We start from the raw sequence: 46,483 nt of genomic DNA on the forward strand, positions 1-46,483 counted from the left end.
CGGGCTGCACCAGTTGCTGCACCCCGTCCGCGCGGGCGTCGCCGAGTTGCCCGCGCCGCAACGGGCGGCTTTGGAGACCGCGCTCGGGCTCGCGGCCGGGTGACCAGCACTCCCATCGTTCCGAGAACGTCCACTGTGGACTTGCTCGGATGTCCGTATCCGTTTCCCGCGCCGACACTGATCAGCGCTGTGCGCGGCCGCACCGCCGCAAGAAACTGCGGCAGCGAATACCTCGAACCGTGGTGCGGCACCTTCAGCACGTCAGCCCGCAGGTCGACACCCTCGGCGAGCAGGTCCGCTTGCGCGGCCAATTCCACGTCTCCGGTCAGCAAAACCCGGCCGGCCGGGGTGTCCGCGCGCAGGACCACCGAACTGTTGTTGATCATCGTGCCGTCCTGCAACGCCGGTGACCGAGCGGTGGCGTAGCGCGGACCCAGCACGTCCAGCGACAATCCCGGCCATTCCAGCCGTTGCCCCTCGCTCAACTGCATCAGCGGCACGCCACGACGCCGCGCTTCACCGGAAACCGACTGCCACGCCCACGCCGGAGCACGACCGGGCCCTACCGCGATCGCACCGACTGCCCGTCCCTCGAATACCGAGGCGAGACCGCCGATGTGATCCGCGTGCAGGTGGCTCAGCACGAGCAGCGGCACCCGTTCGACGCCCAGCCTCCGCAAGCATTCGTCGACCGGCCCCGGCTCCGGCCCGGTGTCGACGACCACGGCGCGGCCCGGCTCGGCCGTCGCGAGGACGATCGCATCCCCTTGTCCGACATCGCATTCCACCATCGCCCAACCATCCGGCGGCCAGCCAGGAGCCAGTACCTTGGCTGGCACGACCGTCAGCAGCACGACGACCAATCCGATCGCCACCAGCAGTCGGAGCCGGCGAAACCTTGCCGCTACTACGACTGCGACCAGCAGGGCCGCCGCGCACAATCCGCCCCACCAGCCACCGGGCCAGGACAGCGCGGCCCCGGGTGCTCTCGCGCCATGCCGAGCGACGGTGATCAGCCACCGGGCCTCCGGGTCCGCCAGGTGGATCAGCACCTGCCCGGCACCTGGCCACCAGGGCCCGACGACTGTCGCCAGAACGCCCAGCACGGTGACCGGCGCGACCACTGGTGCCGCGAGGACATTGGTGACGACTGAGACCAGGCTGACCGTGCCCGCCATCCCGGCGATGACTGGCGCGGTGACCACGAAAGCGGCCAGCGGGACAGCGAGGCCTTCGGCGTAACCGGGCGGAACTCCCCGTCGTACCAGCGAATCCGCCCAGCGCGGCGCGAGCAGCACCAGCCCAGCTGTCGCGAGAACCGAGAGCGCGAAGCCGAAATTTGCTGCCATCGTCGGATCCCACGCCACCAGTACGCACACTGCGAACGCCAGCGCGGGCAGCGCTGAACCACGCCGTCCCAGAGCCAGCGCGAGCAAACCGATGCCGCCCATGACGCCTGCCCGCACCACACTTGGTTCAGGGCCCACCAGGACGAGGAATCCCGCCAGGCAGGTACCAGCCGCTGCTGCGGAAAACCTTGGGCCCGCTCGAACCAATCGGCACAGCAGCAGGACGGCCCCGCCGATGATGACGAGATTTCCGCCGCTCACCGCCATCAGGTGGGTGAGCCCGGAGGCGGTGAACTCGCCCTCGACCCGTTGCGGCAGCGCGCTCGTGTCGCCGAGCACCAGTCCGGGCAGCAACCCCGCTGGTTCCTCCGGCAGGACCGCGCACAGCGAGTGCAAACTGTTGCGCAGGGCCGCAGCGGCGCGCTGCCACCACGGTGCCGATCCGACATCGGCGGGTGCGGCACGGACGGAGAGCACCGCGGCGGTCAGCTCGCCGCCGCGGGCGGGCAGGAGCCGACCGGACGTCGTCACTTCCTGGCCTGGCAGCAGACCGCTCCATCCCGCGACCGGTGCCAGCAACAGAACCCGGCCGGTCGATTCGACTGGCTGACCGTCCACTGTGGCCGTAGTGACGCGGGCGGGGATCGCGACTGACCGGGTGCCTGCTTGCTTATCGGCGTAGCCAGCCTGGTGGATCGGCCGTGGACGCTCGCTGATCTCGACCCGCAGTGTCGCGGTGACGCCATGGGCAGCGGCGGCTCCCAGCGGGTCGGATGCTGCGTCGTGAATGCGCAGGGCCGTTGGCACTGCGGCAATGAGGCCCACTAGCAGCAGCGCTCCCCCGGCACCTACGTATCGGGAACGGCCGCGCGCCAGAAGCACCACGGCTCCGATGACCGCTACGGCTCCGACTACGGTTGCGGCCCACCAGCCGAGTTGCAGTCCGGCGAGGGTGGCCGCCCATCCGGCGACGGCTGCGGGGACGAGGCGGAAATCGTGGTCACGCCGCGACTTTTCCTCGGTTTCCAGCTTCATCCGACGGTCACCTGCTCGCGGAGTTTCTGAAATTTGCTTTCGCCGATGCCGTCGACGTCGCGAAGTTGTTCGACGCTGGAGAATCCGCCGTGCTGCGTGCGCCAATCGGTGATGCGCCGGGCCGTGACCTCGCCGACGCCGGGGAGGCTGTCGAGTTGTTCAGCAGTCGCCGAGTTCAGGTCGATCTTGCTGGCTGCAGCGGCTGAACCGGCCGGTGCGGCCTGGGCGGCAGGGACGCCAACTGCTAACTGTTCGCCGTCGGTGAGTTTGCGGGCGAGGTTCAGCGCGGTCAGGTCGACGCCCGGGTTTGCCCCACCGGCGGCGCGGAGAGCGTCGGCGACACGGGAACCCGATGGGACGGTGACGAGTCCTGGCGAACGCACGTGGCCGACGACGCTGATCACCAGCTTTTCGTTGGTCTTCGACGCATGCGGTGCCTGTGCTCGGGCGGTCGGGAGCGGCGGGGCGATCTCGGCCGCGGGTGAGCGGCCGAAGATCGCCAGGCCACCGGCGATGACGGCGGCGGCTGCCAGCAAGGCCAGGGTGAAGATCATTCCTCGGCGGCCCAGGAAGCCCGGCAGGCCGGTTGCTCCGGGGAGCCAGCGGCGGGTCCAACGCTGTTCGGTGTGTTCCGGCAGCCAGCTGCGGACCAGTTTCCCGACAGGCAGCTGGCTTTCCGACGACGGCGGGTTGTCGGCAAATGCAGACAGTCCGGTGTGGGAACCCGTGGGCCGCGCGTGACGTTGGGAGCTCGTCTCAGCTGCTGGCTGGCTGTCCAGAAGCAGTGAACTGTTAGCAACTGCAGACAGTCGGGCTTTCAGGCCCTTTGTTTGCGCACCACGGTCCGCGCCTGTCGGCAGGTGGCTGTCGGCAGGGCGCGTCGATCCCTCGCGCACGTCAGGCAGCTGCGTCCTCACCGACAGCTGGCTGTCTGCACTTGCCGACAACCGTCCGCGCGCTGACCGGCCCGCGCGGCCGAGGGGCAGCCAGCGGCGTGCCGGACGGTCGCCGGGTCCGGCGGTGTGCGGGACCGCGGTCAGCTGGTCGGCGAGCCAGGTGAGCCTGACGTTGACGGGAGTGCCCGGATCCCGGGCGGGCTGCTCGAACACACGATCGACGCTAGGCGTCGGCCAGCTCGGCGGCGAGAGGCTTCCGCGCGATCTGTGGACAACCCGCCCCTTGGGGACAACTCGGCCGGCACCGGCGGAGACGCGCCGAAATTTGTCGGAGTACGCGGTCATACTGGCGGGTTTGGCCGCAGGCACCGGTGCTGGAAAAGGGTTCGCACCTGCCGCTGTCATCCGCTAGACCTGGCAGTCAGCCGTCGAACGGGAGCATGCCGCAGCTGTGGACCACGCCGAACTGACCTTGCGTCCGATCACCGGGCCGGAAGAACTCGATCTCTTCTGCCAACTTGCCTACGCCCTTGACCACGAACTCGCCGACGACCTCGCCGACGGACGCCGCAGGCCGGACTGGATGTGGGTCGCGCTTCGCGGCGGCGAACTCGTCGCCAGGGCCGCGTGGTGGGGTCGCGCCGACGAGCCGGTCCCGTTTCTGCTGGACGTTTTCGATCTTGAAGACGTCGCCGTCGGAGCGCAGTTGCTGCGAACCGCGATGGCAGAGGTTCTGCCGATAGGCACCAGGCCTCCGGCCTACAACCGGATGATCCCCGCGGAGTGGCGCGAAGAAGCCGCGACCCGAAGCGTCGTCGAAGACCGGATGACCGCGCTCGAACAGACCGGCGCCAAGCTGCTCGCCGAGCGGCTGCGCTTCGAATGGCGACCCGGGACTCCGGTCGCGCCGCCGCGGAACCGGCTGCTCTTCCGTCCGATCCGCGACGCGGACGAGATCCTCGACCTGATGGCCCGCGTCCTGGACGGGACGCTCGACGCCCACAGCCGCGACGACCTGACCCGGATGTCCGCCAGGGAAGCTGCGATCCGGCATTACGAGGACGAACTGGCGCATTACCGCAGCCCACGCGACTGGTGGCGAGTCGCCACCTTGCCCGACGGCACGCCGGTCGGGTTCGTCACCCCGGCGCGCAACAACTACAACCCCATCATCGGGTATCTCGCCGTCCTGCCCGAACACCGCGGCAACGGCTACATCGACGACATTCTCGCCGAGGGCACCCGAATCCTTGCCGCCCAAGAGGTTCCGCGCATCCGGGCGGCGACGGACCTCGACAACATCCCGATGGCGAACGCGTTCCGGCGCGCCGGGTACGTCAACTTCGAGCGCACGATCACAATGGCCTGGCCGTGATCGACGCGGAACCCTGGGAACGCGCGGTCGCTCACGTAGCCGCGTTGGCGACTGGCGGCCCGGCGAATCCGGCGTGGCGGGTCACGCTGCATTTCCACCCGGACCGGCTGGTCGGCGGGGTGCCGATCCTGGAAAGCCTGGCGCGCGACGGCCGGTACCGCTCGCAGTTCGAGACCGGCGTCAGCAACGGCGGGCTGACCGCGCATCCCGGAGGAGACCGCTGGCGCTGGGAAAGCCGGTTGTTCGCCGGCGCTTACGACGACGTCGAGGCCACGCATCGGCCGAAATACGGGTCGCTCAATTTCCGCGGGCGAAAGTCGGGCGGCTCGCCTCGGTTCGGCTCGGCGTATCTGCGGCTCGCGCGGCACACGATGTCCCGCACGACTTTCGCTTATCCCGACAGCGTCTTCGAGCCGACTGCTTTCGGCGTCGAGGCGCGCTTGTCCGATCTGGTCGCGATTGCCGAGGCGGACGGCCAAGACGCGCTGGACGACTACATCGAGGCGCAGGTGCACGGCGAGGTGGACCTTGCTCAGGACGTCGAAGCGCTGGTTCTCGATCCGTCCTACCGAGGAACCGAAATCGAGGCGGCGGCCCGAAAACTGGGCACCGTCGAATGGCATGACGGGTTCCGGATCGCCACTGAAGAACTGCTCCGGCATCCCGATTACCGCGGGCCGGAATTCACCGCACTGGGCGCTGAACTCGCCGAGGACGGACAACTCGACCCGCGCATCGTCGGGAAAGCCACCGGGCAAGAAGAACAAGCTCTCAAACACGTCTGGCACCTGCTCGCGCGATTCGGCAACCAGGAACTCAGCTAGGCGCGCTGCACGACCACGCCGAGCACGCCAGGCCCGGTGTGCGCGCCGATGACCGCGCCGATCTCCGACACCACGCATCCCCCGGCACAGCCCGGAATCGCTTCCTCCAGCCGGTTCGCCAGTTCGACGGCGCGTTCCGGCGAAGCAAGATGGTGCACCGCCAGCTCGACCGGCCCCGTCCCCGCCGCCTGCACGGACAACTCGACCAAGCGCCCGATCGCGCGGTTCATCGTGCGCACTTTCTCCAGCGGCAGGATCCGGCCGCCGGACATGTGCAGCACCGGTTTCACCGCCAGCGCGGTGCCGAGCAACGCCGCGGCCGAGCCGATGCGGCCGCCACGGCGCAGGTGTTCCAACGTCTCGACCACGAACAACGTCGACGACCGGTCGGCCGCTTCCGTTGCGACCGCTTCGACCTCGGCCGGGCCGGCTCCGGAGGCGGCGGCGTCCGCGGCGTGCAGCGCGGCGAAGCCCAAACCCATCGCTGTGGTGCGGGAATCGACAACGCGAACCCGGTCCGAGCCGACTTCTTCCGCGGCCAGAACGGCGGCTTCCCAGGTGCCGGACAGCTCTCTCGACAGGTGCACGGACACGACCGCGTCCGCACCCGCGTCGAGCGCGGCCCGGAATTCGGTGGCGAATTCGGCCGGAGTGGGCCGGGAAGTCGTGACGATCTTGCGCTCCCCCAGCGCTTCCGCGAGCGCGGCGGGACCCATTTCGACGCCGTCGAGCGAGCACACGCCTTCCACCAGGACGTGCAGAGGCACCACCCGCACCGAGTGCCGCTCGGCGAAGCCTTCGGGCAGGTGCGCGGTGGAGTCCGTGACCACGGCGACCGACACGTCGTCAGCCTACGTTGCCAGAGCCGAGGTGCGGAGCAACGAGCTTCGCCATCGCAGTGCCGACAGCTTCGTGCCCCGCCCATCCCCAGTGCATGCCGTCGGGATTTCCCGCGCCGCTCAAGACATGTTCGCCAACCACGCCGGGCGTGTCGAGCAACGGCACTTCGCGGCGCGCGGCCCACGAAGCGAGCGCAGCGGCTGCTTCGGCACGTCCCGTGTGTACACGTCCGTACGCATCAGCGCGGTGTACCGAAGGCAGCATGCCGAACACAGGCAACTCAGGACGCAACGCGCGCAACGCTTCGACGGACTGGTCCAGATAGCTCACGCTCAGCCGCGCAGGCAGTACGCGAGGACGCCCGCGCATCACGACAGACAACCGTGGCTGCGCAGCGAGATAAGCACCGCGTACAACGCGACGCACGCCGTCGGGGCGAAGGTAGCGAAGCCCCTGACGCAAGTACGTCGGCAGAGGCGACGGCAGTGTGTCCATGTGACCGACGGCGAGCACGACAGCGTCGACGCGACGCAGATCCGCCCACACGCGCGGGTCGCCGGTAAGGGACCACCACAGGTCGCGCGCGGTCCAGCCGATGCCGGCGACGAGATCGGCTTGTCCGGACAGCGCGTTCGCGGCGACGTTGGGCCACAGGCGCGGATCGTCGGCCGCGCAAGGGCCCTCGGGGCCGTGGAAACAGAGTGAATCGCCGAAGACGAGCAGCTGCGGGCTCATCGGGTCAGCCGGTGATGCCCGCGTTGTACGCGTGCAACCGCCACTTCCCCTCGCGGTGGCCGAGGTCGACCCAGTGGCAGTTCATGATCCCGCCGAGCGACGGCCAGACCTCGACCGGAAGGCCGAGCAGCTTCGCGGTGAGCGCCAGGATCAGGCCGCCGTGCGAGGCGAGCAGGACCGATTCCCCGGCATCGGAGTTCGGCTGCATCAGGTCGTTGACCACCTCGGCCGCGCGTTCGGCGACCTCGACCCGGGATTCGCCGCCGGGCGGGGCCCACGCGGCGTTGGTGCGCCACAGCTGGCGGTCGCCGGGATAGCCCTCGTCGACCTCGGCGCCGGTCAGGCCCTGCCATTCGCCGAGGTGGGTCTCGCGCAGCCGCTTGTCGATCTGCAGCGGCACGCCGATCGCCTCGGTGAGCACCGTCGCGGTGTCGGTGGCGCGGCGCAGATCGGACGCGATAACCAGCTCCGGCGCGAACCGCGCGAGCGCGGGCACGGCGAAGCGGGCCTGGTTCCAGCCGACCGGGGTCAGCGCCGAATCGAGGTGTCCCTGCATGCGGCCGGCGGCGTTGTAGTCCGTCTCGCCGTGCCGCCAGAGCAGCAGCCGCCGCGGGCTCACGCCTCCGGACCGTCCGCGTCGTCGGTGTCGGTGGCGGGAACCGTCGCCAGCCCTTCGACCTCGATCCGCGGGCAGTCCTTCCACAGCCGCTCGAGGCCGTAGAACGAGCGCTCGTCCGCGTGCTGGACGTGCACGACGACGTCGACGTAGTCGAGCAGCACCCAGCGGCCCTCGCGGGCGCCTTCGCGCCGGACCGGCTTGTGGCCCTCGATGCGGAGCTTCTCTTCCACGTTGTCGACGATCGCGCCGACTTGGCGCTCGTTGGCCGCGGACGCGATCACGAACGCGTCGGTGATCACGAGCTGCTCGGACACGTCCAGGACGACCACGTCGCTGGCCAGCTTGTCGGCCGCCGCGTGCGCGGCCGCCACCGCCAGGTCCCGTGCCTCGGACGTCGCTGCCACAGTGCTCCTTCAGATTCGGGGTATGCCCGGACGAGGGTACCCGGTCAGGCCTCGGCGTCCTTGCGGTAGAGGTCCTTCTTGGCGATGTAGCGCACAACGCCGTCGGGCACGAGGTACCAGACCGGCTCGCCGCGCTCGACGCGTTCGCGGCATCCGGTGGACGAGATGGACATGGCGGTGACCTCGACGAGGCTCACCTTGCCGCTCGGCAGATGGTGCGAGTTGAGCCGGTAGCCCGGGCGGGTGACGCCGATGAAATGCGCGAAGGTGAACAGCTCGTCGGCCTTGTGCCAGGTGAGGATCTGCTCGAGCGCGTCGGCCCCGGTGATGAAGAACAGCTCGTCGTCCGGGTACTCCTCGTGCAAGTCCCGCAGCGTGTCGACGGTGTAGGTCTGGCCGCCGCGGTCGATGTCGACCCGGCTCACCGAGAAGACCGGGTTGGACGCGGTGGCGATGACCGTCATCAGGTAGCGGTCCTCGGCGCGCGTGACCCGGCGGCCGGACTTCTGCCACGGCTGCCCGGTCGGCACGAAGATGACCTCGTCGAGCGCGAATCGCGACTGGACCTCGCTGGCCGCGACGAGGTGGCCGTGGTGCACGGGGTCGAAGGTGCCGCCCATGACCCCGATCCGGCGTGGTGACATAGCCGGTGAGCCTATACGCGCGGGCACGCGAGGGCTTCCCGTCACGGCTGCGACCTAGGTTACTGTTGTGACATGAGTCACATAACTCTGCGTTTCCGGCCGGAAACTGTCCGTTCCGGGTCGGTCGGCTCCGGGATTGTCGGGGGCATGGGGTAGACCGGGGGGCGTGGACACCACCGAAGCTCTCCGGACCCGCGCCGAGACCCTGCTCCGCGCGCTCGCCGGGGACAACGCCGCCCTCCGAGAGGACCAGTGGACCGCCATCGAGGCACTGGTCGCGCACCATCGGCGCGCGCTCGTCGTGCAGCGCACCGGCTGGGGAAAGTCGGCCGTGTACTTCCTGGCCACCGCGCTGCTGCGGGAACAGGGAGCGGGGCCGACGGTCATCGTGTCGCCGCTGCTCGCCCTGATGCGCAACCAGATCTCCGCCGCCGCGCGGGCGGGGATCCACGCCGCCACCATCAACTCGGCGAACGCGCAGGAGTGGGACCAGGTCCAGGCGTCGGTGGCCGCGGGCGAGGTGGACGTGCTGCTGGTCAGTCCGGAGCGGCTCAACAACCCGGACTTCCGCGACAGCGTGCTGCCGAAGCTCACCGCCAGCGCCGGCCTGCTGGTGGTGGACGAGGCGCACTGCATTTCGGACTGGGGCCACGATTTCCGGCCGGACTACCGGAGGCTGCGCACCCTGCTGGGCGACCTGCCGGAAGGCGTGCCGGTGCTGGCCACCACCGCGACCGCGAACGACCGGGTGGCCACGGACGTCGCCGAGCAGCTCGGCATCGGCGGCGAGACGGACACGCTCGTCCTGCGCGGTCCGCTCGACCGGGAAAGCCTGCGGCTGGCGGTGGCCGAACTGCCGAGCGACGAGGCGCGGCTGGCCTGGCTCGCCGAGCATCTGGCGGAACTGCCGGGGTCGGGCATCATCTACACGCTCACCGTCGCCGCCGCGCACGACGTCGCAGCGCTGCTGTCCGATCGCGGCTATCCGGTGGCCGCCTACACCGGGAAGACCGATCCGGCCGACCGCCAGGCCGCGGAGGACGACCTGCTGGAGAACCGGGTCAAGGCGCTGGTGGCGACGTCGGCGCTCGGGATGGGGTTCGACAAGCCGGACCTCGGGTTCGTGGTGCACCTCGGCGCGCCGTCGTCGCCGATCGCCTACTACCAGCAGGTCGGCCGCGCCGGTCGTGGCGTCGAGCGGGCCGAGGTGGTGCTGCTGCCCGGGCGGGAGGACAAGGCGATCTGGGCGTACTTCGGATCGCTGGCGTTCCCGGACGAGCTGCGCGTCACGCAGGTGCTCAACGCGCTCGCGTATTCCGACCGTCCACTTTCGACAGCCGCGCTGGAGCCGTCGGTCGAGCTTTCCCGGTCGCGGCTGGAGATGGTGCTGAAGGTGCTCGATGTGGACGGTGCGGTGCGCCGGGTGCGCGGCGGCTGGGAAAGCACCGGGCAGCCGTGGGAGTACGACCGGGAACGGTACGAACGCGTCGGCGTAGCGCGGGCGGCCGAGCAGGAGGCGATGCTCGGCTACATCCGCACGGGCGGGTGCCGGATGGAGTACCTGCGGCGGCAGCTCGACGATCCGGAGGCAGTGCCGTGCGGCCGGTGCGACAACTGCACCGGAGAGCATTGGAACACGGCGGTGTCCGAGGAAGTCGCGGGCGAGACGCGGGCACGGCTGGACCGGCCCGGGGTCGCGGTGGCGCCGCGGAAGCAGTGGCCGAGCGGGATGAAAGGGCTCGACGTGCCGCTGTCGGGCCGGATTGCCGCCGGCGAACTGGCCGAACAGGGACAGGTGCTGGGCCGGCTCACGGACGTGGGCTGGGGCGGCCGGCTGCGCGACCTGCTCGGCCCGGGCGCGCCGGACGCCGAGGTCCCCGACTCGGTTTTCGACGCGTGCGTGAAAGTGCTCGCGGGATGGCAGTGGGCGCAACGTCCGGTGGCGGTGGTGGCGATCCCGTCGGCGACGCGGCCGCAATTGGTGGACAGCCTCGCGCTCCGGCTGTCGGCGATCGGACGGCTGGACTATCTGGGAGAGCTGGCGTCGGCCGGACCGCCGCCTCGGCAGGCGAACAGCGCGCAGCGGCTGGCTGATTTGTGGCGAAGGCTGAGCCTGCCGGAGGACGTGGCGGCGAGCGTCGCGCAGGCGCAGGGGCCGGTGCTGCTGGTAGACGATCTGATCGACACCGGCTGGACGATGACGCTGGCGGCGCGGCTGCTGCGGAAGTCCGGGGCGGAGGGGGTGTTGCCGTTCGCGTTGGCGACCACTGCTTGAGGTGCGGTGCGTTCTGGACGGCTGGCCAGGTTTGGCTTGGGATGCCCTGGGCGGTTGGGCGGGATGGCCTCGAAGTGCGCTGAAACCAGGGTGGCTGGCCGGGATCGGCTTGCGATGCGCCGGGCATGGGCGACCGGGCGGGGCGGCCTTGAAATGCGCTGTGGCCTGGGTGTCCGGGCGCGATCGGTTTGAGCGGAGCTGGGACCTGGGCGAGATGGGTTTGAGCGTGCGGCGGGCCGGTGCCGAATGAGGCCGTGTTTGCGGCGGGAGCGAGCCCGGGCCACGGCTAGTCCTGGCGGATTGATCCGGTCCGGTGCGCGAGCGCTGCATCGGTGATGCCGCTGCGGCATCTGCCTCGGCTGTGCGCTCGATCCGTGCCACGCGACTGCGGCCGTTCATGTGGTCACGGGTTGCCATGCCGCACGAACGAAGCGGGGCGGGGCGGGGCGGGGCGGGGCGGGGCGGGGACAAGTATCGGCCTAGCAGCCCGGCGGCGGGGCTCAGCCGGAGCGACCTGGCGTCCATGTCGCCATGCAGTCTGCGCACGGCGGCCCGCGCGCCGCCGCCCGTCCCCGACGCGGGCCTGTCTCCGCCACGGCAACCGTCGGTGCCGCCACGCAGTGGCCGCGCGGCGACTGCCCGCGCCGCCACACCCCCATGGCAACCACCCGAGCCGCCGCACATGCCCCCTCCCCGGTGGCGACCGCACGCGCCTCCCCGCGTGGCGATCGTTCGCGCCGACACCCGTGTCTCCGCAAGATCCCCCTGTGGCAAAAGCATTCCCGCATCACGGACCGCAGTGGGACAAGCACCAACTGCCATCATGGGGCGGGATCTACCGATCTCCGGGCATTTCTGGCAAAGTCCCGTTCCACTCGGCGGACGTGCGGACGTGTGGAGGTTGCCCGATGGCCGGTCCTACGACCGAAGGCGTCGCCCGGCATCGGTTGCCGGTGCGGAAGTTGTTCGCTGCCAGTGCGGGCAATGCGCTCGAGTGGTTCGACTGGACGATCTACGCGACCTTCAGCATCTACTTCGCCGGCGCGTTCTTCCCTCCTGGCAACGAAACGCTCGCACTGATCAACACCTTCGCCACCTACGCGCTCGCGTTCTTCTTCCGACCCCTCGGCGGCGTGCTCCTCGGGCGCTTCGCCGACGTGCACGGGCGCAAGCCCGCCATGTTGCTCACCATTTCGCTGATGGCGGGCGGGTCGGTCGCGATCGGCGTGCTTCCGACGTTCGCGCAGGTCGGGTGGCTGGCTCCGATTCTCCTGCTGCTCGCGCGGATCGCGCAGGGGCTTTCGCTCGGCGGGGAGGTGTCCAACGCTTCCGCTTACCTCGGCGAGGTCGCGCCCAAGGAGCGGCGCGGGCGGTATTCCTCCTTCTTCTATATCTCCACCGGCTCCGCGGTGCTCATCGCGACGGTGCTCGGGTTCGTGCTCGCCCGCACGATGGACAAGGCGCATCTCACCTCGTTCGGCTGGCGGATTCCGTTCCTGCTCGGCGGTGTGCTCGGGCTGGTCGGGCTGTGGCTGCGGCGCAGTCTCGAAGAAACCGAGCTGTACCACGAGAAAAAGGAAACGGCACGACGCGTTCGGCGGCCGTTGCTCACCACGGTCACTCAGCATCCGCGGGCGGTCGGGCAGCTCATCGGGTTCTCGATGCTCTCGACGCTTTGCTACTACACCTTCTTCAGCGCCCTCACGTCCTTCGCGGTCAAGGGACGCGGCGCGAACGACGTCGACACCTTCCTCGCGCTTTCCATCGCGACCGCCCTCTTCGTCGTCCTCCAGTACCCGATGGGCGCGCTCGCCGACCGGCACGGGCGGCGGCCTCAACTGCTGGTCTGGTCCGGGGCGACGGCACTGGTGATCGTGCCGCTCTCTTACCTCGTGCGGCCCGGGTTCGGGAATCTGCTCATCGTGTTCTGCGTCGGCCTCGCGCTTTACACCGCGATGACCTCGCTGGCGCCGGCGATCATGAGCGAGCTCTTCCCCACCGAACTGCGCGGGCTCGGCATCGGCGCTTGGTACAACCTGACCGTCGCCGTGTTCGGCGGGACCGCGCCGCTCGTGCTCAGCGCGCTGTCCGCGGCGGGCGCTGCCACTGCCTTCTTCTGGTACGTCGCCGTCGCGGCGGCGATCGCGTTCTTCGTGATCCTCCAGATGCCCGAGACGAAGGGCAGCGAACTGCGGTAAACCCGCTCGCGCGCGGTCGGTAGGCTTCACCGATCGACTACGCGAAGGAGGGACACCGTGCGCAAGCCCGAGGTTAGTGAGGAACTGGCCCGACGCGTGGTGGCCTCGCTCCGCCGCGCGTTCGACGTCGACCTCGACCCGTCCGAGGCGCTCATCGCGGTGTCCACTCGCGACGGTGTCGACTACCAGTGCAACCTGGCGATGAGCCTCGGCAAACGGCTCGGCAAACCGCCGCGCGAGGTCGCGGCCGGGATCGTCGAGAACCTGGAGCTGGACGGCGTCGCCGAGCAGCCCGAGATCGCCGGGCCCGGGTTCCTGAACTTCGTGCTGCGCCGCGAATGGCTCGAGCAGCGCGTCGCCGAGCAATCACAAGACGACCGGCTCGGGGTCGCCGAGGCCGAGCAGCCGCGCCGGATCGCGCTCGACTACAGCAGTCCCAACGTCGCCAAGGAAATGCACGTCGGGCACGTGCGCTCCACGGTGATCGGCGACGCGATCAGCAGGCTGCTGCGCTTCGTCGGCCACGAAGTGCTGCCGCACAACCATCTCGGCGACTGGGGCACGCCGTTCGGCATGCTCATCGAGCACCACCTGGACGAACCGTCCGGCGACCGCAGCGACCTCAACGCGTTCTACCAGGCCGCGCGCCGGAAGTTCGACGCCGACGAGGCCTTCGCGACCCGCTCTCGCGAGCGCGTCGTGAAACTCCAGAGCGGCGACGCGGACACGCTCGCCTTCTGGCAGGAGCTCGTCGACGAGTCGACAAGGCACTTCAACGCGGCCTACCGCCAGCTCGGCATCACGCTCACCGACGACGACATCTACGGCGAAAGCTTCTACAACCCGTATCTGGGCGAGGTCGTCGACGAGCTCGAAGCCGACGGGCTCACCGAGATCAGCGACGGCGCGGTTTGCGTGTTCCCCGAAGGCTTCACCAACCGCGAAGGCGACCGGCTCCCGCTGATCGTCCGCAAGCGCGACGGCGGCTACGGCTACGCGGCCACCGACCTCGCCACTGTCCGGTACTGGACCGCTGAACGCGGCGCGACCGATCTGCTGTATGTCGTCGGCACGCCGCAGGCGCAGCACTTCGCGATGATCTTCGCGGTGGCGCGCGCGGCGGGCTGGCTCGACGGCGTGCACGCCGAGCACATCGGATTCGGCTCGATCCTCGGCGCGGACGGCAAGGTGATGCGCACCCGCGCCGGCGAGACGATCAAGCTCTCCAGCCTGCTCGACGAAGCGGTGGCGCAGGCCGCGGAAGTCGTTGCGGAGCGCAGTGAACTCAGCAAGGAAGAGCAGCAGGAGGTCGCGCGCGCAGTCGGGATCGGCGCGGTGAAGTACGCCGACCTTTCCAGCGACCGCGAACGCGACTATGTCTTCGACTGGGACCGCATGCTCGCCAAGGACGGCAACACGTCTGTCTACCTGCAGTACGCGCACGCGCGAATCGAGTCGATCCTCGCCAAGGCAGGCGAAACCAACGACAACGCGTCAGTCCTGCTGAAAGAACCGGCAGAACGCGCGCTCGCACTGACGCTGCTGCGGTTCAGCGAAGCAATCAGCGCGGCGACGTCCGCGTACGCGCCGCATAAGCTGTGTACGTACCTGTACGACACCGCAGTCACCTTCTCGCGCTTCTACGAACAGTGCCCAGTGCTAACTGCAGAAACGCCGGAGCTGCGTGCTTCGCGGGTACAGCTGGCCACGCTCACGTCGCGCACGCTCGTGCAGGGCTTGGCGTTGCTCGGCATCGAGGCCCCGCGCCGCCTCTAGCGTACGAGCGGTCCGATGTGGACGAGCGCCATCAACGTATCGGCGACCTCGTCCACCGCTTTCCCTCGCGCGGCGGACGGCAGTTCACCGCACCACGTCGGTGCCTGGCTCATCGCTGCGTGCATGCACTGCAGCACGGTGTCGACGCTGGTGACGGTGAACTCGCCGCTCGCCAGGCCTTCTTCGATCAGCGCACGGAAGAGCGAGTCGTGGCGGAGGCGGAGTTCCTTGATGCGTTCGCGTTGCGCGCTCGGCCATTCGCGCGGCATCAGGAACAGCCGCAGCGCTGCCGGATAATCGTTGACCGCGATCGTGACGTGCTCGTGGATCAACGCGCGCAACCGGACTTCCGGCGTGCCGTCAGTGCGTTCGAGCAACTGCTCCAGCCGGGCCGTCCACTCGTCGCCGAGCGTCTCGATCGCCGCGGTGCCTAGCTCGTCCTTGCTGGAGAAGTAGTAGTACAGCGAGCCCTTCGTGACGTCGAGGCGCTCGGCGACGTGCTCCAGGCTCACCGCGTCGTAGCCGCGTTCGCCGAACAGCTCGGCCGCCGCCGTCAGGATCTCCTGGATCCGCTTGCCCCGTTTGCGCTGCACACGCTCGGACGGCGGTTTCACCGCGCCCATCCTGCCCCTCCCGGTTCTCCGCTGTCCCGAAAGCCTACCGGTTGACCATAGATTCAACTCTTGACTCTACAGTCAAATTTTGTCACCGTGGTCAGACGACAGACGGGAGCGGACGATGGAGTTCGAGGACATCCGGTACGAAATCGACGGCCCGGCCGCCGTCGTCACGATCGACCGGCCGGAGCGCTACAACGCCTTTCGCGGGCGGACGGTCGACGAGCTGATCAAGGCGTTCCGCCTGGCGTGGGCGGACAAACAGGTGCAGGCGGTGATCCTCACCGGCGCCGGCGAGAAGGCGTTCTGCACCGGCGGCGACGTCAAGCAGCGCGCGGAGACCGGCGACTACGGCCCCACCGAGAGCGGCATGTTCGAGATCGGCAACCTGCACAAGCTCATCCGCGACATCCCGAAACCAGTGATCGCCGCGGTCAACGGCGTCGCGATCGGCGGCGGGCACGTGCTGCACGTCCTGTGCGACGTCACGATCGCCAGCGAGACCGCGCGATTCGGCCAGGCCGGTCCGCGGGTCGGGTCGTTCGACGCCGGGTTCGGTTCGGCGTATCTCGCGCGGGTCGTCGGCGAGAAGAAGGCGCGCGAGATCTGGTTCTTCTGCCGCCAGTACGACGCGATCGAGGCCGAGCGGATGGGACTGGTCAACGCCGTCGTCCCGCCGGGCGAACTGCTCAAGACCGCCAAGGCGTGGGCCGACGAAGCTGCCGAGAAGAGCCCGACCGCACTGCGTTTTCTCAAGCAGTCCTTCAACGCCGACACCGACCACCAAGCCGGACTGTCCAATTTGGCCATGTCCGCGCTCGACCTGTTCACCGCCTCGCCGGAGGGACTGGAGGGCGCGCAAGCGTTTGCGGAGAAGCGCAAGCCGGACTTCGTCTCGCACGTGAACTGGCACTGACCATGGACTTCACGTTCACCGACGACGAGGACGCCTACCGGAACGAGCTGCGCCGGTTCGCGACGAAAGTCCTTGCCCCGCATTACCAATCCGACGACAAGGCGGCGAAGCTGCGGCCCCAACTCGTCGCGGACCTGGCATCGATGGGCCTGACCGGCTTGCGCATCCCGGAACGGCACGGCGGCCAGGAGGCCAGCGCGGTCGTCGCCGGGATGGCGGCCGAGGAGGTCGCGCGCGGCGACTTCAACGCGGCTTACCTCATCATCGTCAGCGCGCTGGTCAGCGACATCCTCACCCGCAACGCGACCGACGAGCAGCAGGCCGCGTGGCTGCCGCCGATCGCGGCCGGCGAGGTCGTGCCCGCGTTCTGCATCACCGAACCCGGGCACGGCACCGACGCGGCGAAGCTGGAGATGAAAGCCGAACCGGACGGCGACGGCTGGCGGCTCACCGGCGAGAAAACCTCGATCACGCTGGGGATGTCCGCCGACGTCGCGCTCGTGCTCGCCCGCACCGGCGGCCCCGGGGCACGCGGCGTCAGTGCGTTCTGGGTCGAGCTGGACGACGCGTATGTCTCGCGGGCGGCGTTCGACGACCTCGGCAGCCGGGCCATCGGACGCGCGTCACTGCACTTCGACGGACTGCCAGTCGCCAAGGAAGCGTTAGTCGGCGGCGAGGGCCAGGGGTTCGTCTCCGTGATGCAGGGATTCGACTATTCGCGGGCGATCATCGGACTCGCCTGCCTTGGCGCGGCGCAGGTTTCGCTCGACGAGGCACTGCAGTGGTCCCGCGACCGCGAGGCGTTCGGCAGTCCGATCGGCACCTTCCAAGGCGTCGCGTTCCCGCTCGCCGAGCAGGCGACGTACCTGCGCGGAGCCCGGCATGTCTGTTACGAAGCGTTGTGGCGCAAGGACAACGACGTCGAGCACAGCACTGAGGCGGCGATGGCGAAGTTCTGGGCGCCGAAGCTCGCCGCGGAGACCATCCACCAGTGCCTGCTCACGTTCGGGCACCTCGGGTACTCCAGCGAAAGCCCGGTCGGGCAGCGGCTTCGTGACGTGATCGGCCTCGAAATCGGCGACGGCACCGCGCAGGTGTCGAAGCTCGTCATCGCGCGCAACCTGCTCGGCCGCGCCTACGCACCCTAATGGAGACAGCATGTTGAAGGACAAAGTCATCATCGTGACCGGCGCAGGTCAGGGCATCGGCCGCGGCATCGCCGAGAAGCTGGCCGCCGAGGGCGCGACCGTCGTGGTCAGCGACATCAACGAGACCACCGCGAAGGAAACGGCGGCCGCGATCGGCGGGCTCGGGGTGAAGACCGACGTCACGTCCCCCGAATCCGTCGCCGCCGCGGTCGAGCAGGTCCGCGCGCAGTTCGGCCGGATCGACGTGCTGGTCAACAACGCCGGCTGGGACAAGGCGGGCCCGTTCGTCGAGTCCGACCGTGCCGATTGGGACCGCGTCGTGCAGATCAACCTCTACGGCGTGCTCAACACCTGCCGCGAGGTCTTGCCGGTGATGGCCGAGCAGGGCTTCGGTTCCGTGGTCAACATCGCGTCCGACGCCGGTCGCGTCGGTTCGTCCGGCGAGGCGGTGTACTCGGCGGCGAAGGGCGGCATCATCGCGTTCACGAAGTCGATCGCCCGGGAACTGGCGCGCAGCAAGGTAAACGCGAACGTCGTCTGCCCCGGTCCCGCTGACACCGAACTGTTCGCCTCGCTCGGCGGCGACAACCCGAAACTGCGCGAAGCACTGACGAAAGCCATCCCGTTCCGGCGGCTCGCGCAGCCGTCCGACATCGCGAACGTGGTCGCCTTCCTGGCCTCCGACGAGGCCGCCTACGTCACCGGCCAGACCGTCAGCGTCAGCGGCGGCCTCACCATGAGCTGACCCGGAGCCCGCCATGCCGTTCGCGACGATCCTCAACGACGAGACGATCGAGGCCCACACCCGCGCCGGGTACTGGGTGAACCGCACCATCACCGACTACCTCGACGACGCCGCCGCGGCCACGCCGGACAAGACCGCGTTCGTCGATTCACAGCGCGGCGTCACCTTCGGCCAGCTGAAACAGGAGGTCGACCGGTGCGCGCTCGGGCTGCTGGAACTGGGTGTCCGGCCCGGCGACGTCGTGTCGTTCCAGCTGCCGAACCGGATCGAATGGATCGTCGTGCACTACGCGGCGAGCCGGATCGGCGCGGTCAGCAACCCGCTCATCCCGATCTACCGGGACCGCGAGGTCGGCTTCATGGTGGCGCTCGCGAAGTCGAAAGTCCTGGTGGTGCCGCAGGAATTCCGCGGTTTCGACTATCCGGCGATGGCGCGGCGGCTCCGGCCGCAGTGGCCGGATCTGGAGCACGTGCTGGTGGTCGGATCGTCCTGGGACGAGTTCGCCGCGACGCACTGGGAAGAGCGGCGGGAACTGCCGTCGTGGCGACCCGATCCCAACGACGTCACGCTGCTGATCTTCACCTCCGGCACCACCGGCGAGCCCAAGGGCGTGATGCACACGCACAACACCGCGATCGCCGCGAACAACCCCCTCCCCGACCGGCTCGGCATCACCTCCGACAGCGTCCTGCACATGGCGTCGACGCTCGCGCACCTCACTGGTTTCCTTTACGGTGCAAGGCTCGGCGTGCAGAACGGCGCGACCTGCGTGTTGCAGGACGTGTGGGATGCCGCGCGATTCGTCGAACTGGTCGCCGAACACGGCATCACCTACACCTCCGCCGCCACGCCGTTCCTGCACGACCTGCTGTCCGCGCCGAACCTCGCCGAGCACGATCTCCAGTCCCTGCAACGGTTTTGCTGCATGGGCGCGCCGATCCCCCGGGCGCTCGTGCGGGAAGCGCGACGGAAACTGCCCGGTCTCGTCGTGCTCGGCGGCTGGGGGCAGAGCGAGGACGCACTGGTCACGCTCGGCATCCCGGGCGATCCGGACGACAAGCTGATCGACACCGACGGCTGTCCCTGGCCGGGGATGCGGATCCGGGTTGTCGACGCAGACGGCACCGAGTTGCCGCCGGGCGCCGAAGGCCGGCTGCAGGTCGCCGGGCCGTTCCTGTTCGTCGGCTACGCGGAACGGCTTGACCTGGCCCGCGAGAGTTTCACCGGCGACTGGTTCGACACCGGCGATCTCGCGGCCATCGACGCCGACGGGTACCTCCGCATCGCGGGCCGGACCAAGGACGTGATCATCCGCGGCGGAGAGAACATCCCGGTCGCGTACGTGGAGAACGTCCTTTACGAACACCCGGACGTCGAAGCGGTCGCCGTGGTCGCGGTTCCCGATCCACGCCTGCAGGAACGCGCGTGCGCCTGTCTCGTGCTCAAGTCCGACGCACACCTGGATCTGGAGAAGCTGCGCCGCTTTCTCTCGGAGAAGGGCGTCGCCAAGCAGTACTGGCCGGAGCGCGTGGAGCTGTTTCCGGAACTCCCCCGGACCGCCAGCGGCAAAATCCAGAAGTTCCAGCTCCGTGCGCTGGTGGAAGAGCAGAGCGGGACCGGTCCCGAGCCGCCTCAGTAGCTTCGGGCGCGAGAGAGGGGAGAATCTCGTGTCCCGCAACGATCCCGACTTCGCCCGCGCCCTCGCGCTGGTCGACGAAGCGCTGGCCCGGCTGCGCCGCCCGATCCGCCGCGAGCGATGGCGGCTGCGCTGGGAGCAGTGGCACCGGCGGCCGTACTACCGGTTCGAACCAGACGGCAAGAAACCGCAGCTCGTGCACCTGGCCGGACTCCGCGTCACTCCACTCTGGACGACCGTCGGCACCGGGGTCTCCGACGTCGACGTGCGGTATCCGGTGACCGCGCGCCGCCGGTTCACGATCGGGTGGCGCTGGCTCGTGCGGCACGACTACGACGAGTACCGCGTGCCGATCTCGCTGGTCGCCGACGCCAGCGGCCAAGCGGTGCTGATCGCGCCGGGCGGCCGGACGTTCACCGCGGACGAGACCGGCTGGCATTCCCTGGCCGCGCTCCTGTACACGGAGTACGCCATGCCGCCCGGCGGGCGCTGGTACGGCGCGGGCTGACCTCAGCCGCGCAGCTTCCGCCGCAACGACAGACCCGCCCCCATAGCGGCCATCGACGCGCGCATCGTGCTGCGGCTGAACCGGCTTTCGGTCACGAACTGCTCGGCACTGCGCAGCGAACCGCGGACTTGTGGGTACGCGTACTTCCGCATCTGCCGTTCGTAGTCGGCGACCGCGGCCGTCACGTCCCCGCCGCGGGAAAGGGTGCGGCACAACACTTGTGCGTCGCGGAGGGCGATGTTCGCGCCGATGCCGCGGAACGGGGTCATGCTGTGCACGGCGTCGCCGAGCAGGGTGACCGGGCCGGTCTCCCACTCGCGGACCGGCACCGACGTGCGGATCGGCAGCATGGCCACGGTGGCGTCCAGCGATCCGGCCACCAATCGGCTGAAACCCGGGTGCCAGCCGCGGATCCGGTCCAGGATCAGCGAACGGAGCGCGGGAGGGTCCAGTTCGGCGAGGTCGGCCGGGAAACGCTCGGCTTTCGCGCCGTAGGACCACATCACGTAGCTGCTGGTGTTGTCGAACAGGACCGGGTCGACGGTCGCGGTCTCGTCGTTGACCGACGCCCACGAAAACTCGTGCGGCGCGGTGAACATCCCGCTGCCCGCCGGCGGCAGCACGTACGTCGGAGCGGTCGCCAACCGCTCCGGGAGCAGCGCACGGGACTCGTCGGTCAACGGGAATTTGCCGATCACGGTGCGGATCCCGGTGTCCACCCGCTTCGCGTGTGGCAGCAGCTGCGCGCGGACCCGGGAATTCGCTCCGTCCGCGCCGATCACCAGATCCGCCTCGGCGGTGGTGCCGTCCGCGAAGTGCAGGCCGACCCCCTTCGGACCGGTCTCGTACCGCACGAATTCCTTGTCGTACCACAGGATTCCGTCCAGGCCGGACGACAGCACCTGATGCATCGAGATCCGGCTCGCCGAATGGTGCGCGGCAGCCGGATCCTCGCTCGGCGGAGCATCGAGGACCGCCAGTTCGCGCATCTGCTCGGTGACGAAGCCGAACACGCCCTTGCTTTCCCCCGTCGTCGCGAGGAACTGCTCCCACGCCGCCGTCGGAAGGCACTCGTGCAGCGCGGCGGAGCCCATCGGCGCGATGTGGACGCGGTAGCCCTGCAGGCGATCGGCCCGGGTGCGGCTGCGCTCGTACACCGCCACCTCGATGCCGGCCCGCGACAGGCCGTGCGCCAGGCACAACCCGCCGGTGCCGCCGCCGACTACCGCCACCTTGATCTTGTTCACGGTCATCCCCTCTCGGTCTCGTTCCATAATTATCCACGCGGATGATTGTGTCAATCTTCAGGATGATTAACGCGTCGGTTAGGCTGCCGAGGTGTCCGAGACCACCCCGCGCCGCGCGCCGCGCCCCGGTGAGCGCCAGCGCGATCCCGAACGCACGAAGGCCCGCATTTTCGAGGCGGCGAAGGCCGAATTCGGCAGCAAGGGATACGCGGCCGCGCGGGTCAGCGACATCGCGCAGCGCGCGGGCGTGAACAAGCAGCTGATCTCGTACTACTTCGGCGGCAAGGAAGGCCTGTACGCTGAGGTCGCGAGCGAACCGTTCGCCGGGTTCGCCGCGATGACCACGACCGACCGGCCGCTCGCGGACGTGCTCGAGGACTTCGCCAAGGGCGGCCTCGCCGACCAGGACCAGGCGCGGCTGTTCCTGCGGGAGAACATGGCCGAGGGCGCGCCGAACGAGGCGGGCGCGGAGTCGCAGCGCGAGTTCCTGCGGGGGCAGCTCGAGTACATGCGGGCGCGGCAGGAAGCGGGCGATTTCCCGGCCGATGTGGACCCGAAGACGTTCCTGCTGATGCTGATGGCGGCAGCCAGCGCGCCGATGTCGCTGCCCCGGGTCGCGGAAGCGCTTACCGGAGAGGATCCGGCGTCAGAGTCCTTTGTGGAGTATTACGCGGAGCAGCTCGCACGCGTGGCGCGGCATCTCGGGGGTTCTTAGCGGCGCAGCGGGACGAGGTCGTCCGCGTGCACGACCTCCCGGCGATGCTCCACCGGAACCTCATGACTCGACCGCCCGATCAACGCGGGCAACTCCCCCGCGTCGAAACCGACCACACCACGCGCCACCGGGACATCCGCCGAATCCACCAGATCGACCACGTCACCGGCCTCGAAATCCCCGTCCAGACCAGTGATTCCCGCCGCCAGCAGCGAACGGCGGCGCAGGATCGCCCGCACCGCACCGTCGTCCAGGCGGAGGCGGCCGGAAGTGTCGGCGGCGTAGCCGAGCCAAAAGCGGCGGGCGGACAGGCGGGTGTCGGCGGGGGCGAAAGCGGTGCCGACGTTCGCGGCGCGCAGCGCGTCTCCGGCGTCGGCCGCAGCGGCCAACAGCACGGGGATTCCGGCACCGGCCGCGGTACGAGCCGCGGAGAGTTTCGAGACCATGCCGCCGGTGCCCAGGCCCGAGGACGACATCCCGACCGCGATGCCCTCCACATCGGACTCGCCGCGCACCTCGGTGATCTTGCGGGTCGCACCGTCGCGCGGGTCGCCGTCGTACAGACCGTCCACATCGGACAGCAGGACCAGTGCGTCGGCACCGACGAGATGCGCCACCAAAGCGGCGAGCCGGTCGTTGTCGCCGAAGCGGATCTCTTGCGTGGCAACGGTGTCGTTCTCGTTCACGACCGGCACCGCGCCGAGCGCGAGCAGGCGGGAGAACGTGCGTTGCGCGTTGCGGTAGTGCGCGCGGCGGACGACGTCGTCCGAGGTGAGCAGCACCTGGCCGACGGTCAGCGAGTAGCGGCCGAACGATTCCGCGTACGCGTGCGCCAGCGCGAGCTGCCCGACGCTCGCCGCGGCCTGCTGCGTCGCCAGGTCGCCCGGACGCTTGCCCAGCTTCAACGGCGCGAGCCCGGCCCCGATCGCGCCCGAGGACACCAGGACGATCTGTGCGTCGCGAGCAACGCGGTCCGCGATGGCGTCGACCAAGGCGTCGAGGCGAGCGACGTCGAGGCCGCTGCCCGCAGTCGTCAACGCCGAGGAACCGACCTTCACGACCAGCCGGCGGGCTTCCGCGATCTCGTGGCGCGTGCCGCTCACCGGTCGCGCTCCGCCTGCTCCTCGTCGTCCCACACGTCGTCCAGCTCGGAGTCGACGGACGGGGTGGTTTCCTCTTCGACCAGCTCTTCGTCCTCGCCGGTGCCGTCGCGGCGGATCCGGCGGGCTTCCTTGCGCTCGGACGCGCCGACGCGGTCGGTGCGCTCCAGCCGGACATCCGTGCCGCGGCCGGACAGGTGCACCGCGACACCCGGCGTGGAGGGCTGCCATTCGAACTGGATGTCGCCGATGGTGACCGGGCTGCCCGGGCGCGCGCCGTTCTTCGCCAGCGCTTCCTCGACGCCGAGCCGGTTGAGCCGGTCCGCGAGGTAGCCGACGGCCTCGTCGTTGGCGAAGTTCGTCTGCCGGATCCAGCGTTCCGGGCGCGAGCCGCGGACGATGAACCCGCCTTCTTCCTCGGGATCGCGTTCGACGGTGAATCCGCTGTCGTCGACCGCGAGCGGGTGCAGCACGATCTTCTCCGGCTCCAGCACCGGCTGCGCCTCGCGGTAGGCCTCGACGACCTCCGCCAGCGCGAAGCTCAGCTCCTTCAAGCCCTTGCGCGACGCGGTGGACACCTCGAACACGCGCAGCCCGCGAGCCTCCAGCTCGGGACGCACGAACTCGGCCAGCTCGGCCGCTTCCGGGATGTCGATCTTGTTCAGCACCACCACGCGCGGGCGTTCCTCGAGCTTGCCGCCCAGGCCCGGCGTATAGCGGGCCAGCTCCTCCTCGAGAGCGTCCACATCGGACAGCGGATCGCGGCCCGGCTCCAGCGTCGCGCAGTCGACCACGTGCACCAGCACGGCGCAGCGTTCGATGTGGCGCAGGAAGTCCAGGCCGAGGCCGCGTCCCTCGGACGCGCCCGGGATCAGGCCCGGCACGTCGGCCATCGTGAACACCGACGAACCGGCGGTGATGACGCCGAGGTTCGGCACGAGCGTGGTGAACGGGTAGTCGGCGATCTTCGGCTTCGCCGCGGACAGCACGGAAATCAGCGACGACTTGCCCGCGGACGGGAAGCCGAGCAGGCCCACGTCGGCGACCGAACGCAGCTCCAGCACGAGGTTGCGGCTCTCGCCCGGCTCGCCGAGCAGCGCGAACCCCGGCGCCTTGCGGGCCTTCGACGACAGCGCGGCGTTGCCGAGCCCGCCGCGGCCGCCCTGCGCGGCGATGAACCGGGTGCCGGGGTTGGTGAGGTCGGCGACGAGTTCGCCGTCCTCGGTGAACACCACGGTGCCCGGCGGGACCTTCATCTCCAGGCCCTCGCCGGCGGCGCCGTTGCGGTTGCTGCCCATGCCCATCTTGCCGTTGCCCGCGCGGGCGTGCGGGCGGAAGTGGAAGTCGAGCAGGGTGTGCACGTTGGCGTCGACGATCAGCGTGACGTCACCGCCGTTGCCGCCGTTGCCGCCGTCCGGGCCGCCGAGCGGCTTGAACTTCTCGCGGTGCACCGAGGCACAGCCGTTTCCCCCGTCCCCGGCGGTCAGATGGATGACCGCGCGGTCCACGAACCGGGACGCCATGGGCTTGCCTCACTTCACGTGCGATGGTGCGAAAAAGTATCCGGACAAAAACGAACGAGGGGTGGCACCGGAGTATTCCGGCCCCACCCCTCGTTCGGAGGTTCTTATGCGCTGAAGCCGAGAATCAGGCTTCGACTGGCACGATGTTGACCGTCTTGCGGCCGCGCTTCGAGCCGAACTCGACCGCACCGGCGGCGAGCGCGAACAGCGTGTCGTCGCCGCCACGGCCGACGTTCACGCCGGGGTGGAACTTGGTGCCCCGCTGGCGGATCAGGATCTCGCCCGCGTTCACCTCCTGGCCGCCGAAGCGCTTCACACCCAGTCGCTGGGCGTTCGAATCACGACCGTTGCGGGAGCTGGACGCACCCTTCTTGTGAGCCATCGCTCAAGCCCCTTCCAGGAAAAGTTTCAGTCTCGAAAGTTCGAAGAACTACTTGGAGATGCCGGTGACCTCGACGCGGGTCAGCTTCTGCCGGTGACCCTGGCGCTTGTGGTAGCCGGTCTTGTTCTTGAACTTGTGGATCCGGATCTTCGGACCCTTGGTCTGCTCGACGACCTTGCCGGTGACCGAGACCTTCGCCAACGCGTCGGCGTCCGTGGTGACCTCGCCACCGTCCACGAACAGCACGGCGGGGAAGGTGTGCTCGGTGCCCGGCTCGCCCTCGAGCTTCTCGACCTCGACGACGTCGCCAACGGCAACCTTGTACTGCTTGCCGCCGGTCTTGACGATCGCGTACGCCGACACGGATGTCTCCTGCATTACTCGACAATGGGTTAGGGGGCTGGCGCGGCCGGCCCGCCCGAAGACGGTCCAGGTGCTCGCGCAGCAACTCATGCTTGCGATGAGCCGTACTACAGGTTACGGGAGGCCCCGGGCGCTGCTGCACCCGGGGTACCCGTGGTGGATCAACTCTGGTCCGAAGCCTTCACCGGCGGCCCCGCCGGACGCGAAGCGGCGCGGCGCGGACGGCGCCGGGTGCTTCGCACGGCCGGGGCCGGGACGTCGACCTCGGGTTCTTCTCCCGCGTCCGCCTCGGCGGCCTCGGGCTGCTGGGGTTCCGCCTCCGGCGCGGCCTGGGCGGCCGCGGGCTCCGGCTGCTTCGGCTCCGGCTGCTGGACGGCGGCCGGGGCCTCCGTCTTGTCTTCGGCCTTCTCGGTCGCGGTGTCCTGCTCGGACGGCTTGACCGGCTCGTGGGCCTTCGCCTCCGCGGTGTCCGCCGAGCCTTCCGGACCGTGGTGCTCGTGCTTCGCCTTGGACGCGTTGGCCATGGCCTGCACCGCCGACACCACGGACTCGCGCTGCACCGGCGTCGGAGCCGGGGCGGCCTGCTCGGCCTTGGGCTCGTGGTGCTGCTGCTCCTCGCCCTTGCCGCGGCCGCGGGAGCGCCGGGAGCTCTTGGTGTCGCCGCTGCCGTGGCTGTGGCCGTTGTTGCCGTTGTGCCCGTTCCCGTTGCCGCCGCCCGCGGTGCGCTGCGGTTCGGTGGACACGACGACGCCGCGGCCCTTGCAGTGCTCGCACGGCGTGGAGAACGCCTCGAGCAGCCCGGTGCCGATCTTCTTGCGCGTCATCTGCACGAGGCCCAGCGACGTGACCTCGGCCACCTGGTGGCGCGTGCGGTCGCGGCCGAGGCATTCGGTGAGCCTGCGCAGCACCAGCTCGCGGTTGGACTCGAGCACCATGTCGATGAAGTCGATGACGATGATGCCGCCGATGTCCCGCAGCCGCAGCTGGCGGACGATCTCCTCCGCCGACTCCAGGTTGTTGCGGGTCACCGTCTCCTCGAGGTTGCCGCCCGAGCCGGTGAACTTGCCGGTGTTGACGTCGATGACGGTCATCGCCTCGGTGCGGTCGATGACCAGGTAGCCGCCCGAGGGCAGCCAGACCTTGCGGTCGAGCGCCTTGGTGATCTGCTCGTCGATCCGGTGGTCGGCGAACGCGTCGCCGGTGCCGGTGTAGCGCTTGAGGCGGTCGGCGAGGTCGGGCGCGACGTGCTGCACGTAGTCGTTGATGGTGTCCCACGGCCTGCTGCCCTGGACCTCCAGCTTGGCGAAGTCCTCGGTGAAGAGGTCGCGCACGACCTTGACCAGCAGGTCCGGCTCTTCGTAGAGCATGGTCGGCGCGTTGCCCTTTTTGCCGGAAGCGGCGGCGGCCTTCTCCTTGATGACGTCCCACTGCGCCTTGAGGCGGTCGACGTCGCGGCCCAGCTCCTCCTCGCCGATGCCCTCCGACGCGGTGCGGATGATGACGCCCGCGTCCTCCGGGACGATCCGCTTGAGGATGTCCTTGAGCCTGCGGCGCTCGTTCTCCGGCAGTTTGCGGGAGATGCCGGTGGCCCCGCCCGCCGGGACGTAGACGAGGAAGCGCCCGGGGAGCGAGATCTGCGTGGTCAGCCGGGCGCCCTTGTGCCCGACCGGGTCCTTGGTGACCTGCACCAGGACGCTGTCGCCGGTGGACAGCGCCTGCTCGATCTTGCGCGCCTTGCCCTCCAGCCCGGCCGAATCCCAGTCGACCTCGCCGGCGTAGAGCACGGCGTTGCGGCCGCGGCCGATGTCGATGAACGCGGCCTCCATGCTGGGCAGCACGTTCTGGACGCGGCCGAGGTAGACGTTGCCGACGATCGAGCCGGTGCCCGACGACGTCAGGAAGTGCTCGACCAGCACGCCGTCCTCGAGCACGGCGATCTGCGTGGAGTCTCCCTTCTCGGAGACGACCATGGTGCGCTCGACCGATTCGCGGCGGGCCAGGAACTCGGCCTCGGACAGGATCGGGGCGCGGCGGCGGCCCGCCTCGCGGCCGTCGCGGCGGCGCTGGCGCTTGGCCTCCAGCCGCGTGGAGCCGCGGACGCTGCGCACCTCGTCGCGCGCCGGGCGCTCGGTCTCGGCGGCCTTGGCCTGGCGGACGTGCGTGACGGTGTTCGGCGGGTCGTCTCCGCCGGCGGCCTCGGCCCCGTCCTCGTCCCCGCCCTTGCGACGGCGGCGACGGCGGCGGCGCTTGCTGCCGCTGTCGGACTCGGCGTCGTCGTCGGACTCCGCTTCGGCTTCGCCCGCCTCGTCCGGCTTCTCGGTCTTGTCCTTGCTGTCCTTGGCCTGCTGGTCGTGCTGGCCCTCGGAGGTTTCGTCCTCGTTCTCGGACTGGGCCTCGTCGCCGCCCTTGCCCCGGCCGCGGCCACGACGGCCGCGACGCCGGCGGCGACGGCCGCTCGCGTCGTCGCCGTCCTCGTCGGAACGCTCGTCGCGGGCCTCGTCGGTGGTTTCTTCTTCAGCGGTGTCGGCGGCGCGCTCGGTCCGTCCGGGACGCTCCGGACGCTCGGTCTGCGCGGGCGCCTCGCCGACGCCGAACACCGGCTCGGGCTTGGTGCGCGACTGCTGCGCGGGCTCCGGCGGCAGGAAGACTGGCGACGGCGCGGCGAAGACCGGCACGTGCACGGGGCCGCGGGCCGGGGTGGCCTGCTCGGTTTCCTGCTGCTCGGCCGGGATCGCGGGCGCGACGGCCCGGCGGGCGCGACGGGTGCGGCTGCGGGCGGGCTTCTCGCTCTCCTGAGCGGACTCCTGCCCGGCGGCTTCCTGGCCGGTTTCCGCGGCGGCGGTCCCGGCGGAGAACGGGCGGGCCGACCAGCTACCGGTTCCCTGGTCCGCGGCGGTTTCCGGGGAAGAGCCAGTGCCCTGTGCCGGGGCGGACTCCGAAGCGGCGTCCGTGGAGGCGACGTCCTGCGCGGCGGACGGGGCGGCGACGTCCTTCGCGGCGGAGGCTTCGGGGGCGGCCTCGCCGTCCCGGGCTCCGGCGGTCGCCTGGCCGCCGGACTGCTCGACGGCTTCGGTTCCGGCAGCGGCCTCCGGGGCGGACCCGGCGGTGCTCGCGGCCTGCTCGGCGTCGCTTCCGGCGACGGCCGCGGCGGTGGCTTCCTGGGCGGCCTCGGCGGTCGCGCTCTGCTCGGCCGCGCCGGAGGCGTCCTGGGCGGAGCCGCCGGACTCGGTGGCGGTCTCCGCGTCGAGGATCACCGCCACGCGGTGCGCGACCTCCTTGGTCACGCTCGACTGGGCGCTGCGAGGGCTCTCCCCCAGCTCGGCGAGCTTGCCGAGCAGGTCGCGGCTGCTCAGGCCGAGCAGCTTGGCCAGCGCGTGCACGCGGATGCGCGGCGGCAGCTCGCCCAGCCTGCTGGTCGTGGGTGCGACGGTATTCCCGCCGGTCTGATCGGCGGGTGTGTCCGCGTTCGACATATGTCTCCTCCGCCCCCGGGCGCGTCAGCCGGTTCGCACCGGTGGTGACGCGGCCGCGCAGGGGCCCTTTCTGTTCCGTGCCCGCCGTGGTGGTGACCAGCGGCGGGAATCCTGCTGGCAGCCGTGCGGTCCGCCGGTCGGCGGCCGCTCGGTTCCTGGTCTGCTCGGCGGGGTGCCGGCCTGCTCGCGACCCCCGGGCCACCCGCCACGACATCGACCTTGGCCCGGCCTCCCGGGGGCGACGCGCGTGGTGCCGGTCCGGCACTCCTCCGGGCCGCTCACGACGCGGGCGGGATGCCCGTCGGCGCAGCGGCCAACGCGAGTATCCCACACCCGGGGGGACACCCGGTGTAGTCGGTGTCCCGCGGCAGGCGCCCGGGCGTGCCGCGATCATGCACTCGGGCGAACTTCCGCGCTTCGCTTGTCGCGCCGGGCCGGGGGTGGTTAGCGTGCGGGCTCGGGCGCTCGCGCGGGCGCCCGGCATAGCCCCGCGCGCGGTGGGAGGTCCGGTGTCTGTGCTGGCGCGGCCGCTGCGGGCGGCCGTGTGCTCCCTCCTGGTCCTCGCCGGATGCGCCGCGGTCTCTCCGCAGGCCGTCGCGAGTCCCGGATGCGTTCCCGGCGGGCGGGCGGTGCGCTACGTCGTCGCGTTCGACCGGGGAGCCCCGGAATCTTCCGCCCGCCAGCAGGCGAGCGCGGCCTGCGGGCAGGTCGCCGGCTACTACCCGCAGATTTCCGTGGCGGTCGTCACGTCATCCGATCGGGCGTTCGCGGACCGCCTCGGCCCGGAACGGACGTTCAGCGCGCAAGCCACCCGGACGGCCGCCGAACAGCCGGGCACCGCCGCGCAGCCCGCGCGAGCCGAGCTCCCGCTCAGCGACCCGGCGCGAGTTCCCGCCGCGGACTTGTCCGCGCAGCAGTGGGACATGGACTTGATCGGCGCTCCGGCCGCGCACCAGGTGACCGGCGGCAGCCGTTCGGTGGTCGTCGGCGTGCTGGACTCCGGCGTCGACCCGAAGCACCCCGACCTCGCCGCCGCGATGGACCCGGACGATTCGGCGGGCTGTCTCACCGGCGTCCCGGACCCGAGCCCGGCCGCGTGGCAGCCGACGACCTCGGCGCACGGCACGCACGTCGCGGGCATCATCGCCGCGGCCGACGACGGCAAAGGCATCACCGGAGTCGCGCCGGGCGTGCGGATCGCTTCGGTGAAGGTCATCGACGACCGCGGCTACGCCGATCCCGAGGCGGCGGTCTGCGGGATCATGTGGTCGGCGGCGCGGCATCTGCCGATCGCCAACAGCAGCTGGTTCGTGAACCCGTGGTCCCTGTCGTGCGTGCGCGGCAACGACCGCGGCGTGGTGCACGAGGTGCTGGCGCGAGCTGTCGAATACGCGACTTCGCAGGGCACTTTGAACGTCGCCGCCGCGACCAACGAGGCGGTCGGCCTCACCCCGTCGGCCCATTCGGGTTCGCCTTCGGCCGCAGGGAAGTGCGAGGCGTTGCCGGCCGGGCTGCGGGACGTGGTGACGGCGTCGGCGATCAGCCAGGACCGGGTGAAGTCGGGCTACAGCTCGTATGGGCTCGGTGTGGTTGATGTCACTGCCCCGGGCGGGGACGACGACCGGTGCGTGGTTTCGACCGTCCCTGGCGGGTACGCGCCGATGTGCGGGACGTCGATGGCCGCGCCGCACGTCGCCGGAGTGCTGGCGTTGCTCAAGTCGGTGCATCCCACGTGGTCGGCCGCCGAACTGCGCCGCGCGCTCGACTCACGCGCGACGCCGATGCCGTGCCCGGACAACTACGACCTGACCGGCGACGGCGTCCAGGACGCCTACTGCTCCGGTTACGACGGATACAACGGCTTCTACGGCCACGGTCTCGTCGACGCCCGGTCCGCGGTCGCTCCCGCGCCGGTCGGCGGGCCCAGCCCGGCCCGCTGACCGCCTCCGTTTTAGGTCAGCAGCAGTTTCGCGATCCTCCTTGTCGCGCCCCAGATCCCGATCGCGGCGAGCACCAGCAGATACGCCAGGTTGCCGAGCATGCTCCAGGAGAAGATGCCGGTGGAGAGCCCGCGCATCAGCTCGACCCCGTGGTACAGCGGGAAGCAGCGGACCAGCCACTGCAGCGCCTCCGGGTAGACCGTGATCGGGAAGAACGTGGTGGAGAACAGGAACATCGGCATCAGGACGAGCTGGATGTAGTCGAACTGGGACGTCGACTTCAGGAAGCTCACCAGCGTGATGCTGATGGCGGCGAATGCGAACGACACGAGCAGCGCGGCGGGCAGGAGCAGCAGCGCCCACCACGACGTGAGCAGCCCCATCACTCCGGCGACTGCCAGGAACGCGACCGAATAGAGCCCGCCGCGCATCACCGCCCACGCGATTTCGCCGAGCGCGACGTCGAGCGGGCCGACCGGGGTGGCCAGCATCGCGTCGTATGTCTTGGCGTAGCGCAGTTTGAAGAACAGGTTGTACGTGCACTCGAAGACCGCGCCGTTCATCGCCGACGACGCCAGCAGCGCGGGCGCGACGAACGCGACGTAACTCATCGGCTGCCCGTCCGGCCCGGGCACGGTGGTGACCAGCTTGCCGAAGCCGACCTGGAACGCGAGCAGATAGAACAACGGCTCGAGCGCGCCGGACACGAGGATCCCCCACGACCGTCCGTAGACGGTGAGCGCGCGTTCGATCAGCGCGGTCGCGCGGCCGCTGTACATGCCCGAGGGCAGGACGCGGAGCAGAATTCCGCGCCGCTGCGGGAGAATCGGGGCGTTTTGCAGGTCGGTCATCACGCCACCAGCCGTCGGTAGAAGCCGCGGTGCGCGATCGCCCAGCCGATCGCGACCAGCACCGCCAGATACGCGAGGTGCCCGAGCACCGGGAGCAGCTCGCGCCCGCCGAGCGTGACGGCGCGGGACAGCTCGGTTCCGTGCCACAGCGGGGAAATCCAGGCGAGCCAGCGCAGGTACGGCGGCAGCTGGGTGATCGGGAAGAACGTGCCGGAGAACAAGGTCATCGGGATGACCACGAACCGGAAGATCAGCCCGAACCGCTGTCCCTCGTCGAAGGTCCACGCCGCCAGCGCGGCGATCAGCGATCCGCAGGCGAGCCCGGTGAGGACGCCGACGAGGATCACCAGCAGCGCCCCCGCGTTGTCCCACGCGCCGAACAGCCACGCGACGAGCGCGTAGACCGCGCCGGAAAGGGCGAGCCGCAGAATGGTCCAGATCTGGTGCCCGCCGAGAACCTGGCCTGGCGACACCGGTGTCGCGGTGACCGCCAGATAGTCCTTCTGCCATTTGAATCCGCTGAGCACCGGATAACTCGACTCGCTGACGCCCTGCTGCGCCGCACCGGCGACGAGCAGCGCCGGGGCGACGTAGGCGAGGTACGAGACTCCGCCGGTCGCCGGACCGGCCTTGACCTGCGAGCCGAAGCCGAGCCCCATCGCGGCGAGGAACAGCACCGGTTGCAGGCCGGTGGAGTAGAGCGTGCTGAGCCAATGTCGGCGGTACCAGGTCCAGTAGCCCTCGACGCGCAGCCAGGCGCCGTGGAACCGGCCGACGACGCGGCCGGTGGCGGGAGCGGTCATCAGTCCACCAACGTCCGGCCGGTGAGGCGGAGGAACACGTCCTCCAGGGAACTGCGCCGCACCAGGCTCGACAGCGGGCGCAGGCCGCGCTCGTGGGCGCGCTCCAGGGTGGCCTCGCCGGTCATCGTGTAGAGCAGCACCCGGTCCGGGAGGACTTCGACGCGTTCGGCCAGCCCGTCGAGCCGGTTCGCCGCGTCCTGCTGCTCCCCCGGCGCGAACCGCAGCTCGACGACTTCGCGGGTGGAATGCCGGGCGATCAGGTCGGCGGGCGAGCCTTCCGCGGCGATCCGGCCGCCGTCCATGACGACCAGCCTGTCGCAGAGTTGTTCTGCTTCATCCATGTAATGGGTGGTGACGATCAGCGTGGTGCCGCGCGCTTTGAGCCGGAAAAGCCGGTCCCACAACAGATGCCGCGCTTGCGGGTCGAGGCCGGTGGTCGGTTCGTCGAGCAGCAGCAGTTCCGGATCGTTGACCAGGGACCGGGCGATGGTGAGCCGCCGCTTCATGCCACCGGACAGGGAATCGACCGGTTTCTCGGCGCGGTCGGACAGCTGCGCGAACTCCATCAGCTCGATGGCTTTCTGCCGCACGTGCGCGCGGGAAAGACCGAAATAGCGGCCGTAAACGTGGAGGTTCTGCCGGACGGTGAGCTCCACGTCGAGGTTGTCCTCCTGCGGCACTACGCCCAGGCGCGCGCGGATCCGCGGCCCGTCCACGTCCGGGTCCATGCCGAGGACGCGCAGATCGCCGTCGGTGCGCGGAGACACGCACGCGATCATCCGCATCGTCGACGACTTCCCGGCGCCGTTGGGCCCGAGGAAGCCGAATGCCTCCCCCGGCCGCACCTCGACGTCGATGCCGCGGACTGCCTCGAATTCCCCGAACCGTTTGACCAGCGCCTTCGCTTGCACGAGCGCTGGTTCCGATGCCGACTCTCCCACGAGAACGACAGTAGAGGGAGGGACCGACAATTCTCGACCTGTTTCCTCAGCCCCCGAGCGACTCGATGGCCCGCCACAACGTTTCCCGGCAGCGATCCAGTTCCTCGCGCCCGACCTCGTCAGCCATCCGCGATTCCAGCACGCGAACCGCTTCCGCCGCCGCTTCAGCCAACTCTCGCCCCGCGCCAGTGAAATCGACGAGTTTCGCCCGGGCATCGGCAGGATCGTCGCGGCGAGCGAGATAACCCCACGCGACGAGCTCGTCGATCACCGGCCCGGTCGTCTGTTTGGTGGTCCCCAGAAGCCGGGCGACGGCGACTGCTCGGGCCGGTCCGTTCTCCAGCGACGCGAACACCCGCAGATGGACCGCGCGGATCCGGGCGTCCCGCTTCTGCACTTCGGCGAGCACTCCGGCGGTCACCGCTTGAGCAAGCCGCCTGGCCAGCGCGCCGAGGCGCGACGAGCCGGTCAGCGCGACGAGGGCGGGCGGTTCCTGCGGGGTTGACACACCAGTCAGGCTACCTTACCTTTTTTAGTCAGGTTACCTGACCGTTTGGAGGCACGGCTGTGCTGCTCTCCCCCGAGGCTTCGCAGAGCCGTTCCCGGCTGCTCGGCTCGATCCTCGCCTTGTCGGCGGTAACCCACGTGAGCCAGCTGGCCGTCTACGGAACCGGTTCGGACACGGTCGGATCAGCGGCCTTCGGGGTCCTTTACGCGGCCATCGCGGCCGGGGTGTTCCGGCAAGCGCGGCCCGCCTTCCTCGCGGCCGCGATCTTCCCCGCGATCGGCGGGCTGCTCGGGCTCTACCGGCTGGTCGCCGTCCATCCCAACCCGTTCAGCGTGTTCCACCCGATCCTCGACGTCGTGATCGTCCCGCTCGCGATCAGCCTGTGGCGCAGCACCGCGCGGAAATAGCGGGGCGGCCCGAGGACCGCCCCGCCAGCAATCAGCGCACCGTCACCAGAACCGAGCGGGTCACCCCGTTCACCGTCACCGAGATCTCCGTCGTCCCCGGCCGCAAGCCCCGCACCGAACCGGTCGCCGGGTCGAGCGACACCACGTCCCACGGGGCAGGCGGCCAGCTGCCGATGTGCACCCCGCGACCGCCCCAGACGGCGCTCACCGGATACGCCACCGGAATCGACCGGCCTTCCTGCGTGACCGCAGCGGTCACCTTGCCGGTGCCGCCCCACGGCAGCGTGCCTGGGCCGGTCACGGTCAGCGCGTCGACGTTGGGGTGCGTCTCGAACCGCACCGGTTGGCTGCGGTCCGCAGGGTCGACCTGCACCATGGTCCAGCCGACGAAACCGCCGTCGCCGGGAGCGGCAGCAGGAGTCTTGCCAGAGTTGCCGTTCACCAGATAAGGCACGCCGTCCGTGCGCGACAGGCCGAACACGCCCGCGTGCGAGGCCAGCGAAGCCGCCGGTTTGCCGGACTTTTCCTCGAAACCGGTCAGCCACGTCTGCAGCAGCGCGGCCTCCTTCCGGTCGCCCAGCTGCGAATTGCCGGTCGGGCTCGGGTCCTTCACCGGGTGGTGCATCGCGACGACCACGCCGCGCACCGAACGGTCCTGCGCGGCGTTGTCGAGCGCCTCGCGCATCATGCGGACCTGGTCGAACCCACCGGCTCGCAGCGAGCCGCGCGAGGAGTCCATCAGGATCAGCCGCACGCCGTGCACGTCGACCACGCGGTGGGTTTCCCCGAACGCGGCCTGGAAGTTCTTCAGACCGTCGCCAGCTTCGGCTTCGTGGTTGCCGGGGACGTAGTACCAGGGGACGCGGCCGTCCAGCTCTTCCGTGATGATCTTGCGGGCCAGGACAAAGTCCGGCGCGGTGCCGCGGTCCACGAAGTCGCCGTTGATCAGGACGAGGTCCGGTTTCGCGGCGACAGCCTCACGCAGCGCCCGGCGGGCTTGGGCGACGAGCGGGCCGTCCGGAGCGTCGGCGGTGAACTGGGCATCGCTGACGACCGCGATCTTCAGGCCGCCCTTGCCGAGCGTGCCGTTGGTGACGAGCGCCGGGTCCGGGACTGCCGGATCGTGCGGCACGGCCGTGGTCGGCGCGACCTCGAAAGTGAGGTCGTTGAAGACCAGCTTGCCCTCGTATTGCTTGCCTGCCGCGGTTTCCACGGCGTAGAAGCGGGTGAACCGCTGCCCGTCCGGCAGTCCGGCGGGCACCGCGGCGGTCACGTAGCGCCAGCCGGTCCAGGTGACGCTCAGCGAAAGGTCCACAATGGACGCGGTGTTGGCGCCGTCGCGGAGTTCCGCGCGGATCCAGGCGCCCTTGCCGTCGCCGTTGATCCACATGCCGATCTTCTGCGTGCCGGCCGGAACCGGGATCGGGTTGGCGGCGTTGACATACGCGGCGCGAGTGGCGGTGGTGCCGGTGAGCCGGTAGTCGAGCGCCAGGCCCTTCCCGCCGTTGCGGCCGTCCGCTGACGACAGCGCAGCGCCGACGACCGCCGGGTACACCGTGGCGGACCAGCCTTCCGGACCGGCCAGCGGAGCCGCGACCTTGGCTTCGGTGCCCACCGAAGCCGCCAGATGCATGGTCTTCCCGCCAGCGTGCACGGTGATCGCGGTGGCCCCGGACGCGGTCTTCGCGGACACCGCGAACCCCTTGCCCGACGGCTCGATCTTCACCACGGCGGGGTCGTATTCGAGCTTCACATCCGACGGTTCGATCCAGGTGCCGTAACCGTCCGCGTCGTAGCCGTAGACCTGGAACTCGCCGCGCGCGTCGGCACCGGACAGCGCGACCTGCTTCGTGCTCGCACCGAGGCGGACCGGCTTGCCCAGCACGGTCAGCTTCGTGCGGCCGTTCACGAAGTTCTGGTGTGCGGTAACGGTGACGTCGGCGCGCGCGTCCGGGTGCAGGAAGTCGGGCTGCGCGGTGAAGACGTTCTTCGTGACGGTGCCGCGGAACGGGTTCGACGTAGTCCAGAACGGCTTCGACCCTACCGCCGCACCAGTCTCGTCGTGTCCGTTCGGCACGAGCGCACGGCTCAGGCCGGACAGCACGCGCGTCGAGTTGTCGCCCTCCTGCGCGGGGGCGGGCGCGAAGCCGGCAAGCCGCCCGCTGCCGGGGACGGTCGCGACGCCGATGCCGTTGGGCACCAAGCGTTCCCCGCCGTCCGAAGGCGAGTTGCGCACCGACGGCGCCGCCTCTCCTTCGCCACGCGCGAGCAGCGTCGAGGAGCCGCCGCCGTCGAGGTTGATCGCGTCGTTGGCACCCAGTCGCTTCAGCTGCCGGGCCATTTCCAGCTCGGTCATGCCGCGGCTGTCGGCCTGACGACCGTCGACCGTGACGAGCCACATCTGCTTGCCGTCAGCGGAAAAACCGACGCCGGTACGCGGGGCGAGGGTGACGTCGTCGAGTTGCTGGAGCTGTCCGTCCTTCAGCAGCGTCTTGTTCCCGCCGACCGCGACCGCGATCTTGCCCGCGTCGGTCCGAGGCGCGTACGAAACGCCAACACGGTCGCCGATCTTCAGCGCCGACAACGCATCCGCGCCAGCTTCACGGCCGAGCAGCAGCGTGCTGCCAGCCGGAATCGGGCCGTCCGCGGGCTTCGGACGCACCTGCGTCACGACACCGTCGCGGATCTCGACCTCGGCGACACGCTGCGCACCAGCAACCGATGTCGCGCGCGCCGAAGCGCCCCAGAGCGGCGTGTAGACGCCGAGAGCGTCCTTCGCGAGCACCGGGCTGTTGAAGTTCGTGGCCGGAACAACGCGACCATCAGGCAGCGTGACCGACGCTTCGAGGAAGATGTCGGCGAGCTTCGCACGGCCCTGGTCGGTGATCGCGGCGGTGGTGTTGTGGCCGGACGCGGGCGCGTTGTGCAGTTCGCCGTTGTCGATGCCGACACCGAGCGGCGCGCCGGAGGCGTTGATGTCGAAGAAATCGCCGTTGACGCCCGCGACCGCACCGGCGCGAGCGACCTGCTGGGACAGCGGGGTGCGCGCGGAAACGGTGCCCGGGCTGAGGTAAGTCGGCTTCAGGACCTTGCTGGTGAGGTCGACGCTCAGCGCGTCGCCGCGGATCCAGCCCTTCGGGTCGAAGCGGTCGAATTGAGTGAGGTTCAGACCAGGTGCCACCGCGTTGGTGGCGCTGCTGGTTTCGAGGCCGTCGTCGGCGCCGGGCGTCGCGGCGACGGCCGCCGCCTCCCGGGCCGAGGAGAAGGCGGGCGCGCCCTCGACCGGCGGCGGGCCGAGCGGAGCGGAGAGCGGGTCGGCAGTGGCAGGCGTGGCCAGCGTCAGCACCAGGAGGGCGCTGAGCAGCACGGATCTTGATCTTTTCACCAGGTACCCCACGATCGCGAAAATGGCTCAGGTCAGCCAAATCCATCGGCGCGACCGCCGGAAGTCCCCGCGGTGAACGGGACCTGAATGGCGCAGGATTATCCGCTCAGGGAGTCATGCGCGCGGCGAGAAACGCCTTCGCGACGGCTTCGTCGCCAGCGATCTCTGGCTGGATGTCGGTGCGATTCCACAGCAGCAACAGCAAATCCTGCGCGGGCGCCGCGACCGTAGCCACCGCTTCGCCCTCGCCCAGCTCGGGCGGGTCGCCGGGCACGACGGTCCACGCGTGCCCGGTGTCGGTGGCGCGCAAGGTGATCGGCGCGGCCAGCGGGACCTCGTGCTTCCAGCGCGCGACGCGCGGCAGCATCGTGCCGAGAACCTCGAGGACGCCGTCGGCGGCGATCAGCAGGTCAAGCTGCGTTGTTGCGCCGCGCGCACCGAACAGATCGACTAGATGCACGGCGGTTTCGTGCACCTGACGGCGGAACCAGAACCCCTTCGCCTTCTCCGCGGCGCCGAAAACCCAGCACGGGTCGGCGGGATCGGCCGCTTCGAGCGCGGCGAGCAGTTCGGCGGCGCTTTCGGCATACCAGGGCGCGAGGTCGCCGCTCGGCGAGACGTCGAATTCCTGGTCGCTCAGTGCGCCGGTCCGGACGATCCCGGCGGCCCACCGGTGCACGTTGCCCAGGTGCGTGACGAGGTCGCGTTTCGTCCAGTCGCCGCAGTACGGGACCGGGTTGTCGAGGTCGCCCGCGGCTTCCGCGGCGAAGGCCTCGGTGAGCGAGCGCAGGTGGGGCAGGTAATCGCGGGGCGGCAGCGGCAGGGCAGTCACCGGTGGAGGTTAACCGATGCGCTGGGTTCCGAGCACTGGAAATAACTGCGTCCGGAAACACGAACGCCGGGCCGGAACCGAAGTCCCGGCCCGGCGTTCGCGGGGTCTAGCGCCGGATCATAGGTCCGGGAACCACAGCTTCAGCTCGCGCTCGGCCGACTCCGGCGAGTCCGAGCCGTGCACCAGGTTGTACTGGGTCTCCAGCGCGAAGTCGCCGCGCAGGGTGCCCGGGGTGGCCTTCTCGACCGGGTCGGTGCCGCCGGCCAGCTGGCGGAACGCGGCGATCGCGCGCGGGCCCTCGACGGCCAGCGCGACCAGCGGGCCGGACGTGATGAACTCCAGCAGGTCGCCGAAGAACGGGCGCTCCTTGTGCTCCGCGTAGTGCTCCTCGGCCACGGAGCGCTCGACGGTGCGCAGTTCCAGCGCGGCCAGCTTCAGGCCCTTGCGCTCGATGCGCGAAACGACCTCGCCGACGAGGCCGCGCGCGACGCCATCGGGCTTGACGAGGACCAGCGTGCGTTCAGTCACGACGGTATTTCTCCTTGTGCGGATTCGTGTTATTCGACAGCCGAGCCTATCCGACGCCTTGACCGGGCCGGTCAGCGACGCTGGGGCTGCAGCGTCTTCGACCACAGCGAGGCCCCGGTCGCGTCGCGCAGGTCGACCGTCAGCGCCCCGCTGGCACCGTCCACATTCACCTCCCCGAAGTGCTGGAATCCTTGCACCGGCGAGGAATTCTGCGTCTGCGGGGCGTGCACGAACACTGCTTCCGGGCCGAACGTCGGGTCGAGTTTGTTCGGGCCGAAGGCGCCGGCGTTGAGCGGGCCGGACACGAATTCCCAGAACGGGTCGAAGTCCTGGAACGCGGCGCGCTCGGGCGAATAGTGGTGCGCGGCGGTGTAGTGGACGTCGGCGGTCAGCCAGACGACATTGCGCACGCGATTGCGCGAGATCTGCTTCAGCACCCAGGCCAGTTCGGTCTCGCGGCCGCCGGGCGCGCCGGGCAGGCCGTTGGCGACCGCCTCGATGTCCTTGCCGTCCGGCACGACGAGGCCGATCGGCATGTCCGCCTGGACGATCTTCCAGGTCGCGGTGCTGCGCCGGAGCGCGTCGGCCAGCCAACGGGCCTGCGCGTCGCCGAGGATGTGGCCGGGCTTGGTCTGGTCGGAGGTGTTGGCGTCGCGGTAGGTGCGCATGTCGAGGACGAACACCTCGACCCGGCTGCCGTAGCGGAAGTTCCGGTACACCCGGCCGTCGACCGCCTGGCGGCTGTCGATCGGATGCCATTCGTGGAACGCCTGGAACGCGCGCTGGGCCAAGACGTCGGCCCGCTTCTCGGTGTATTCGGGGCGGTCGTTGAGGATTTCGCCCGGGTACCAGTTATTGACTACTTCATGATCATCCCACTGGACACAAGCGGGAACCTCCGCGGCGAACCGGCGGAAGTTGGCGTCCAGCCGGTTGTAGGCGTGCTGGCCGCGGTATTCGTCGAGAGTCTCGGCGACCTTCGACTTCTCCGGCGTCACGATGTTGTGCCAGGTCCCGGCGCCGCCGGGGAGCGTGACGGTTTCGGTGAGCGGGCCGTCGGCGTACACCGTGTCGCCGCTGTGCAGGAACAGGTCCGGACGGCGGTCGGCCATCGCGGAGAAGATCGTCATGCCGCCGAGGCCTGGGTTGATGCCGTAGTTCTGGCCGACGACGTCGCCGCTCCACAGGATCCGCGTGTTCGCGCGGCCGACCGGCGCGGTGGAGAACCGGCCGGCGACCGGCTCGCTCGCGCTGCGGCCGTCGAGGTCCACGGCGGTGACGCGGTAGTGGTACTCGGTGCCGGGGGCCAACCCGGCGACGCGCACCTTGCCGGTGCCGCCGGTGGCGGGCGTGACGAACGGGCCGGGCACCCGGCGGGCGTGCCGGAACGACGGGTCGCGCGCGACCTCGACCATCAGCCGCGCCGGGCGGTCGGCCCGCGACCACACGATGCCGGAGCCGGTGGTCACGTCCCCGGACGCGACGCCGTGGGCGAGCACCGGACGGTCGCGGCGGACGAGCGGGGCGGCCGACGCGGAGCCGGGCAGCAACAGTCCGCCTGCCGCGGCGAGCGCGGGCACGGCGATTCCGGCTTTGAGCACGGAGCGCCGCGATGGGGTCGTTTCGGTCATGGCGGTCGTTCTATCCGGCGACCACGGCCAAGCGGCCAACTCGGGCTGACCGACGGGTGAACGGCTCACTCGTCAGGAGGAAGCTCACAGCCGATCGTCACGCTCGGTGCGCTTCCCGGACCAGCTCGTGCTCGCATTCGCTGGGTTCGGACAGCGGACGCTCCACGAACCCGTGCCGTTGGTACAAGGCCAAGGCGTACTCATTGCCGCCCGCGACCCGCAACGCCAACTCGCCCGCCCCGCGCCCTTCGCTCCAGCGCACGACCGCTCGGACGAGCGCGTCCCCGACTCCCCTGCCGCGCGCCGAGGGAGCGACCCACATCGACATCAGTGTGGCGGTGTCGCCACGTTCGGAAAGGTGACCGCTGACCATGCCCGCCGGAACGCCGTCGAGGTCGGCGAGGACGTTGAGCGAGACGTCGCGCAACCGGGCCCGCCAGCGCGGTTCGGTGTCGCCTTCGCCTTGCCAGTCCGCGAGTTTCGAGCTGAACGCCTCCGGGTCCTCGCGCAGCGCCGCCAGCCGGAGGTCGCGCCACTCCGCCCAGTTGTCCACGCTCAGCTCGCGCACCACGATCACACTTGCACCGTCGCCGTGGCGGCCCGGCCGTTACATCGGAATAGGGTGAAACCATGCGCATCGACCGGCTCGACCACCTCGTCCTCACCGTCGCCGACCTCGCTGCGACGGTGGATTTCTACACGCGCGTCCTCGGCATGACCGAGGTGACGTTCGGGGCCGGCCGCAAGGCGCTGACGTTCGGCGCCAGCAAGATCAACCTGCACGAGGCCGGGCACGAGTTCGAGCCCAAGGCGGAACGGCCGACGCCGGGCAGCGCGGATCTGTGCCTGATCACGAGCGATTCGCTGGAGCAGGTCGTCGAAGATCTGGCCGGGGCCGGGGTGCCGGTCGAGGAGGGCCCGGTCGACCGCACCGGGGCGACCGGGCCGATCCGGAGCGTGTACTTCCGGGACCCGGACCGGAACTTGATCGAGGTCAGCGTCTACCGCTGAGCCGCACCTCGCGGGAGTACACCGGCGCGGCGCCGGGTTCCGGAAAGCATTCGAGGAGCAGATCGCCGCGGAGGTTGTCGAGTTCGTCCGGCGCTTCCTCGAGCAGAGCGTCGGCCCACGCTTCGAGCGATCCGTTCTTGAGCGCGTCGTTCGGAACCTGGCTGAACTCGCCCGGACCCAGCACCGCCCATCCCGGTTCGCCGTCCGCGCGGAACGACAGCCGCCACCAGTACGGCTGCCAGTACCGCACGCTTAAGCCTGCGGCTGCTGCTGGCTCGGCAGCGTCCCCGCGGCCATCCGGCGCGCGACGTCGCGGCGCAGCCACAGGAACCACACGAACGCGGCCAGGAAGATGATCCCGATGATCGCGATCGCCGGTTGCGTGATGCCGATCGCGATGATCGCCAGCTGCAGCAGCAGGATCACCGGCACCGCCCAGACGTGCTTGAGCATCCCGCACAGCACGATCAGCACCACGGCCAACGCGATGACCGTCCAGCCGGTGAAGCTCGTGATGCCGCCGCCGAGTTTCGCGACGACTGGCAGCGCGAGCGCGACGGTGATCGCCTCCATGATCAGCGTGCCCGCCATGACGCCGCGGAAGCCCTTCATCGGGTCCTTCGCGGGCGGCTTCACCGGCGTCGCAGGAGTCTCAGGGTTCTCGCTCATGCCGGTTCCTTCCCGAACAGCGTGCGCGCGTCGCCCGCGGTGACCACGGATCCGGTCACCAGCACGCCGCCGCCCGCGAGCGGTTCCTCCGGGTCGTCGCTCTGCTCCACGAGGCCGATCGCGGTCTCGATCGCGGTCTCCAGGTTGGGTTCGGCGAGCACACGGTCCTCGCCGAAGATCGACGCGGCCAGCTCGGCCAGGTCCTCGACCGGCAGCGACCGCGGCGACGAACTGCGCGTGACCACGACGTCGGACACCACCGGCTCCAGCGCGTCCAGGATGCCGCGCGCGTCCTTGTCGGCCAGCACGCCGACGACCGCGACGAGCCGCCGGAAGTTGAACTCGTCGGTGATCGTCGCGGCGAGCGCCCGCGCGCCCATCGGGTTGTGCGCGGCGTCGACCATGACCGCCGGGGCGGCCCGCACGCGTTCGAGCCGGCCGGGGTTCTCGACCTCGGCGAACGCCTCGCGCACCGCCTCGACGACGAGCTGTTTGTCTTTGCCCGCCCCGAAAAACGCCTCGACCGCGGCCAGCGCGAGCGCCGCGTTCGCCGCCTGGTGCGCACCGTGCAGCGGCAGGAAGATCTCGTCGTACACGCCGCCGAGGCCCTGCAGCTTCAGCATCTGCCCGCCGACCGCGACCTCGCGTTCGAGCACGCCGAACTCGCTGCCCGCGCGCGCCACCGCGGCGTCGACCTCGACCGTGCGTTTCAGCAGGACGTTCAGCACCTCGGGATCCTGCTCGCCGATCACCGCGACCGACCCGGGCTTGATGATCCCGGCCTTCTCCGCGGCGGCGTCGACCGGCGTCGGGCCGAGGTATTCGGTGTGGTCCAGCCCGATCGGCGTGATGACCGCGACCTGCGCGTCGGCCACGTTCGTCGCGTCCCACGCGCCGCCCATGCCCGCCTCGATCACCGCGGCCTCGACCGGGGCGTCGGAGAACGCCGCGAACGCCATCCCGGTGAGCACCTCGAACTTGCTCATCGGCACGCCGTCCTCGCTCGCGCCGTCCACCATCGCCACGTACGGCGCGATGTCCTGGTACAGCTCGGCGTAGCGGGCGGCGGAGATCGGGCGGCCGTCGAGCGCGATCCGCTCGGTGACGAGCTGCAGGTGCGGGCTGGTGTAGCGGCCCGACCGGAGGCCCATGCGGGTCAGCAGCGAATCGACCATCCGGGCGACCGAGCCCTTGCCGTTGGTCCCCGCGACGTGCACCACCGGGTAGCCCTGGTTCGGCTCGCCGAGCAGCGTCATCAGCGCCTGGATCCGGGCGAGCGACGGTTCGAGCTTCGTCTCCGGCCAGCGCTGGTTCAGCTCGGCCTCGGCGGCCATCAGGTCGCGGCGCGCCTCCGGGCCGTTCTCGTCGCCGAACTCGGCCGGCGCGCCCTCGTCGTCGAGTTCGTGCAGCTCAGTGCCCTCTTCGGCGTGCAGATCGGGGACCGGGCCGGTCGCCAGGTTGTCGCCGAGCTGGCCGATGCCGCCGATCCCGCCGCGCGACCCGCCGCCGACGGTGTAGGCCGCGTCCGGCGCGTCGAGGTCGGGCTCCAGCTCGTTCCCGGCGTCGTACTCGTCTTCGCTGTGCGCGAGCGCGCCCAGTTCGTCGACCCCCGCGAAACTGTCCGGATCGGCGAGATCCGGCCGCCGGGTCTCCTCGGGCTCCTCACCGCGCGGCACTCGTGCACTCCTTGAAGTCGCTGTCCCGGCGCGGTCGCGCGACCGGGAAGACCAGGCGAAAGGTTCGGCCCGGCACATCCTCGAGCGTACCCGGGGCCGCCTCGCGCCCAGCGGCCCCGGGGCCCGCGCGTGATCACGCCCGCAGCGATCCGTGGCAAGGTCGGGCACATGCCCTTCGACCACAACCATCACTATCACCCGGCACTGCTCCGGCTCCTGCCGCCAGGCCCCGGCCGGGCCCTGGACGTCGGCTGCGGCGACGGCCGATTCGCGCGCAAACTGGCCGCCGCCGGAATGACCGTCGAAGGCATCGACACCTCGGCCGAAATGGTCACGCGCGCGACCGCCGCCGGTTCGCCAGGACCAGGCACGGTCGAATACCGCCGCGCAGACGTCACCACCGATCCCTTGGACCTTGGGTCCTACGCCTTCATCTCCTGCCTGGCGTCCCTGCACCATGTCCAGTTCGAAACCGTCACGAGACTCCGCGACGCCCTCGCCCCCGGCGGCGTGCTCGCAGTACTCGGCTGCGCCCGCCCCAGCCGCCCGAGCGACTTCGCCCGCGAGTTCGTCGCCGCCCCCGCGAACGCCCTGGCCAGGCTGATCGTCTTCGCCGGAGACCGCCTCAATGGCGGCCCGGACCCCGTCGCCAAAGCCCCCGTGCACATGAAATTCCCGCCGCTGAACGACGTCCGCCGAGACGCCGCCCGCCTGCTCCCCGGCAGCACCGTCCGCCCGCTGGTCTTCTGGCGGTACCTGCTGACCTGGCGGAAACCCACAGATCACCCCGCAGCCGGGTGAAAACCCGCCCCGACCACCCGATCGGCGGAGAGCGCTCGCGCCCTCGGTGCCGAAAGGTAAAGCGGGTCGTACCGCTCGGGAGGACGGGGTTCGCATGCGCATCATCCGAATCGTGCTGGCCGCAATAGCGGCGGCCGCACTGCTTCTGTCGACGGCGGCGGCCGCGAGCGCCGCGCCCCGGCATTACCGCCACTACGTCGCCCTAGGCGACTCCTACACATCGGGGCCGCTCATCCCGCTGCCCCGGCTGGATCCGTTCGGCTGCTTCCGCTCGACGTCCAACTACCCGTCGATGGTGGCGGACTCCCTGGACGTGGACCGCTTCACCGACGTCAGCTGCGGCGGCGCGAACACGTCGCACATGACCGCCCCGCAAAGCGTGCCGCTAGGCCAGAACCCTCCGCAGTTCTCCGCACTGCGCTCCGACACCGATCTGGTGACAGTCGGCATCGGCGGCAACGATTCGGGCCTGTTCGGCAAGCTAGTCGACACTTGCCCGACCTTGCGCGATTCGGACCCGACCGGAAACCCGTGCCAACGCCACTTCACCGTCGACGGCGTAGACACGATCAAGGCGCTGCTCCCCAAGACGCAAGCAGCCATCCAGCAGGTCCTGGCCGGAATCCACGCCCGCTCCCCGCACGCCAAGGTGCTGGCCATCGGCTACCCCCGCATCGCCCCCGCAGAAGGCTACTGCCCAGACGTCCTGCCCTTCGCGAACGGCGACTACGCCTGGCTCTCGAGCGTCGAAGAAGCCCTGAACAGCGCAGTAAGCAACGCGGTCGAGGCGGACGGCCAATCGTCCTATGTGGACACCTACACCCCGTCCTTCGGCCACGACGCCTGCCAACCCCAAGGCGTAGCGTGGATCAACGGCAAAGACCTGAACCTGCTGGCCGCAGCCCCCTACCACCCCCTTTACGCCGGGATGGAAGGCGAAGCAAAAGTAATCCGCCAACAACTCCGCTAAAAAAACGCCGTGAGGGGAACCCTGAGGGAATCAGATTCCCTGAGGGTCCCCCTCACGATAAAAACCGCACCGATGCACCCACCGATCGAGGCACCCACACCGCCCCCAACCCCGATCCAAAGCCGCCCTGCGGTTCGGGGGTGCTTGTCAAGGCATCTTTAACGCCCTTACAATCACCCCCCCAACG

General features: G+C 70.0%; 42 protein-coding genes. 16 read left to right on the forward strand and 26 right to left on the reverse strand.

Annotated features, from left to right (window positions below; genetic code table 11):
* Both ACWDNU_RS28755 and ACWDNU_RS28760 read right to left on the reverse strand, forming a co-directional pair.
* Positions 1-2,384: ComEC/Rec2 family competence protein (locus tag ACWDNU_RS28755; protein ID WP_449671189.1), on the reverse strand; the 2,384-nt coding region annotated here is incomplete at its 3' end.
* Entirely contained in the window at positions 2,381-3,493 is a 1,113-nt protein-coding gene (locus ACWDNU_RS28760; RefSeq protein ID WP_449671190.1) for a helix-hairpin-helix domain-containing protein, read from the reverse strand. The genes ACWDNU_RS28755 and ACWDNU_RS28760, both read right to left, overlap by 4 nt.
* Before the next feature lie 238 nt (positions 3,494-3,731).
* Between ACWDNU_RS28760 and ACWDNU_RS28765 the strand changes: the two genes are divergently transcribed.
* Together ACWDNU_RS28765 and ACWDNU_RS28770 are read left to right on the forward strand one after the other, a co-directional pair.
* The gene (locus tag ACWDNU_RS28765; protein ID WP_449671191.1) at positions 3,732-4,655 is read left to right on the forward strand and encodes a GNAT family N-acetyltransferase; all 924 of its coding nucleotides are present in this window, start codon (positions 3,732-3,734) and stop codon (positions 4,653-4,655) included.
* Entirely contained in the window at positions 4,652-5,479 is an 828-nt protein-coding gene (locus tag ACWDNU_RS28770; protein WP_449671192.1) for a DUF3626 domain-containing protein, read from the forward strand. The genes ACWDNU_RS28765 and ACWDNU_RS28770 overlap by 4 nt, the downstream gene beginning before the upstream one ends.
* Here the strand turns inward: ACWDNU_RS28770 and ACWDNU_RS28775 are convergent.
* Genes ACWDNU_RS28775 through nadD form a run of 5 tightly spaced genes read right to left on the reverse strand, consistent with a single transcriptional unit; the run spans position 5,476 to position 8,721 of the window.
* Positions 5,476-6,321: a DegV family protein gene (locus tag ACWDNU_RS28775; RefSeq protein ID WP_370935632.1), complete on the reverse strand. Its 846-nt coding sequence runs from the start codon at positions 6,319-6,321 to the stop codon at positions 5,476-5,478. The two genes, ACWDNU_RS28770 and ACWDNU_RS28775, sit on opposite strands and share 4 nt — an antisense overlap.
* Positions 6,322-6,325: 4 nt before the next feature.
* A complete protein-coding gene (gene octT / locus ACWDNU_RS28780; protein WP_116200457.1) occupies positions 6,326-7,054 on the reverse strand; it encodes a diglucosylglycerate octanoyltransferase in 729 nt (242 codons plus the stop codon).
* Between the two features lie 4 nt (positions 7,055-7,058).
* Positions 7,059-7,673 (reverse strand): histidine phosphatase family protein, encoded by a 615-nt coding sequence (locus ACWDNU_RS28785; RefSeq protein WP_449671193.1) that lies wholly within the window; start codon positions 7,671-7,673, stop codon positions 7,059-7,061.
* On the reverse strand, positions 7,670-8,077 hold the full coding sequence (gene rsfS / locus ACWDNU_RS28790) for a ribosome silencing factor (RefSeq protein WP_067586219.1): 408 nt from the start codon (positions 8,075-8,077) through the stop codon (positions 7,670-7,672). The genes ACWDNU_RS28785 and rsfS overlap by 4 nt, the downstream gene beginning before the upstream one ends.
* Positions 8,078-8,121: 44 nt before the next feature.
* The gene (gene nadD, locus ACWDNU_RS28795) at positions 8,122-8,721 is read right to left on the reverse strand and encodes a nicotinate-nucleotide adenylyltransferase (protein ID WP_116200459.1); all 600 of its coding nucleotides are present in this window, start codon (positions 8,719-8,721) and stop codon (positions 8,122-8,124) included.
* A 166-nt stretch (positions 8,722-8,887) separates the two neighbouring features.
* Here nadD and ACWDNU_RS28800 point away from each other — a divergent pair, with 166 nt between their 5' ends.
* The 3 genes from ACWDNU_RS28800 (at position 8,888) to argS (ending at position 14,970) form a co-directional block, all read left to right on the forward strand.
* Positions 8,888-10,996 (forward strand): RecQ family ATP-dependent DNA helicase, encoded by a 2,109-nt coding sequence (locus ACWDNU_RS28800; protein WP_449671194.1) that lies wholly within the window; start codon positions 8,888-8,890, stop codon positions 10,994-10,996.
* A gap of 908 nt (positions 10,997-11,904) precedes the next feature.
* On the forward strand, positions 11,905-13,194 hold the full coding sequence (locus ACWDNU_RS28805) for an MFS transporter (protein ID WP_449671195.1): 1,290 nt from the start codon (positions 11,905-11,907) through the stop codon (positions 13,192-13,194).
* Positions 13,195-13,251: 57 nt separating this feature from the next.
* Positions 13,252-14,970, forward strand: coding sequence for an arginine--tRNA ligase (gene argS / locus ACWDNU_RS28810; RefSeq protein ID WP_449671196.1), 1,719 nt, complete (start codon positions 13,252-13,254; stop codon positions 14,968-14,970).
* Here the strand turns inward: argS and ACWDNU_RS28815 are convergent.
* Positions 14,967-15,593 (reverse strand): TetR/AcrR family transcriptional regulator, encoded by a 627-nt coding sequence (locus tag ACWDNU_RS28815; protein WP_449671197.1) that lies wholly within the window; start codon positions 15,591-15,593, stop codon positions 14,967-14,969. The two genes, argS and ACWDNU_RS28815, sit on opposite strands and share 4 nt — an antisense overlap.
* A gap of 115 nt (positions 15,594-15,708) precedes the next feature.
* Here ACWDNU_RS28815 and ACWDNU_RS28820 point away from each other — a divergent pair, with 115 nt between their 5' ends.
* The 5 genes from ACWDNU_RS28820 to ACWDNU_RS28840 are packed head-to-tail and all read left to right on the forward strand — an operon-like array spanning position 15,709 to position 20,540.
* A complete protein-coding gene (locus tag ACWDNU_RS28820; RefSeq protein ID WP_449671198.1) occupies positions 15,709-16,503 on the forward strand; it encodes an enoyl-CoA hydratase-related protein in 795 nt (264 codons plus the stop codon).
* 2 nt (positions 16,504-16,505) lie between these two features.
* The gene (locus ACWDNU_RS28825) at positions 16,506-17,651 is read left to right on the forward strand and encodes an acyl-CoA dehydrogenase family protein (protein WP_449671199.1); all 1,146 of its coding nucleotides are present in this window, start codon (positions 16,506-16,508) and stop codon (positions 17,649-17,651) included.
* A 10-nt stretch (positions 17,652-17,661) separates the two neighbouring features.
* Entirely contained in the window at positions 17,662-18,396 is a 735-nt protein-coding gene (locus ACWDNU_RS28830) for an SDR family NAD(P)-dependent oxidoreductase (protein ID WP_370935624.1), read from the forward strand.
* Between the two features lie 13 nt (positions 18,397-18,409).
* Complete coding sequence (locus ACWDNU_RS28835; protein WP_449671200.1) at positions 18,410-20,035, forward strand: AMP-binding protein; 1,626 nt, start codon at positions 18,410-18,412, stop codon at positions 20,033-20,035.
* A gap of 28 nt (positions 20,036-20,063) precedes the next feature.
* Positions 20,064-20,540 carry a hypothetical protein gene (locus tag ACWDNU_RS28840; protein ID WP_449671201.1) on the forward strand — a complete coding sequence of 159 codons (477 nt, stop codon included), beginning with the start codon at positions 20,064-20,066 and terminating at the stop codon, positions 20,538-20,540.
* Between the two features lie 2 nt (positions 20,541-20,542).
* On the opposite strand, the gene ACWDNU_RS28845 is transcribed toward ACWDNU_RS28840, so the two are convergent.
* Complete coding sequence (locus tag ACWDNU_RS28845) at positions 20,543-21,787, reverse strand: FAD-dependent oxidoreductase (RefSeq protein WP_449671202.1); 1,245 nt, start codon at positions 21,785-21,787, stop codon at positions 20,543-20,545.
* Between the two features lie 91 nt (positions 21,788-21,878).
* Here ACWDNU_RS28845 and ACWDNU_RS28850 point away from each other — a divergent pair, with 91 nt between their 5' ends.
* Positions 21,879-22,502: a TetR/AcrR family transcriptional regulator gene (locus ACWDNU_RS28850; RefSeq protein WP_449671203.1), complete on the forward strand. Its 624-nt coding sequence runs from the start codon at positions 21,879-21,881 to the stop codon at positions 22,500-22,502.
* On the opposite strand, the gene proB is transcribed toward ACWDNU_RS28850, so the two are convergent.
* The 5 genes from proB to ACWDNU_RS28875 all read right to left on the reverse strand — a co-directional run bounded on the left by proB (position 22,499) and on the right by ACWDNU_RS28875 (position 29,343).
* Positions 22,499-23,605 (reverse strand): glutamate 5-kinase, encoded by a 1,107-nt coding sequence (proB, locus tag ACWDNU_RS28855; RefSeq protein ID WP_449671204.1) that lies wholly within the window; start codon positions 23,603-23,605, stop codon positions 22,499-22,501. The two genes, ACWDNU_RS28850 and proB, sit on opposite strands and share 4 nt — an antisense overlap.
* Positions 23,602-25,125, reverse strand: coding sequence for a GTPase ObgE (obgE, locus tag ACWDNU_RS28860; protein ID WP_449671205.1), 1,524 nt, complete (start codon positions 25,123-25,125; stop codon positions 23,602-23,604). Before obgE ends, proB begins: the two co-directional genes overlap by 4 nt.
* Before the next feature lie 124 nt (positions 25,126-25,249).
* A complete protein-coding gene (gene rpmA, locus ACWDNU_RS28865) occupies positions 25,250-25,507 on the reverse strand; it encodes a 50S ribosomal protein L27 (RefSeq protein WP_009081082.1) in 258 nt (85 codons plus the stop codon).
* A 48-nt stretch (positions 25,508-25,555) separates the two neighbouring features.
* Positions 25,556-25,870, reverse strand: a complete 315-nt coding sequence (gene rplU / locus ACWDNU_RS28870) for a 50S ribosomal protein L21 (protein ID WP_009081084.1) — start codon at positions 25,868-25,870, stop codon at positions 25,556-25,558.
* A gap of 161 nt (positions 25,871-26,031) precedes the next feature.
* The gene (locus ACWDNU_RS28875) at positions 26,032-29,343 is read right to left on the reverse strand and encodes a translation initiation factor IF-2 N-terminal domain-containing protein (protein WP_449671206.1); all 3,312 of its coding nucleotides are present in this window, start codon (positions 29,341-29,343) and stop codon (positions 26,032-26,034) included.
* Positions 29,344-29,852: 509 nt separating this feature from the next.
* On the opposite strand from ACWDNU_RS28875, the gene ACWDNU_RS28880 reads away from it, so the two are divergent.
* The gene (locus tag ACWDNU_RS28880) at positions 29,853-31,283 is read left to right on the forward strand and encodes a S8 family peptidase (RefSeq protein WP_449671207.1); all 1,431 of its coding nucleotides are present in this window, start codon (positions 29,853-29,855) and stop codon (positions 31,281-31,283) included.
* Positions 31,284-31,294: 11 nt separating this feature from the next.
* On the opposite strand, the gene ACWDNU_RS28885 is transcribed toward ACWDNU_RS28880, so the two are convergent.
* The 4 genes from ACWDNU_RS28885 to ACWDNU_RS28900 are packed head-to-tail and all read right to left on the reverse strand — an operon-like array spanning position 31,295 to position 34,386.
* Complete coding sequence (locus ACWDNU_RS28885; protein WP_449671208.1) at positions 31,295-32,134, reverse strand: ABC transporter permease; 840 nt, start codon at positions 32,132-32,134, stop codon at positions 31,295-31,297.
* The gene (locus ACWDNU_RS28890; RefSeq protein WP_449671209.1) at positions 32,134-32,937 is read right to left on the reverse strand and encodes an ABC transporter permease; all 804 of its coding nucleotides are present in this window, start codon (positions 32,935-32,937) and stop codon (positions 32,134-32,136) included. Before ACWDNU_RS28890 ends, ACWDNU_RS28885 begins: the two co-directional genes overlap by 1 nt.
* Positions 32,937-33,878, reverse strand: coding sequence for an ABC transporter ATP-binding protein (locus ACWDNU_RS28895; RefSeq protein WP_449671210.1), 942 nt, complete (start codon positions 33,876-33,878; stop codon positions 32,937-32,939). The genes ACWDNU_RS28890 and ACWDNU_RS28895 overlap by 1 nt, the downstream gene beginning before the upstream one ends.
* 46 nt (positions 33,879-33,924) lie before the next feature.
* Complete coding sequence (locus ACWDNU_RS28900; protein ID WP_449671211.1) at positions 33,925-34,386, reverse strand: MarR family winged helix-turn-helix transcriptional regulator; 462 nt, start codon at positions 34,384-34,386, stop codon at positions 33,925-33,927.
* A 59-nt stretch (positions 34,387-34,445) separates the two neighbouring features.
* On the opposite strand from ACWDNU_RS28900, the gene ACWDNU_RS28905 reads away from it, so the two are divergent.
* Positions 34,446-34,793, forward strand: a complete 348-nt coding sequence (locus ACWDNU_RS28905; protein ID WP_370935611.1) for a hypothetical protein — start codon at positions 34,446-34,448, stop codon at positions 34,791-34,793.
* A 31-nt stretch (positions 34,794-34,824) separates the two neighbouring features.
* On the opposite strand, the gene ACWDNU_RS28910 is transcribed toward ACWDNU_RS28905, so the two are convergent.
* The 5 genes from ACWDNU_RS28910 to ACWDNU_RS28930 all read right to left on the reverse strand — a co-directional run bounded on the left by ACWDNU_RS28910 (position 34,825) and on the right by ACWDNU_RS28930 (position 41,746).
* Complete coding sequence (locus ACWDNU_RS28910) at positions 34,825-38,160, reverse strand: phosphodiester glycosidase family protein (protein ID WP_449671212.1); 3,336 nt, start codon at positions 38,158-38,160, stop codon at positions 34,825-34,827.
* A 124-nt stretch (positions 38,161-38,284) separates the two neighbouring features.
* On the reverse strand, positions 38,285-39,010 hold the full coding sequence (locus tag ACWDNU_RS28915; RefSeq protein WP_449671213.1) for a maleylpyruvate isomerase family mycothiol-dependent enzyme: 726 nt from the start codon (positions 39,008-39,010) through the stop codon (positions 38,285-38,287).
* Between the two features lie 117 nt (positions 39,011-39,127).
* Entirely contained in the window at positions 39,128-39,538 is a 411-nt protein-coding gene (ndk, locus tag ACWDNU_RS28920; RefSeq protein ID WP_020660996.1) for a nucleoside-diphosphate kinase, read from the reverse strand.
* Positions 39,539-39,609: 71 nt separating this feature from the next.
* Complete coding sequence (locus ACWDNU_RS28925; RefSeq protein WP_449671214.1) at positions 39,610-41,169, reverse strand: alkaline phosphatase D family protein; 1,560 nt, start codon at positions 41,167-41,169, stop codon at positions 39,610-39,612.
* 97 nt (positions 41,170-41,266) lie between these two features.
* Positions 41,267-41,746 (reverse strand): GNAT family N-acetyltransferase, encoded by a 480-nt coding sequence (locus tag ACWDNU_RS28930; protein WP_449671215.1) that lies wholly within the window; start codon positions 41,744-41,746, stop codon positions 41,267-41,269.
* 53 nt (positions 41,747-41,799) lie between these two features.
* On the opposite strand from ACWDNU_RS28930, the gene ACWDNU_RS28935 reads away from it, so the two are divergent.
* A complete protein-coding gene (locus ACWDNU_RS28935) occupies positions 41,800-42,180 on the forward strand; it encodes a VOC family protein (RefSeq protein ID WP_449671216.1) in 381 nt (126 codons plus the stop codon).
* Here ACWDNU_RS28935 and ACWDNU_RS28940 read toward each other — a convergent pair.
* From ACWDNU_RS28940 to folC, 3 genes are read right to left on the reverse strand one after another with little or no spacing between them, the layout of a single operon-like run.
* Positions 42,164-42,430, reverse strand: a complete 267-nt coding sequence (locus ACWDNU_RS28940) for a hypothetical protein (protein ID WP_449671217.1) — start codon at positions 42,428-42,430, stop codon at positions 42,164-42,166. The two genes, ACWDNU_RS28935 and ACWDNU_RS28940, sit on opposite strands and share 17 nt — an antisense overlap.
* A 2-nt stretch (positions 42,431-42,432) precedes the next feature.
* Complete coding sequence (locus ACWDNU_RS28945; protein WP_370935604.1) at positions 42,433-42,849, reverse strand: DUF4233 domain-containing protein; 417 nt, start codon at positions 42,847-42,849, stop codon at positions 42,433-42,435.
* Positions 42,846-44,525, reverse strand: a complete 1,680-nt coding sequence (folC, locus tag ACWDNU_RS28950) for a bifunctional tetrahydrofolate synthase/dihydrofolate synthase (protein WP_449671218.1) — start codon at positions 44,523-44,525, stop codon at positions 42,846-42,848. Before folC ends, ACWDNU_RS28945 begins: the two co-directional genes overlap by 4 nt.
* Positions 44,526-44,693: 168 nt before the next feature.
* Here folC and ACWDNU_RS28955 point away from each other — a divergent pair, with 168 nt between their 5' ends.
* Positions 44,694-45,326 (forward strand): class I SAM-dependent methyltransferase, encoded by a 633-nt coding sequence (locus ACWDNU_RS28955; protein WP_449671219.1) that lies wholly within the window; start codon positions 44,694-44,696, stop codon positions 45,324-45,326.
* 94 nt (positions 45,327-45,420) lie between these two features.
* Positions 45,421-46,296, forward strand: a complete 876-nt coding sequence (locus tag ACWDNU_RS28960) for an SGNH/GDSL hydrolase family protein (RefSeq protein ID WP_449671220.1) — start codon at positions 45,421-45,423, stop codon at positions 46,294-46,296.
* Positions 46,297-46,483 lie beyond the last annotated feature (187 nt).

It is taken from the genome of Amycolatopsis sp. NPDC003676, assembly GCF_053587275.1.

Bases quoted from the DNA above. Each gene is read 5' to 3' on its own strand.
- octT (WP_116200457.1), bottom strand. From the start codon at position 7,054: ATGAGCCCGCAGCTGCTCGTCTTCGGCGATTCACTCTGTTTCCACGGC.
- nadD (WP_116200459.1), bottom strand. From the start codon at position 8,721: ATGTCACCACGCCGGATCGGGGTCATGGGCGGCACCTTCGACCCCGTG.
- ACWDNU_RS28805 (WP_449671195.1), top strand. From the start codon at position 11,905: ATGGCCGGTCCTACGACCGAAGGCGTCGCCCGGCATCGGTTGCCGGTG.
- ACWDNU_RS28815 (WP_449671197.1), bottom strand. From the start codon at position 15,593: ATGGGCGCGGTGAAACCGCCGTCCGAGCGTGTGCAGCGCAAACGGGGC.
- ACWDNU_RS28820 (WP_449671198.1), top strand. From the start codon at position 15,709: ATGGAGTTCGAGGACATCCGGTACGAAATCGACGGCCCGGCCGCCGTC.
- ACWDNU_RS28825 (WP_449671199.1), top strand. From the start codon at position 16,506: ATGGACTTCACGTTCACCGACGACGAGGACGCCTACCGGAACGAGCTG.
- ACWDNU_RS28830 (WP_370935624.1), top strand. From the start codon at position 17,662: ATGTTGAAGGACAAAGTCATCATCGTGACCGGCGCAGGTCAGGGCATC.
- ACWDNU_RS28835 (WP_449671200.1), top strand. From the start codon at position 18,410: ATGCCGTTCGCGACGATCCTCAACGACGAGACGATCGAGGCCCACACC.
- obgE (WP_449671205.1), bottom strand. From the start codon at position 25,125: ATGGCGTCCCGGTTCGTGGACCGCGCGGTCATCCATCTGACCGCCGGG.
- rpmA (WP_009081082.1), bottom strand. From the start codon at position 25,507: ATGGCTCACAAGAAGGGTGCGTCCAGCTCCCGCAACGGTCGTGATTCG.
- ACWDNU_RS28875 (WP_449671206.1), bottom strand. From the start codon at position 29,343: ATGTCGAACGCGGACACACCCGCCGATCAGACCGGCGGGAATACCGTC.
- ACWDNU_RS28885 (WP_449671208.1), bottom strand. From the start codon at position 32,134: ATGACCGACCTGCAAAACGCCCCGATTCTCCCGCAGCGGCGCGGAATT.
- ACWDNU_RS28890 (WP_449671209.1), bottom strand. From the start codon at position 32,937: ATGACCGCTCCCGCCACCGGCCGCGTCGTCGGCCGGTTCCACGGCGCC.
- ACWDNU_RS28925 (WP_449671214.1), bottom strand. From the start codon at position 41,169: ATGACCGAAACGACCCCATCGCGGCGCTCCGTGCTCAAAGCCGGAATC.
- ACWDNU_RS28935 (WP_449671216.1), top strand. From the start codon at position 41,800: ATGCGCATCGACCGGCTCGACCACCTCGTCCTCACCGTCGCCGACCTC.
- ACWDNU_RS28945 (WP_370935604.1), bottom strand. From the start codon at position 42,849: ATGAGCGAGAACCCTGAGACTCCTGCGACGCCGGTGAAGCCGCCCGCG.
- ACWDNU_RS28955 (WP_449671219.1), top strand. From the start codon at position 44,694: ATGCCCTTCGACCACAACCATCACTATCACCCGGCACTGCTCCGGCTC.
- ACWDNU_RS28960 (WP_449671220.1), top strand. From the start codon at position 45,421: ATGCGCATCATCCGAATCGTGCTGGCCGCAATAGCGGCGGCCGCACTG.